The organism is Rhizobium sp. Root149, from assembly GCF_001427345.1.
Classification (GTDB): domain Bacteria; phylum Pseudomonadota; class Alphaproteobacteria; order Rhizobiales; family Rhizobiaceae; genus Neorhizobium; species Neorhizobium rhizoryzae.
Window position 1 is genome coordinate 55939 of sequence record NZ_LMGD01000002.1, and the last position, 57671, is coordinate 113609.

Sequence of the window (57671 nt, forward strand, 5' to 3'; positions counted from 1 at the left end):
CGGGAAGTTCCGACCAGCCCGGACGCTGCATGTAGGCCTTCATGCGCTCACGCGTCACGGCCGGGTCTGCGCCGAAACCGACGGCGACCGATTGCGGCTTGTTCAGCCATTCCGAACCTGCGAGGAAAATCAGGTCGGGTTTCTGGGCAAGCACATATTCGGGGCTCAGCGGTCCCCAGTTGCCGATCTGGCCCTTGGCGATATTGGCGCCGCCGAGGCTGCCGATCAGGGCGCCCCACATGCTGTTGCCATAGGAGTTGCCGACTTCCGCCGGTCCCTTCTGGGCAAGTTCGACATAGACCTTCTTCGTGGTTGGTCCAGCCGCCTTGATGCGTGTGTCGATGTCGGTGATTGCATCCTGATAGTTCTTGACCAGCGCCTGTGCACGCTCTTCAGTGCCCATCAGTTTGCCAAGTGCCAGGGTGGAGGCCACATGCTTTTCGACTGTCTGGGCGTTGTAGTCGAGGACGACGATTGGAATGCCTGCGGCCTCGATCTGCTTGATGCCTTCGCAAGCGCCTCGTAGGACCAGGCTGCGAGGATCAGCAGGTCAGGCTTGGCGGCAATGACCTTTTCGATGGAAAAGGTGTTGTCTTCGGTGTTGCCGACATCCGGGATCAATGAAAGCCTGGGAAGTGCCTTCTCATAAAGCGCGAACTGGTTCGGTCTCCAGTCCTTCCACGTCGAAAGCGAGAGCGCCACCACCTTGTCGAGTGCGCCAGGACCGGCGATCGCGAGGTAGTCCTCGTAATAGAAGCCAAGAACGACCCGTTCCGGGACCTTCGGAACCGTCACCGTTCTGCCTTTGACATCGGTCACGGTGATGTCGGCGAAGGCGGATGCTGCCATCGTCAGAAGGGCGGCAAGGGTAGAGAGGAATAGTTTTTTGGTCACGATTTTACCTTGGGGTTGTGGGCGGCAACGGCGCGCCGTTGCCGCCCGTGGAAAGGTTGAAAGTCAGCTGATGGCACGCTTGAACGGCTTGACGTGGCGCAAGACGAAGAGATCGAGAAGGATCACCGCAATCAGCACGGCCCCGCTCAATGGAAAGAGCAGGCAAAGACCGAGCATGATGATTGCGCCTGTCTTCCAGAGCGGCATTTTGTCTGCGGTGACGGGGGCCACGAGCCGTCCGGCGCCGGATGGCCTGCGCTTCCACCACATGAAGATGCCGCTGACCGACATGAAGATGACAGACAGACAAAAAAGGGTGTTGAGGGCAATATTCCGGAGGCCCATATCGCCTTCATGCAAGGCGATACCGACGGCCATCGCCTTGCCGGCCACGCCGTAATCAGCGAACTTGACGTCGGCGAGGATCTTGCCGGTATAGCGGTCGATATGCACCGTGCGATCCGACATCGGATCGGCGCTGTCATTGCTCATCGTATCGCGCGCAAGAGTCCATACACCCGTCTCACCGCTCGGGAATGATAGTTGGAAGCGCCCGTTGAATCCAAGTGTTCGTGCCAGCGCCACAATCGTATCCACATCGACCGGTTCGCCTGCTGCAACACCCTGAATGCCCGCATTCGATCCGGAGGCCGGCATCGGCGTCTGTTCCAGCGTCCAGGGCACATTCTTCACGCCGTCATGATTCATGCTGGCATGGTTGGCGTCCGAGAGAGGTACATTGTCCCACTTGGCGGCCGGAAAGGTGCTCCAGGCCTGTGTCATCTTCTCGCCCCAGATGCCCGCCCAGGTGAGGCCGGAGAGCAGGAAGGCAAGCAGGATGATCGATGCATAGACACCAATCGTCTGGTGCAGCGACTTCCAGACCTGACGGCTCTTGCCGTTGATGGTCGGCACCAGTGATGAGGCAAAACTGCGCCCGTCGCGGGGCCACCACATGTAGACACCCGTCACAATGAGCATGACTGCAAAGCCCGCGGCAATCTCGATCAGGCGATCGCCGACAGTCCCGATCAGCAGCGTTCCGTGAATGGTGTCGGCGAGGTCATAGAGGGCGTTACGGCGCTCCCAGCTCCCGAGCACCGTCGCATTGGAAGGATCAACGGCAACCATGGTTGCGGCATCCCCTGCCTTGACGCGGAAGACCGCCGGCTCTGTTACGGTCCGCGGCGCGATGTATTGTACCAATGTCCCGTTCGAGACCGCAGACAGGGCAGAGGTTGCCTGCTGAGCAACAGCCACGGTTTGCGCACTGGGCTGAACGGAATAGAGCTTTTCTTCATCACGACCCACCAAGACCGATGACCACAGCATCAGGAGCCCGGTCACCGCCAGCATGATCAGAAATGGCGCCACGTAGAGGCCGGCATAAAAATGTCAGCGCCAGGCCGTGTTATAGAAGTTTCTGGCAAAGCTTTGATCCAGTATGGATGACGACTGATCTGTCGCAAGTGTCATGGTTGTCCCCCTCAAAGAACAGAGTGTCGGAAATCTCGGTGATCAGGCTGCGGGCGTCGCGCCGGTCGCAAGCGCCAGAAGTCCTTGGCGGTCGCGAACGGTGATCAGTTCGGGCTGGTCAAACGCGATAAGGCGATCGCGTTTGAAGCGGCTGAGGCAGCGGCTGACCGTTTCGTGGGTCAGGCCTAGCCAATCCGCCAGTTCGCTTCTGGAGAGATAGAGCAGGAAGCTGCTGCGCCCGTCATGCCCCTGGCGGGAGAACTGGTCCGCCAGATCAAGCAGCGCCGAGGCAACCCGCTCAGTCGCCGTCTTGCGGCCGAGAACCAGACCATGGGCTTGAGCGCGCTTGAGCATGCGCATTGCGGCCTCATTGATCGCTTCAGCGTTCTGTTCAGTCTCGATCTCTTCGAGCCGTGGGTCGCAAACCGCCATAGCCCGGCATTCATGAAGATCAACATGCTCGCCGCTGATGACCCAGCCAGGGCCGAAAATATCGAGGATCTGCCGACGCTCGTCACTCAGCTCGCGATAGAGAACCACACAGCCGCGCAACAGGCGGAACGTGAGCGGAACACCCAGCCGAGCCAGAGGAATGTCGATATGCGCGGAAAAGTTGCGAATGCGCGGTATGGACGCTTGGGAGAACTGTCGCAGGACGTGCAGGGGGAATGCTTCATCCCTGGATAACATGCTTAACATGCGCGGATATCCAGCCATTTGCCGGAACAGCGCAGTCACGCGATTTCCTCGGCACGGATTGTCGAAGGCGCCCGCTTGAGAAAGCGGTCGCGGTTCAGGCAATCAGGCCGAAGGGAGGCGCACGCGGTGACGCATTGGGAGGAAAGAGCTGCCTGTAGAAGGCCTCAAAGCGAACTGGAACGAACCGATCCGCAGCACGCAACGCGAGCGCCGTCTCAATCGCGGGCGGTGCGGGCAGAAGGATGGCGGACGCGAGCCGGCAGGCTTCGCAACCCGTGCCAAAATCATGGCTATGCTTTTTGCTGGCGTCATCTTCCGACGGCAGGCACAGCACAGGCACGGTTCCATCAGGAAGAGTATATGCCGCAAGCTCGGCCGGAGTGAGCGTGTTCGCCAAAACAGACAGGGGCTTGTGAGATAGGCCGACAAGCAACAGGGCGATCGCGCATACGATGCGCGTCAAAGTCCCCATCTGTTTGCCGAATGGCGTCATATTAAACCTCACTGCAGGATACCAAATCGTGTGTTTCGTGGAGGAGCAATGCGACAACCGCACACATGAAAGCACAGTATCTCGTGCTCTACCCCAGCGACCCGGAGGACAGTCTCAGTTTTCTTCACTCCTCGAGTTCAAGTCAACCGATGGCCGCTTCAGCAGCCTGCTTTCCTGGATCAGAGAAAATCTTGATAAGCACCTAGGCGATGCGCTCCGGTATCTCATCATGGCCAAGGGTGACGCCAAAGAAGAACCTCAGCGCGCAGACCGTCTGGTTCAAGGCCGGCCAGGACAGGCCCGTCGACACCAGATGCACCTGAAAGGCGCGCACGTCTCCCAGTCCAAGTCGGTCTGGCGATCGCCCGAAATAGCGCGAGAACTTTGTCACCGCATGCAAATAGGATCGCTGCGTCGCCGGCGACAAGTTTCGGATCGTCATGTCTTCGATCATCCGCCGGCGTAGAGGGCTCATCTCACTCATGGGTATCTCCCGTTCAAAGGTTGGCCAAAACAGCCAATCCTTCAAACCAGAGACACGCCATGCAAATCAGAGGCCCCAACTGCCGCGAAAACGGCTTCGTTCAATCCACTTTGTCAACAGGGCCTAGCGTACGATTTTGGACTGCTCTTGTTCCGACCCCAAAAGCACAAAGGCGGGGCGCCGGTCTGTGCAGCAGCTGGCGTTCCGTTGAATCTTCACTAACAAGCGGTCAGTAAAAAGCGCTCGATGCGAAAATCGTGGAGTGGCGTTTCAGTCTGACCTACTGCAATGAGTTCGGCCATCATGTCGCCGACGCCGGGGCCGAGCTGGAAGCCGTGTCCCGAGAAGCCGAAGGCATGGAAGAGGCCGGGTGTGGTCGCCGAAGGTCCCATCACGGGCAGGCCATCGGCGACATAGCCCTCGCAGCCGGACCAGGTGCGAATGATGGAGACGTTCGCCAGCGCCGGCAGGAGCGGCAGGAGTTTGCGAAGCTGAAGCGACAGGCGGGCCGGATCGGCCTTTGCGTGGCCGGGGTCAAGCGCGACCTGGCTGCGTTCGACGCCGCCGCCGAACACGATATTGCCGCGCTCGACTTGGCGCAAATATCCCTCGGTGCCATCGCCGCCCCAGACGCCGACGACCGGCAGGATGCGGTAGGGCAGTGGTTCCGTGACGCCCATTTGCGGACCGCGTGCCTCGATCGGCACGGCTTCTCCGAACCGGGCGGCGATCTGCGCGCCCCAGGCGCCTGCGGTGTTGAGCAGGACTTCCGCGCTGATCGAGCCTTTGGAGGTCTCCACGGTGAAGCCTGAAGCAGTTCTGGCCACCGATTCGACAGCTACCTGTTCGACGATCGCTGCGCCGAGACGGGCTGCGGCAGCGGCGAAGGCGGGTGCGATCAGCCGGGGATTGCCGCTTCCGTCCTCGGGTGAGAAGGAGGCGCCGATGGCATCCGGCCCGACACCTGGAAAACGGGTACGCACGTCGCGCATATCCAGTTCGTCGAGGACCAGTCCCCAGGGCCCGGCTGCCTCGATAAACGAGCGCATGGAGGCAAGCCCAATTGTACCGAAGACGAGGCGCAGGTGGCCCGTCGGGCGAAACTCGACATCCTGTCCCAGCATCGCTTCAGCCTTGCGCCAGAGCGACAGCGAGCGGTGCGCTAACGGCAGCTGCGGCAGATAGCGGCCGCTCCGGCGGATGTTGCCGAAGGACGCGACGGTCGCTCCGCTGCCGACCCGGTTGCGCTCGACAAGTGTCACCTTAAGCCCGCGCCGCGCAAGAAAATAGGCCGAGGCGGTCCCAATCAGTCCGCCGCCAAGTACGATGACCTCCACGGGATATTCCTTCGGTTCGATGCACTGCATCGACTGTGTGTGTGAGGACGCCAGCAAGTCAAAGTCGGTATTGCATGCCGCCCATAAGTGCGACCTATGGGGCATCCCGCGATGCGCATAAGCGGGACTTATGGTTGCCCGCCATTTCGCTCTTGGACCTTTGCCATCAAGCCGTGCCAGCTTTGGACAGGAGCAGCGAAAGGAACGGGCATGACAAGCGCCATGAGTGCAACCTTGACAGAATTGGCCGATGGCGAGGACTGGAAGGTGGGGGTCGACATCGGCGGCACCTTCATCGATTTCTGTGCGCTGGAGGCAAGATCCGGCCGCGTCGCCTCTCTGAAGGTCCTGACCACCCCCGACGATCCAGGCGCGGAACTGATGACCGGGCTGACGCTTCTGGCCGAACGGGAGGGCCTGGACCCGGCAACAATCAGCCGCTTCGTGCATGGCACGACCGTCGGCATCAACACCGTCATCCAGCGACGCGGTGTTTCGCTCGCGCTTCTGACCAATGCCGGTTTCGAGGATGTCATCGAACTGGCACGCCTGAGAATGCCCGATGTTTATTCGCTGTTCTGCGCGCGTCCGGATCAGCTGATCGCCCGCGACATGGTCTTCGGCATCCCGGCGCGGCTGCGCGCCGACGGTAGCGAGGCGCTTGCTCCGGACATGACGGCGGTCGCAGAGGCCGTCGCGGCGGCGAAGGCAGGCGGGGCTGAAGGCATCATCGTCTCCTTCCTGCATGCCTGGCGCAACGCCGTCCAGGAGGCTGCCGTCAAGCAGGAGATCGAGCGACTGGCGCCTGATCTGTTCGTCTTCACGTCGTCTGAGGTCTGGCCGGTGATCCGCGAATACGAGCGCACCACGACGACGATCCTGAACGGCTATGTGCATCCCCGCATTTCCGGATATCTGACCGCTCTCGAAGACAGGTTGAAGTCGCGCGGCGTCACGGCTCCGGCCCTTTTGACCAAGTCGAACGGCGGGCTGATGAATGCGGCCGACGGCAAGCGGTCCTGCGTGCAGATGCTGCTCTCCGGAACGGCTTCAGGCGTGATCGGTGCGGCGTGGCTTGCCAGGCGGGCCGGCGAACGACAGGTACTGACCCTCGACATTGGCGGCACTTCGGCCGATTTCGCACTGATCATCGACGGCGAGCCGCAATTCGGCACCGGCGAACTGATCGGAGAGTTCCCGCTGCATATTCCCTCGGTATCGGTCAGCTCGATCGGCATCGGCGGCGGTTCGATCGCCAGCGTCGATCAACATGGCGTGCTGCGGATCGGTCCGGAATCGGCAGGGTCCATACCCGGTCCTGCTTGCTATGGCCGCGGCGGCAGCGAACCGACGGTCACGGATGCGATGGCGGTCTGCGGCTGGCTCGGTCACAGCGAGATGGCCTATGGGCAATTGCAGATCGACGTGGGCCTAGCGCATGCAGCGGTTGCCCGGCTTGCCACCCGGATCCGCCGTCCGGTGGAGGCGACGGCCCAGGCGATCCTCGACGTGGCCATCTCGGAAATGTTCGTCGAGGTCGAAAAGCTCGCCTCACGGGCCGGCGTCGATCTTCGGGATTTCACGCTGATGCCGTTTGGCGGCGGCGGCCCGATGCTGGGTGCATTCCTGGCGCGCGAATTCGGCATGCGGCGGGTGATCGCGCCACCCCGGCCCGGTGTCGTCTCGGCGCTGGGCGGACTGGTCGCGGATCTGCGCGGCGACTTCATCCGCACCGTGTTTGTTCATCTCGTCGAAGAGACGGTTCCGGTACTGCGCGACGCCTTGGAGGCCCTGGTCCGTGAAGGCTGGGCCTGGCTTGCCGCACAGGGCCACGACGGTCCCGCCGACCTCAGGATCTCGGCGGATATGCGCTATCTCGGGCAGAGCTTTGAAATCGAGGTGCCGATCGAGCCGGCCTGGATCCAGGAGGGTCATCGCTCGGCCATGGAGGCGGCGTTCCATGCCATGCATGCGCAACTCTACGACTTTTCCGATCCGCAGGGCGAGGTCGAACTCGTCAACCTTCGGCTCTCGGCGATCGGTGCCGGACCTGTGCTCGAGTTTCCGGTGTCGGAGAAGGAGGAGCCGTCTGCTGCTTCGCCCGAACGATTGATCCCGGTCTATCTCGGCAGCGCGATAGAGCGCATCGGCCTCTTTCGCCGCAGTGCGCTGAACGCTGGAGAGTGCTTCAGCGGCCCCGCTGTGGTGGCACAGGACGACACGACCTTTGCCATTCCCACCGGCACTGACGCGCGCGTCGACCGCCACATGAACATTCATCTCACCTTTGCGGAGTAACGCCATGTTCGACCAGACCAATTTGCGTGTCTTTGCAAACCATGTGCGGGCGGCGGCCGAAAACATGGCCTATACGCTGCAGCGCACCGCGCATTCGGCCTTCGTCAAGGAAACGGAGGATTTCACCGTCATGCTGATGAACCGCAGAGGCGAGACGTTCGGGGTGCCGATGGGGCTTGGCGCCACCTGGTATCCGGGACTGACCTGGGGCCGGGTCATCGACATGGTCGGGAACTACCGGCCGAGCGATGTCGCCTTTACCAACGATCCCTATTCCGGCCATGTCGCGACCCATGCGCCGGACACCCATCTCTGGAAGCCCGTCTTTCATGATGGCGAAATCATCGCCTGGACCGGCGGCCATATCCACAATACCGACATGGGCGGGGCGGTGCCTGCCTCGCTGTCGCGAGTCCTGACGGAGATCCATCAGGAGGGTATCCGTTTTCCGCCGATGAAGCTGGTGAGGGAAGGGGTCTTCGACGAGACCATCCTGAACATCATGACGACCAATGTGCGCAAGCCGGATCTCAATCTTGGCGACATCAAAGCGCTGGTTGGCGCCCTCAACACGGGTGAACGCAAGATCCTGGCCATGGTGCAGAAGTTCGGAAAACAGGCCTTTCTCGAAGGTGCCGAGGCGCTTCTCGATCATGCCGAGGCGCAGGCGCGCGCCATCCTGCGGTCTATGCCGGACGGAACCTGGGAATTTGTCGACTATGCGGACGAGGATTCGGTCGAGGCCAATCCCTGCCGCCTGAAGCTGACATTGACCATCAGGTGTGACGAGGCGGTACTCGATTTCACCGGCTCCGATCCGCAGCTCGGCTCGTCGCTCAACGTGCCTTCCGGGGGTGATCCACGCCACACGATGCTGCTGGTCGGCGTCTACTACGTTCTTTACACCCTGAACCCGAACATCCTTCTCAACACCGGGCTCACGCGCCCGTTCACCTGCATCGCGCCCAAGGGCAGTGTGCTCAATCCGGTGCATCCGGCGGCGGTCGGCATGCGATCGCTCACTTGCGCGCGGCTACGCTCTGTCATCTTCGGCGCCTTCAGCCAGGCTGTGCCGGAACGCCTGCCGGCAGCGCCCGCCGGCAACAATTGCATTGTCAACGTCATGACGACGGACGAGAGGACGGGGCGCACAGTGCTGGCGGCGGTCAATCCGGTGGTCGGCGGTGGCGGCGGCATGCCGCATCGCGACGGCACCAATGGTTCGGGTGCGGATGCCGCCTATCTCAAGAACACGCCGATCGAAATCACCGAGACGGAGGTGCCGATCGAGTTCCTGCGCTATGGGCTGGCCCGCGATAGCGGCGGAGCGGGACGCTGGCGGGGCGGGCTTGCCACGGAAATGGCCTTCCGGGTCTTTGCGCCGGGCAGCCGGATCACGGCGCGCAATCGCGACCGCAGCTTCTTCCGCCCATGGGGCGTGCTCGGCGGTCGTGCCGCGGGCTTGTCCGACATGGTGCTCAACCTCGGAACGGATCGCTATCTGCGGCTCGGCAATATCGATACCACCGTCCTCCAGCCGGGCGATGTGCTGGAGATCCGTTCGGCGGGTGGTGGCGGGCGCGGCAATCCGCTCGAGCGTGAGACCTGGCGTGTCGCAAGGGATGTGGAGCGCGGCTACGTGTCTGTCGAAGCGGCCGAGCGGGACTATGGGGTCGTGATCAGCGGCGGTGTGGTCGACGAGCAAGCGACGGCCCGACTGCGTTCCCTGACCGTCGCCCATGCCGGACATTTCCATTTTGGCCCTGAACGGGAGGGTTACGAGGCGCAGTGGACGCCCGCCGCCTATGCCTTGCTGACTGAGATCCTTGCAGGCCTTCCGATCCACTGGCGCTTCTTCGCCAAGACCGAGATATTCCGGCGCATGAAGGACAGGGCCGGACATGACGGCGTCGCGGCAGCCTTTGCGGACGTGCGGGCACGCTTCTTGGAGATGCCGGAGCCGGCTTCGGCCGTTCGGTTGGCGGCAGAATGAAGCCGGGTACGTGGCAGGAGCTTGGCGACGGACGGATCGTCCGCCTTTCAGAGAGAGAGAGGACGCAGGTCCAGTTCTTTCTCGATGGTGTCACATACGAAGCATTGGCCGGTGATACGGTGCTGACGGCCATTCTGGCTCGCTCTACGGCGCTGCGGCGTTCGGAGTTCGGGCCTGAGGCTCGCGCCGGCTTCTGCCTGATGGGTGCCTGCCAGGACTGCTGGATCTGGCAGGAAGAGGGCACGCGGCTCAGGGCCTGCTCCACCCCAATTGCCGAGGGAATGCGGCTGGCGATCGAGGCGCCGGAGGGCTGGCCATGACTTTGGTGCAGGGACCGACAGTGGCGATCGTTGGCGCCGGACCCGCCGGGATCCGGGCTGCTGAAGTGCTTGTTGCCGCCGGTATCCGGCCGGTCGTTCTCGATGAGGGACAAAGGGCCGGTGGACAGATTTATCGCCGCCCGCCGCTCGGCTTCACGCGGGTGGCAGAAACGCTCTATGGGCCGGATGCCGGCAAGGCGCGCGCTTTGCATGCGCTGTTCGATGCCATGGTGGCCGACGGCCGGGTTGACTACCATGCGCTGTCCTCTGCCGTTGCCGTAGCGGACGGTGTGCTTCATGCCCTGACGCCTGTCGGTCACCGGGCCTTTGCCTATGACCGCCTGATCCTGGCGACAGGCGCCACCGACCGGCTGGCGCCGGTGCCGGGCTGGCAGTCAGCCGGTGTCTACAGTCTGGGCGCGACGCAGATCGCGTTGAAAGCTCAGGGCGTGGCACTCGGACGAAAGATCGTGCTTGCCGGTTCCGGACCGCTCCTGACGCTCGTGGCGTACCAGTTGCTGAAGGCCGGCGCGGACGTTTCGGCCGTGCTCGACACAGCACCGCTTTCCGTGCAGCTGACGGCTTTGCCGGGCATGCTGGTGCGGCCCGCGCTCTTCCTCAGGGGTCTGCGGATGCGCCTGCGGCTCGGCCGGCGCTATCATGTGGGTGTCACCCTGGAGGGGATCGATTGCGACGAGCGCGGCCCGACCGGCATTCGCTGGTGCGATGCCCAAGGGAGACCCCACGTGACCGCCTGCCACATGGTCGGCCTCGGCTGGCATCTGCGCGCCGAGACGCAGCTTGCCGGGCTTGCCGGCTGCGCCTTCGACTATGATGAGGGCTGGGCGCAATGGCTGCCGCGAACGGACAGGCTTGGCCGCGCGGCGGAAGGACTTTACCTTGCCGGCGACGGTGTGCGGATCCTCGGGGCAGATGGGGCGGAACTTGCCGGACGATTGGCGGCGGCCGCCTGCCTTTCCGACATGGGTCTGCCTGCGCCCGATGTCACGTCCGAGCTGCGCCGGCTGGTGCGCTGCGAGCGATTTGCCCGTGCGCTGGCGCGGGCCTTCCCGTGGCCGGGTGCCATGGTGCGCGCCATCCCTGATGAAACGATTGTCTGCCGCTGCGAAGGGGTCACGGCCGCAGAGGTGCGTGACGCAGCCACAAGCAACGGCGCGGAGGCCAACAGGGTGAAATCGCTTGCCCGCCTCGGCATGGGCCGCTGCCAGGGGCGTTATTGTCAATTGGCGGGCGCCGAGCTGATTGCCGCGCGGGGCGGCATTTCGGTCTGTGAAGCCGGGCGCCTGCGCGAACAGGCCCCGGTGCGTCCGGTCCCCATCGGGGCATGGATCGGTGAGGCATAGGCGACGTGCGCAAGTGACGGGGCTGGCCTACTGAGGCGCGCTACCCGCTTGTAGCACCTTCAGGCAAGCATCACGCAGGCAGTCCCGCATGGCGGCATGATTTCCCGTGAGCGGTCGGTCCTTGCTGGTCAGCAGCGCCACCGGGACCGTCAGTCGGGGCAGAAAGGTGCGGCGGACCAAGCCCGGAAACTGTTCCCAGGGCAACAGACCATCGACAATTGCGATGCCGAAGCCATCGCGCACGAAAGGCAGCGCGGTGATGGAAATGTCGATCTCGAAGGCCGGGTTAAAGGCGAGGTTCTGAGCTTCGGCAGCACCTGAAAGCAATTGGCCGGGAAGCGTGTCGGTGCGGTAGGAAATCAGCGGGACGTCCTGGATATCGGCAAAGCCGATCACCTCCTGACGGGCCAAGCGATGATCCTCGGGCACGATGCAGATCAGCTCGGCATTGCCAAGCGTCTCCACTTCAATCCCGTGCCGGGGCAGATTGTTCATGACGATGCCGATTGGCGCATCGCCGCTGCGCACCATGTCCACGACATTGTCGAGCGGGGCGATCAGCGAGCGAACGACGATGTCGGGTTGGGCATGGCGGAAGGCCGAAAATGCCTTGGGCACAATCGCCATTGCCGGTGGTGCAGAGGCTGCGATACGGATCAGGCCAGTGCGGCCAAAGCGCATGTCCATCGTGCGCCGCCGCAGGGCTGCGATCTCGGCAAATATACGCTCCGATTCGGGATAGAGCTCTTCGGCTTCCCGGGTCGGAACCAGCTTTCCCCGGACACGGGTGAACAGCTTGAAACCAAGCTGGTCTTCGGCATGCCTGAGAATCTGGCTCAATGCCGGCTGCGAGATGTTAAGCATCTGGGCGGCGCCCGTCACCGTCCCGCAGCGCATGACCATGCAGAAGACTTCGAGTTGGCGTGCTTGCATCGAGGCGTCCGGTCCTTCTTGCCCTTGGGCCACAGGGGCGTGTCAAAAATCTGCCACTTTGCCCCATGCGGACTGCGAGAAGCGGTTGGGGTGATAGGGGCGCGGATCGACCAGCGGCTCCGCTCCCGTGACGATGTCAGCGATCAGATGACCGGCTCCAGGGCCGATGCCGAAGCCGTGGCCACTGAAACCTGCGGCCAGGATGAAGCCCGGAACGGTTGGCGTCTCCCCGATAGCTGGTACTCCGTCTGGGGTGGAATCGATATATCCGGCCCAGCTGGCAGTGATGCGGCGTTCCTTCAAGGCCGGCAGCAGTTGCGTGGCGCGCTCATAGGTCAGCCGGATCGTCCCACGATCGACGGCCGGATCGAGGATTCGCATGAACTCCATCGGGGTCGGGCGGTCGAGCCGCCAGCGCGAGAGGCTCTCATGGCCGCTGCGCACGCCTTCAAGCCCCCCAGGCGACAGGGAGCGCCAACGGCGCAGGAACATTGGCAGGAACTGCGGCGCAAATCGAGCCTGTTGTGGAGTTGGGTCCACCTTGCCACGGCCGCTGATGGCCAGCGTATAACCACCGTCTCCCCGACGAGTGACAGAAACGCCCGCGGTATGCAGCGCATCGGGAAGCATGGCTTCGCCCGGCGCGACAGAGAGAATCGACGATCGGATGGACGCTTGCGGAAACCGGATGTCGAGTTGGCGGCAGAAGGAGGAGGCCCAGGCGCCGCCGGATAGTATCGCGGTGCGAGTGCGGATCGTTCCATGCTCAGTGACCACGGCTGAAAGCCGCCCGCCTTCGGTCTCGATCCCGCGGGCAGCGCAGTTCTGAAGCACGGTTCCGCCAAGCTTGAGTATGGCCCGCGCGACGGCTGGCGCGGCGCGGGACGGATCGGCTGTTCCATCACTTGGTGAAAACACTCCACCCTTCCAAGGACGGCCTGTCGCTTTACCCCGTTCGGCGGCAGCGACGCTGTCCAGCATATGGGTCGTTACTCCGACGGTGCGGGCGAAATCCCGCCAGCGCGCCCAGCTGGCCAGCTCTTCCTCATTGTTGCTGAGATAAAGCAGCCCGCAGCGGCGAAAACCGGTATCTTCATCGCTTTCCTGACGGAACTGTTCCCAGAGATCGAGGCTTTTCGTCGCCAGCGGCAGCTCCCGAGAGTCACGGTTCTGCTGGCGGCACCAACCCCAATTGCGGCTCGACTGTTCGGCCCCGATGCGACCCTTCTCCAACAGGACGACCTTCAGCCCTCTTCTTGCGAGATAGTAGGCGGCAAAGACGCCAACAATACCGGCTCCGATGATGACGATATCAGCTGATCGGGGGAATTCATCTGAGGTTTCCACGAGCATAAGCGGCGCTGGCATCGGTGTCGGTCTCCTTGTCGCGCCACAAGCATAACGTCTCGTGACTGCCAAGGATGCCGCACATTTCCATTGGACAGCAGAAGATTCCGTAGCCTCGTATCAATGCAAACGATCGTGCGGGAAGCCTCTTGGCAGAATGGAATAGACAAGGATCGCCATAGTGTTAAGCTCAGTCAAGAATTTTCGCAGCATTTAATTCTGCAGACATTTCGGCGGCTATCTGGAGACAAGCGTAGATGAAACTGGACAGAATCGACATCAAGATTCTCTATGAGCTGCAGAAGAACGGGCGCATTACCAATGTTGAACTTGCCGAGTTGGTCAACCTGTCGCCCAGCCCGTGTCTGATGCGCGTCAAGAAGCTTCAACAGGAAGGCTACATCGGTGGCTATTCTGCGCAAATCAACATCGGCAAACTTGGCCAGACCCTGACCGTCTTTACCGAGATCACGCTGAAGAACCACCGCCAGATCGACTTTGCCCGTTTCCTTGCCGTGGTGGAGAAGATTGATCAGGTGATCGAGTGCCATCTCGTTTCGGGTGGCTACGACTATCTCATCAAGTTCGTTACCGCCGGCATCGGCGAGTATCAGGGAATCATGGAACGGCTGACCGACATGGATATCGGTATCGACAAGTATTTCAGTTTCGTCGTGCTGAAGTCACCAATCGTCAAGGTGCACATGCCCCTGACAAGCCTGTTCCCTCTCTAGGATTTCGGCAATTTATGCAGGCAATGGCCCTCTTCAACCGTGGCCGTAGGTTCTGATCAGCTCGGGATCGAGCTTGAGGGAATCAAGCCATTGGGGATCGAGTTTTGGAACAGAAGAGAAAAGCAACTTTGAATAAGGATGTTGCGGCGCCTTCAGATCTGCTGGCGTGATCTCCTCGACTTTGCGGCCGCCATACATCACGACGATCTCGTCGCAGATAGCCTCGACGACCGACAGATCATGGCTGATGAAGATGTAAGACAGCGAAAGGTCGCGTTGAAGTTCCTTCAGGAGATCGATGATCGCGGCGGCGACGACCGTGTCGAGAGCCGATGTGATCTCATCGCAAATGATCAGCTTCGGTTCGGCAGCAAGGGCGCGCGCGAAGTTGACGCGCTGCTTCTGGCCGCCTGAAAGCTCTTGTGGCCGCCGATGACGAAGCGATCTCGGCAGATGAACCATATCGAGCAACTGTTCGATGCGGGTGTCTCGCTTCTTGCCTTTCATCCCGTGATAGAAAGTCAGCGGCCGGCCGAGAATCTCCTCGATCGATTTTTCCGGATTAAGCGCTGTGTCGGCATATTGGAAAACGATTTGCATTTCGCGCAATTGATCGCGGCTGCGTTGCCTTACAGTGCCTGCAAGCTTCCGGTTCTCAAAGATCATATTGCCAGTAGAGGGCGGCAGAATACCTGCAATGGTGCGAGCCAGTGTAGATTTTCCGCAGCCGGATTCGCCGATGATGCCGAGATTGCGGCCCTTTCTTACCGTCAGGCTCACATCCTGCACCGCACGAATGAGCGGCAATTGGTCTGCCTGGAGAGGGCCATAGCCGGCAACCAGGCCGTTGACTTCGAGAAGGACTTCCCGGCCAGTCACCACAATTTCGTCGCCGCGCGGCCTAGGCTCGAACGCTGCCAACAATTGGCGCGTGTAGGGATGCCGGGCACGTGACAGAATATCGGTCGTTGTGCCCACTTCCTGTACTTCACCGTTTCGCAGGACCACGATGCGGTCAGCGATCTGCGCAACCACAGCCAGATCGTGCGACACGTAAACGCCTGAAATGCCGCCCGCCTTCATCACCGACTTGAATGCACGCAGCACTTCGATCTGAGTGGTGACATCAAGGGCAGTGGTCGGCTCATCGAAGATGACGAGCTTCGGAGCGCCAATGAGCGCCATTGCGGCCGAAAGGCGCTGCAACTGGCCCCCGGACACTTGGTGGGGATAGCGTTTCCCTATCGTGTCTGGATCGGGTAGCGATAGAGCCCGGAACAGTTCAATCGCCTTTTCTTTCGCTTGCTCTACCGGCATTAACTCGTGGATACGAGTGACTTCGATAACCTGGTCGATAATACGTTTTGCCGGGTTGAACGCCGCCGCAGCCGACTGGGGGACATAGGCGACCTTTGTACCACGGATGCCGGCACGTTCGCGTTCGCTGAACGTTACCATGTCCTTCCCAGCGATCCGGACACTACCTCCGGAAATGCGACACCCCGACCGGGTATAGCCCATCAGTGTAAGGGCAATGGTCGTCTTGCCCGACCCGCTTTCACCGATCAACGCCACGATCTCTCCCGCGGCAATGTCCAGGCTCACACCCTTTATGATATCGACGCAGCGGCCGCTGTCGGTTGTCGCCTCGACTTTGAGATCACGTATTTCGACAAGGTTTTCCATTCAGGCGCTCCGGTCGCGAATTTTCTTCGGCAGGTTGTCGATCAGAAGATTGACGCTGATCGTCAGGCTCGCGATCGCCAGTGAGGGGACAATCACCGCAGGGGCGCCGAAAGGAAGCCCGCCGACATTTTCATGCACGAGGGCGCCCCAGTCGGCAAAAGGAGGCTGCACGCCGAGGCCCAGGAACGACAGGCCCGACAACAGCAACACGATGAAGACAAAGCGAAGGCCGAAATCCGCGAGTACAGGGCCTATGATGTTGGGCAGGATCTCCGAGCCGATGATGTAGAATATGCCTTCGCCGCGCGTGCGCGCCACCGTGATGTAATCCATGGTGTTGATGTTGACGGCGAGCGCGCGGGCGAAGCGATAGGCGCCAGGCGTGTAGATGACAGCGAGTGTGACGATAAGAACGGTGATCGACGAGCCAACGGCTGCGACAACAACCAAGCCCGAAAGCTTGCCCGGGATGGAGTTCATTGCGTCGAGAAACCGGCTCAGTGCTGCATCAAACCATCCGCCAATGACCGCCGCCGTCATGCCGAGCACGACGCCTGAGAAGCATGCGATGGAAACGGCCGCAAGCGAGATGCCAACCGTGTAACGGGCGCCCATGAGAACCCGCGAAAGCATGTCGCGGCCAAGATAGTCCGAGCCAAGCCAGAACCTGCTGCTCATCGCTCCGAAATAGTCCTCGTCAACGATCTCGCCGACCGGATGAGGAATGATATGCGGCGCGATGAGTGCCATGATTCCCCAGAAGACGATGACAGTAAGTCCAATCATGCCGACCCAGCTGAAGCGGTAGCCGAACTTTTGTAAAAGCGGAATGGATGGGTTCATGATCAACGCAGCCTCGGGTTGGCAAGAATGGCAACGATATCTGCGAGTGTAATCAGGCTAAGATAACCGACGCAGAAGATCATGGCGCAGGACTGGATGAGGGGTAAATCGCGCGTTGCCACCCCATCGACCATCAGCTTTGCGATGCCTGGATAATTGAAGATTGTCTCGACGATGATCACTCCGCCCACGAGGTAGGATAGTGATAGGGCGATGGCATTGACGATGGGGCCAACCGCGTTCGGCAAGGCGTGGCGCAAAATAATGCGGGGGCGTGAGGCTCCCTTGAGTAAGGCTGTCTCGACATAGGGTGTACTGAGAGTATCGATGACGGCCGCGCGGGTCATTCTGATCATCTGTGCCGCGACCACGAACGTCAGACTAATGACCGGCATGGCGTAGACTTTGAGCAATTGCCAAACCGAGGTGACGTCATTGGCGAAAGACAGCGCTGGCAGCCATTTGAGATAGACCGAGAACACGAGCACCGCTGCCGTCGCGACCATGAATTCAGGGATGGAGATGACGCCGATCGTAAGAATGGTCACTGAACGGTCATAGAGCGATCCGCGGAACATCGCCGCGGTAATGCCAAGCGTCAACGCAAGCGGCACGGCAAACATCGCGGTGATGCCGGCCAGTCTCATGGTGTTGACGAAGCGGCCACCGATCAGTTGGGCTACAGGGACATTGTTGACGTAGGACGTCCCAAGATCACCCGATGCCAGCCCGCCAAGCCAACGTAGAAACCGTAAATAGGCGGGGTCATCAAGATGCATGGCGCTGCGGAGTCCGGCGATGGCTTCCGGAGTAGCTGCCTGACCGAGAAGAATTGTCGCCGTATCGCCCGGCAGCATAGCCGTTGCGAAGAACACTGCGAAAGACACGATCAGGAGTGTCAGGGCAGCGATCAGAAGCCGAACTGCGATTAGATCGAGTACGTATCTGCTCAAGTGTGGGCCCCTGCTAAACAGAGTTTCAAGATGATGGACAAAGCCGCGCAGCGAAATTAAGGCGGATCGAGTATCAACGATGAAATGTTGATCCCGCCAAAAAGGGACGACAAGGCGATACGGTGACACCTCGTCGTCCGCTGCTTGTTAGGCATCCAGCCAGACATATTCGGCGAACGCATACCCCATTTGTCCACCCAGCGGGTTGGCTTCAAGGCCCTTCAGCTTTGCCGACAGAGCATCCACATTGGACAGGAAGACAGGGATGACGGTTCCGGCTTGCTCTGAGATCATGACCTGCATTTCATCATAGATCGCCTTGCGCTTCGCCTGATCAAGAAGACCACGCGCCTCGACCAGCATTCCGTCGAATTTCGTCGACTTGAACTTGCTCTCGTTCCACGGTGCATCGGACGAATAGAGCAGTGAGAACAGGATGTCGGGCGTCGGGCGCGGGTTGATATTGCCGAAATGCACGGGCGCCTTCAGCCAGTAATTCGACCAATATCCATCGGAAGGTACGCGTTGCACATCGAACTTCATACCGATTTCAGCGCCTGCCTGCTGAACCAGTGTGGCCATGTCAACCGACGACGTTGCGGCATCGGACGCAATAACCGGAATGGACTGGCCGACCAGTCCTGCCTTCTGGAAGTGGAACTTAGCCTTTTCGGGATCGAAGGCTTTCGGCTTCAGCTCGGCATTGTAATAGATGCTTGCGGGGGAAACAGGCTGGTCGTTGGCGAGCTCGGCAAGGCCGCGCATGACCGATTTCTGGATCTGCTCACGATTGATCAGGTTTTTCATACCGGCCACGAAATCGGCCTTGCTGCCCGGCTCCATATCCAGGCGCATGTTGAGATTGGTGTAGTTCCCGGACGTAGTCTGCGACAGGGCGAATCCCGGCTGGCTTTCGACCAGCTTCATGGAACGAGGTTTGATGGATGCCGCCAGTTGAATGTCGCCTGAAAGCAGCGCATTGACGCGCGCATTGTCGTCGCTGATGGCAAAATACTCGAAGGAATCGATGTGTGCACCCCCGGACTTGAAGTAGTTCGGGTTCTTGACGGCGACAGACTTGACCCCCGGTTCGAAACTCTCGAGCTTGAAGGCGCCTGTGCCGATGCCCTTGGAAAAATCCGTCGTGCCGTCCTGGACGATCATGAAATGATGCATCGCCAGTATGGTCGGCAGGTCGGCATTGGGGTTTGCTAGGGTTATCTCTGCAGTCAGCGGGTCGATAGCCCTGACGCTGGTGATCTGCTTTGCGATCGAATTGACCTTGGAGCCAACATCCGGGTTCAAGTGCCGCATCAAAGAGAAGACGACATCCTGAGACGATAGGGTCTTGCCATCATGGAAGGTGACGCCAGAGCGCAGCTTGACCGTCCAGACCTTCGCATCCGAACTCTCCACGCGCTCGGCAAGCTCCATTCGCGTTACGCCACTCTTATCGAGGAAAGTCAGTCGGTTGTAGAGTGCGCAACAGCGGACATAGTCCGTCGACAGCGAGGCCTTGGCCGGGTCGAGCGTGTCAGCCGTCGATGCTGACCAGCCTGCAGCCTTGAGATGTCCGCCCGACTTGGGTGTTGCGGCAAGGGCGCTGGTGGCGCGTCCGAGAATTGTAGCTCCGGCCGTCATGGCAACGCCGCCTGCCATGAGCATGTGGAGAAGCTCGCGACGCGTGGCGCCGCGGCGAATGGCGCTTTCCACCATCGCGTCGTCTGACGAAGTCCAATTGAGAGATTTGTCGGTCATTTCATTCCCCTTTTTTCGTCTGGTTATCGGGCCGCCCGTCTTGAAGCAGGCTTTGCTCGTCGTTGCGTTGAAGGTTTGTCAGCTCCGTGCGGCAGCTGCAGCATCGGCAAGGCCGGCCATGGAGGTGAAGTGATAGTCGGGTTTGGTGAACTTCGCTGGCTCGATCGTGCCGCCATAGCCGTTCACCGCATGGCGCCGTTCGATCCAGCAATTCGTCATGCCCAGGTCCCGCGAGACACCGATGTCATGATACTGGCTCTGCGCTACATGCAGGATGTCATTCTTGTCTGCGCCTTCATCGGCCACGAACTCGAAGACCTTGTGAAAGAAGGCAGGGTCCGGCTTTTCAGTACCCGTATCGTCCGCCGTAAAGGCGGCATGAAAGGGATGTCCGAGCTCGGCAGAAAAATGATCGAACGCCCAACGACGGGCATTGGTCATGGCAATGAGGCGATAGTTGCGCGCCAGTCGTGCCATGGCCTCGGCGCTATCCGGAAAGGCCTTCCACGCCTTGGCGGAATCGCGCAAGCGTTCGCCTAAGGCTTTATCGACCGGCAAGCCGAGTGCCGGGGCAATGGCCAGATAGACACGAACGAGGTCGTCCGGAAACAGATCGGCATCCTTGGCATAGCGAGCCGATCGATAGAGGCGAAGTGCTTCCTCACCATCAATCGTGACACCTGCTTCCGCCGCGATTTCGCTAAGGCAGGACGTCAGCCCGCCTTCGAAATCGATTAGCGTTCCGACGACGTCGAAACTCATGTATTTGAATTCAGGCAGCGATTTACTCAATTTCATATCCCCAGTTTCGAACGCATAGGACACCGGTTGGGCGCGCCTGACGAAAGATTATGCTGTTCTTGATCCCGAGCGACCGGGCCATGCTGGCAAGACCCTCAAATTTCAGGGATGTAGGCCTTTGCTTTCTGCGAGTTTGGCACGTCCTTCGGGTCGTTGAAGCCGAATCTTCGGCATGCCGCGGCACAAAATTCTAAAATGACGCCTTGCGCGATATTTCGGAAGGATCGACTTAACACGGCCTTATTCCTTCAATGATCGGCGGACGTCCGGATCCTCCAGCGTCTGGTCGAGCGTCTTGGCTGTTCGTTCGAGAATGGCGTCGATGTCCTCATCGGTGCAGCAGAGCGGAGGAGCATATCCCAACACACCATTGGCGAATGCGCGAATGACGAGCCCGTTGCTCCAGGCACGGTCAAATAGGCGACGCGAAGCCTGTGCTTCTGCGGGCAGAGGTGTTTTCGCCGTCTTGCTGGATACCAGTTCGATTGCCGCCAACATGCCCCGGCCCCGAACATCGCCGACCAGAGGATGATCGCGGAGCGCCTCAAGCCCGGCCATCAGCCGCGCGCCAGCTTTTACTCCGTTTTCGAGCAAGCCGCCCTCGTAAAGCCTGAGCACTTCGAGGCCCACGGCAGCGCTGACGGGATGCGCCGAATAGGTGTAGCCGTGACCGACTGCGGATGTGCCGGCGCCATCGGCAATCACCTGATAGACATGGTCCGCCATAAATACTGCACCCATGGGTACATAGCCTGAGGTGAGCCCCTTGGCGGTCGTCATGAAATCCGGAACGATCTCATCTTCCGAGCAGGCGAATAGAGGGCCCGTGCGACCAAAGCCGGTTATGACCTCGTCAGCCACGAAGAGGATATCGAGTTCGTGACAGAGATCCCGGATGGCCTTGATCCATCCCTTCGGAGGGACGATCACGCCGCCGGAGCCTTGGATCGGCTCTGCATAGAATGCTGCTACCCGGTCACGACCAACTGCCTCGACCTTGGCGCGCAGGTGGGCAAGTGATGCCTCGATGATTGATGTTGCGTCCTCCCCGACCGGGTTGCGGTAAGGATAGGGTGATGGAATTTTGTGCTGCCAGTCGAACGGGATGCCAAAGCCTGCGTGAAAGTTCGGCAATGCCGTCAGGCCGGCACCGACCGTCGACGAGCCATGATAGCCTTGTTCAATCGAGATGAACTGGTCGCGTTGGGGTTGGCCCTTGGCGATCCAGTAGTAGCGGATGAAGCGGATCGTACTATCGACAGCATCTGAGCCTCCGAGGGTGAAGTAGATGTGGTTCAGGTCCCCCGGCGCACGGTCTGCCAGCTCGGATGCAAGGCGGATTGCCGGCTCGGATCCCAGACCGAAATACGCTGTCGCATAGGGCAGTTCCCGCATCTGGCGCGACGCCGCCTCGACGATTGAATCATGGCCATAGCCTGCATTGACGCACCACAACCCCGCGAACCCGTCGACCAATTGATGCCCGGAGGCGTCAGTCACCATTGCTCCCTTGGCGCTAGCCAGCACGCGAACACCTTGCTGCTCATGACCTCGATAGGAGGCGACTGGATGGACCAGGTGAGCACGATCAAGCTCGACGAGGGAATTGTTGAACATTTTCATCTCCGGATCAGCCAAGGGCCTGATTGGCAAGGGCAAAGGTGGTAACCGTCGAGGCGACGGACAGGGTGATGACAGGCCGGGCCATGATGATCCCGCCGCCGACATGGACAAGACCGTGATCTTGGAGCCAGGGGGCAAGACCGGTTCCGGCACCGGTGTCGACACGCAGGAAGGTGCCGTTTCGACGGCTTATGAAGTGTGAGACGAGGGCTTTGGCATCATCAAGATCCGGGGCAACAACCGGGCCTATGACCTCTCCTCTTCCGAACGGGCGAATGGCGGCGAATGCTTTTGCCTTCCCCTCGCGGCTGACCACGGCATATTCGCCGATCTCGGCAAGCCGTCGAATGAGATCGCCTCGGTCGGCGCCATACGCCGCTCTGTCGAGGGCGAGGATGGTTGGAAGGTCATCAGCGGTCGCGACTTCGGTGTTCGTGGGTGCAGCAATATTAACCGCAACTCCCTGATGCTGGACAATCGCTCCCATTTCGCGAAAGCCAAGCCTTTCATAAAGTGGCAAACCCTCGGCTGTGGCGATAAGGCGTAGTGGTCGATCGCCGGCAAGCGTCATGGCGGCTGCCATGAGCCTTCGTCCAAGCCCTCGTCCACGCATGCTTTCGTCTACGATCACCATGTTGATGGTCGCGCAGTCTTTGCCATAGGGTGTCATCAGAATTGTGCCGACAACATCCCCGGAGCCCGTGACCGCGACGAAGCCCTCGCTCAAGTCCAGGGCCAGTTGCCAGTCCTCCGGCCGATGCGGCCAGTTGGACTGATGCGACAGCCGGACGGCATCATCAAGATGCTCTAGCCCCATGGGTGTGATGACAATGTCGATATTCTGCATGGTGGCGTACCTTCATTTCTGAATATGAGTGTTGCCTTCAACAGGCCGGTAGATTGTCTGAAGGCGGCACCGGCGGCGATATCTTCAGCCGTAGGAGGACGTCGGCGCCGCATCTTATGCTGCGACCTGGCGATAGGCGTTGCCGGAAGAGGTTTTGTGAACGCGATCATGAGCTCCATGCCCAACCAAATGCCATTCCGGCCTGGAGATACGGAACTTTCTGCTTTCAAATCCGGCAATTCAGTCGACGCGCTCGCCGGTGACCGACCTATGATCTGACCATCAGCAACCGGCTCCACGGCCCGGCCTATCGAGGACGACGCGCATGACAACCTTTCGCCCGAAATTCATCACCTTCGACTGCTACGGCACATTGACCAATTTCCAGATGGCGGAAGCCGCACGCGACCTCTACGGTATGCACCTTGATGAGCCGAAGATGCTGGATTTCATCAAGAACTTCGCCGCCTACCGGCTGGACGAGATCCTTGGCGACTGGAAGCCCTATGCCGACGTGGTTCACAATGCATTGGAGCGTGCGTGCAAGCGCAACGGGGTTGCCTTCAAGGACGAGGATGCCCGGCTAGTCTACGAGCGGGTGCCAACATGGGGGCCGCATGCGGATGTGCCGGCCGGGCTCGCCAAGGTCGCAAAGGAAATTCCTTTAGTCATTCTTTCCAATGCGATGAATGCGCAGATCACGTCCAATGTCGAAAAACTTGGCGCGCCCTTTCATGCCGTCTACACTGCGGAACAGGCAAATGCCTACAAGCCGCGTTTCCAGGCATTCGAATACATGTTCGACATGCTCGGCTGCGGGCCGCAGGACATCCTCCATTGCTCATCCTCCTTCCGCTACGACCTGATGTCTGCCCATGATCTTGGGATCAAGAACAAGGTTTGGGTCAATCGCGGCCATGAGCCAGCCAATCCCTATTATGGTTATGTCGAGATCTCCGACATCTCCGGCCTGCCTGGCGTCGTTGGGCTCTAAGGAAAGACGAGACCCATGAAATACCTGTCCTACTGGCACGATACGGCATCGGCCTTCAATGGCGCAGTCGAAGGACCGATCGAGGGGCACTATGACGTCGCCGTGATTGGTGCAGGCTTTACCGGGCTTGGCGCGGCGCGGCAGCTTGCAAAGGCCGGGACGAAGGTGATCGTGCTGGAGGCGGACACCGTCGGCTCCGGTGCCTCGGGGCGAAACGGCGGCCATCTCAATAACGGTCTGGCGCATAGCTACCTCGCGGCGAAGGCTGAGATCGGCAAGGAGCGCGCCATCGCGCTCTACCAAGCCCTCGACGCTTCGATCGACACGCTGCAGACAATCATCACCGAAGAAGGCATCGAGTGCAGCTTTCGCCGGGCCGGCAAGCTGAAGCTTGCCTCCAAACCACAGCATTTCGAAAGTATCTCGAAGAATTTCGAAGCGGTACATGCTGAGGTGGATGCGGATACGGCGTTGCTTTTACCCGCCGACCTCAGAGAGGAAGTAGGGTCGCCCTTCCACGGAGCCATGCTGTCGAAGAAGAGCGCGATGATGCATATGGGGCGTTATGTCACCGGTCTCGCTGGGGCGGCAAATCGTAGTGGTGCGGTTATTGCCGAAAAGGCTGCGGTCAAGGAGCATGGCCAGGCCAAGGGCCGACATGTGCTGAAGACCGCGAGGGGCATTGTGACGGCAGATCAGGTTCTGGTCGCAACCGGCGCATACACCACCTCTAATTTCGGTTATTTCCGCCGCCGCATCATCCCGGTCGGAAGCTTCATCATCGCCACTAGGCCGCTGACGGATGCTGAAGTTGCGGCTACCATGCCCGGCAACCGTACCTGCGTGAATTCGATGAATATCGGCAATTACTGGCGACTTGCTCCGGACAACCGTTTGATCTTCGGGGGCAGGGCGCGATTTTCGGCGACTTCCGATCAGCGATCAGACGCCAAAAGCGGAGCGATCCTGCGCGACAGTCTTGTGCGCATCTTCCCGCAGCTCGCGCATGTCGAGATCGATTATTGCTGGGGCGGGTTGGTTGATATGACCAGCGACCGCTTCCCGCGCGCGGGCTATCAAGACGGCATCTGGTACGCGATGGGCTATTCTGGGCATGGCGCGCAACTTTCCACCCATCTGGGCATCACATTGGCCGATGCCATGCTCGGGCGGCCGGACAAAAATCCGCTCAAAGGCCTTGATTGGCCAGCGGTTCCGGGGCATTTCGGCAAGCCTTGGTTCCTGCCTCTTGTCGGGCTCTATTACAAGGCACTCGACCGGTTTCAGTGACGCATGGACCGGTCTGGGTGTGTCGAGCAAAAAGGGAGTTGCCTTGGCGCTTCCCCTTTCGCGTTCGCGCAGACCAGGAAAGGCTCAACTCAGCCCGCCGATGTGGAAGGATTTCACTTCCAGATACTCCTCGATACCAGCCCTCGAACCTTCACGGCCGAGACCAGACTGTTTGACGCCGCCAAACGGTGCGACTTCTGTCGAGATGGCACCGGTGTTGAGGCCGACCATACCGAATTCCAGCGCCTCGCCAACGCGCCACGCGCGTTTCAGGCTTTCCGTATAAAAATAGGCTGCAAGCCCATAGGGAGTGCCGTTTGCGATCGCGAGGGCTTCCTCTTCGGTTTCGAAGCGGAAGAGCGGCGCCACGGGCCCAAAAGTCTCCTCGTTGGCAAGCTGCATGTCTGTCGTGGCGCCCGTGAGCACCATTGGCGCGGCATATTGTGCACCGCCCGGCATGTTCGTGCGGGTGGTGACAATCTTGGCACCCTTGGCAAGCGCGTCGTCAACGTGGCGGTTGATCTTGGCGATGGCGGCCTCGTTGATCATCGGCCCGATCGAAATACCGGGTTCGGTACCGGGTCCGACCTTCATGGCATTGACGCGGCTGCTGAGTTTTTCAGCGAAGGCATCATAGACCCCGGCTTGCACGAGCAGACGGTTGGCGCAAACGCAGGTCTGGCCGCCATTGCGAAACTTTGACGCGATAGCGCCTTCGACAGCAAGATCGAGATCCGCGTCGTCGAAGACGATGAACGGCGCATTGCCACCGAGTTCGAGCGACAGGCGCTTGACGCTATCGGCCGCGCCGCGCATCAGCAGGGAACCGACACGGGTCGAACCCGTGAACGAAATCTTGCGTACCGTCTCGTTCGCCATGATCTCGTTGCCGATGTCGGCCGGCATCCCGGTAACGATGTTGATAACGCCTGCGGGAATACCTGCTTTCTCCGCAAGCCAGCCGATTGCAAGGGCCGAATAGGGCGTGAATTCGGACGGCTTGATGACAATGGTGCAGCCAGCGGCAAGGGCAGGAGCGACCTTGCGGGTGATCATTGCGTTCGGAAAATTCCAGGGTGTGATGATGCCGCAGACACCGACCGGTTCCTTCAGGACGACGATCCGTCGATCTGGTGTGGGGGAGGGAATGGTCTGCCCCTCGATGCGCCGGGCTTCCTCGGCGAACCATTTGACGAAGGAGGCACCGTAGCGAATTTCACCGCGCGCTTCGTCCAGCGGCTTGCCCTGTTCGATTGTCAGTATCAGCGCGAGATCCTCGATATGTTCGAGCATCAGCGCTTGCCAGGCTTCGAGCAGTGCGGCCCGCTCTGCGTGAGTCTTCTTCCTCCAGGGGCCGTAGGCGCTAGCGGCCGCCTCGATCGCCATCCGCGTTTCTGTCGCTCCCATGTCCGGCACGGTGCCGACTACGGATTGGGCGGCAGGATCAATCACATCGATACTCCGGCCGGATGCCGCCAACATCCACTGGCCGCCGATCAACGCGTTTTGCCGGAAAAGGCCTGGTTCTCTTAGGTTCTGCATTTCTCTGTCCTGTCGCTAATCATAGAGCCGCAAGGATCGCTGCGGTGATTGCCTCTGTCCGGTCCTTGCCGGGAATGGTGCCGATCTCGCTTGCTGTCGTGCGTTCTACGGCTGACATGATGGCCGCTGCAGCTTCCGTTTCCCCCAGATGGTCCAGCATCATCGCGCCGGACCAAATGGTGGCGATCGGATTGGCGATACCGAGATGGGCGATATCAGGTGCCGAGCCATGTACCGGCTCGAACATCGAGGGCGCGCTCTTGTCTGGATTGATGTTCGCCGAGGCTGCAAATCCAAGTCCACCCTGAATGGCTGCGCCTAGATCGGTGAGAATGTCGCCGAAAAGATTGGAGGCGACGACGACATCAAGGCTTTCTGGCGCCATTACCATGCGTGCCGCCATCGCGTCGATGTGGTAGCTGGTGACCTCGATGTCAGGAAATTCGGCGGCCAGCTGCCGGGTCACTTCGTCCCAGAATACCATAGAGTATTTCTGCGCGTTCGATTTGGTCACCGAGGCGAGTCTCCCGCGGCGTGTGCGGGCTTGTTCGAAAGCGAAACGCAGGATGCGTTCGACACCGATACGAGTGAAGATCGAGGTTTCGACCGCCACTTCATCGGCTGTACCCTGATGGATGCGGCCACCGGCGCCAGAGTATTCACCCTCAGTGTTTTCACGGATGCAGAGGATGTCGAAGGCATCTGCCTTCAGCGGACCCTGCACGCCTGGTAACAACCGATGCGGACGAATATTGGCGTATTGTACGAAGCTCTTGCGGATCGGCAGCAGAAGACCGTGCAGAGAAACCGCGTCCGGCACTTCCTGTGGCCAGCCGACAGCACCAAGCAGGATGGCATCGAAGCGACGTAGTGTTTCGATGCCATCCTGCGGCATCATCGCGCCCGTTTCCTTGTAGAAGGCGCAGGACCAGGGAAATTCGGTGCAATCGAGCGCAAAACCGAGCGAATTGGCAGCTTTCTGCAGTACCGACCACGCAGCGGCGGTGACATCGCGTCCGATGCCATCACCGGGAATAAGAGCAATGCTGTGGGTTTTCATGGTGGTTATATCCTCAAAGTCTGATCAAGACGCTCTTGCTCTTGCGATTGGCATGGAAGGCTTCGCGACCCAGATCCTTGCCGATACCTGATTGCTTGTAGCCGCCGGTTGGAAGGATATGATCGCGTGAACGGCCATAGCGGTTGACCCAGATGGTCCCAGCCTGAAGTTTCCGAGTGATACGGATTGCACGAGAAAGGTCGCGGGTGAAAAGGCCGGCGGCAAGTCCATAGGTGGGGTGCGCAGCTAGCGACAGAGCTTCTTCTTCGTCACGAAAGGTCTGAAGTGTCAGGACAGGGCCGAAGATCTCCTGGGTCACGGCTGCCGATTTTTCGTCGACGCCGGCAATCAACGTCGGGGCATAGAAGTAACCCGGGGCATCCATCGGCAGACCACCTGTAAGACATTCGGCGCCGGCGGCAACAGACGCGCAGATGATCGAATGAATACGCTGGCGCTGCTGATCTGAAATGATCGGAGAATACTGCGCCGCCGCATCCCAGGTTGGCATGGGTCGAACAGTATTCATGTGGCGAAGAATTGCGTCGACAAGTGGCGCTGCGACACTCTCTTCGACGATGAGGCGCGATCCGGCAACGCAGGCCTGTCCGGCATTGCTGATGATGCTGGTGGTGATCGCGGCTGCCGCCTTGTCGAGATCGGCATCTGCAAAAACGAGTTGAGGACTTTTTCCACCAAGCTCCAAGGTCATCGGCTTTATGCCCGTGCGGGCGACATTCTCCATGATTGCCGAGCCTGCGCGCGAGGAACCGGTGAAACTGACCTTGGCGATGTCGGGATGGCCGGTGATGGCATTGCCGGTCAATGGCCCATCCCCCAGGACAACATTGATCAACCCGGCTGGCATACCGGCGCGAACAGCAAGTTCCGCGAGATAGACGGCGGAAAACGGTGTCATTTCGGATGGTTTCAGCACCACGGCATTGCCTGCGGCGAGCGCTGGTCCGAGTTTCCACGCAGCCATGGAGATGGGAAAGTTCCAGGGCGTAATGGCGCCGACTACGCCATAGGGTTCGGTCATGATCATTCCGAGATTGCCGTCATCGGTCGGCACCAGGTCGCTGCCTTCCTTGTCGGCGAATTCAGCGAAGAAGCGGATTTGCTCGGTCGAGATGGCGATGTCGCCTTCAATCAGATGGCCGACTGGCCGGGTCGATGAAAGCGCCTCCAGTCTGGCCAGCGTGACCGCTTCCGTCTCAATCAGATCGGCCCACCTGTGCATCACGTTCAGCCGTTCGCGCGGACGAACCCCTCCCCAATTGCTTCTCTTGAGTGCGGTCTTGGCGGTCTCGACCGCACGGTCAACCATATCGGCGTCGGCTCGGGGGCAAAGAGCATATGCCTTGCCATCGGAAGGTCGATGCATCGGGATGACGCCATCGGCCGTAATGAGGCTTTCTCCGATGAAATGCCCGCTCGGCAGGGACAGACTGTCTGGATCGAAACTCAGAGTCATCAGGATTACCTCGGATCGCTATTTTGGGAGGCTACCGGATTGGTCCGAGTAGCTTGCCCCTATCACGGCAGGGGCGGCGGACGAAAACCCTGTTTTGGGGCCGCCGCGCAGCTTAATCTTCGGTGCTTTGTTGCTGCAGCTGCGGGATCTTGAAAGCCGCTGCCTTCCGCCTTCAAGCGGTTACGTAGACCTTGCGGACTGTCTCGATGGTCCGCCATGTGCCCACGAACCCGGGCTTCATGACGAAACTGTCACCGGCCTTGTAGGTTACCGGCTCACCGCCTTCCGGCGTGATTTCCACCAGGCCCGAAAGGATATGGCAGAATTCGAAGGTCTCGCCCTTGATCGAATGGGTCAGTCCCGGCGTTGCTTCCCATACACCCGTGTGGATGGTCTCGTTGCGGGCACTATCCTGCGCCCAGGTCTTGAAGGTCGGACTTCCGGAGATCAGCCGTTCCGGGGAAGGCGTGGATTCGCGCGGAGCAAAGGATGGGGTCGGGTCGATGGTTTTTAGAAGCGACATGGATTTTCCTTTCGGGTTGTACAAGTCAGTATCCGCGACGGCGGTCTACAAGACCTGTCGGATCGAGACCGGAGCGCAGGCGTTTGATGTTGTCGATGACGGCTTTCGCTGCGGAACGGGGCTGCGTGACACTCGCCACATGCGGTGTCAGCAGAATACGGGGATGGCTCCAGAAGATATGGTCCGATGGAAGTGGTTCTGGATAGGTGACATCGACGACAGCGCCGGAAAGATGGCCGCTGTCGAGGGCTGAGATGAGTTCGTCATGGTTGAGCTGTGGTCCCCGGCCCGTGTGAACGAGGCTAGCTCCACGTGGCAGATGGCTGAAGAGATGCGCATTGAGCAAACCGCGCGTTTCGACCGTTAGCGGAAGCAGGCAGATGAGAATGTCGGTTTGAGACAGCATCCGTGTCAGGCCGCCGTCTGCGGTATGACACGTTACGCCCTCAATCTCGCGTGGCGACCGGCTCCAGCCCGAGAGTTGGAAACCGAAGGGTTTCAGTCGCTCGAGCACCGCCTGCCCGAGCATGCCAAGGCCAAGGACGCTGACGCGTCGCTCAGGCGCCTGCACCGGGGCAATGCCTTGCCAAAGCCCGGCTCGCTGATGGTTCAGATAGGCCGGCAGGTCGCGGTGCAGCGCGAGCACGGCAAGCGTCACGTATTCCTGCATCATGCGAATGATGCCTTCCTCCACCATGCGCACAACCTTGACGTCAGGGGGTACATCGGCGATGCGGAACTGGTCGACGCCGGCGCCGATGGAAAACAGCACTTCGAGATTGCGGTAGCGCGGCAGGTTTTCCGGAACGGTCCAGGTGATCAGGTAACGCACGGAGTCAGGGTCAACTGTCTCGGGGTCCGTGGAAAAAGGCACATCCGGCAAATCCCGCGCAAAGGCTTCCTGGAAGATGGCGCCACGGTGGGCGTCAGAGTGAAATAGGAACGTCATGGGCAAGGGTCCATTCTGTGGGGAATCTGGGCACAGCAGCGCTTGCCGAGCGCCTCGATCATTGATTGGCAAGCGGAAAGCTCGCGTGTGAGGATGAATTCGTCCGGCTTGTGAGCGCGGCTGATGTCGCCTGGACCGCAGATGATCGCGTCTACGCCTGCTGCCTGGAACAGTCCTGCTTCCGTCCCATAGCTGACGGCGGCGAGCGGCTCCTGGTCGGTGAGTTCCGCCAGAAGATTGGCAAGATCGGTGTGGCGCGCCAAGGAAAGGGCAGGATAGGCGCTCAGTTCCTCCCATTCGACACCAATGCCGGATGTGCGTAGTGCTTCTGCGACCATGCGGATGGGCTCAAGGAGGGTGGCGGGATCGATCCCGGAGATCGCGCGCGTTTCGATGTCCAGCGTGCAGTGATCGGCAATAATGTTGAGCGCCTGCCCACCCTGGATCAAGCCGGCCTGCAACGAAGAATAGGGTGGGTCGAAAATCGGGTCGAAAGGGCCGTTTGCAAGAGCGTGTGCCGCCGACACAGTCGCTTGTAACACCGGTGCCATGGCATGGACGGCATTCACGCCGAGATCTGGTCGGGAGGAGTGACCAGATCTGCCCCGCAGTACGATCCGGGCCGCCGCCTTGCCCTTGTGCGCAAGAATTGGCCGCATGCCGCTGGGTTCGCCGATCACCGCGCCCAGCGGCGGCACACACAATTTGGGCAATCGAGAAAGGAGATGTGGCACCCCGCGACAACCGGCCTCTTCGTCATAAGAAAATGCGAGATGGATAGGCCGGATGAGGGGCAATGCGACAAGCGCGGGAACGGATGCCAGCACAGCGGCGAGAAACCCCTTCATGTCGGTGGTGCCGCGGCCATAGAGCCGTTCTCCGTCGATGCGCAGGACAAAGGGGTCGCCCGTCCAGGTCGTCTCCTGCGCGGGGACCACGTCCATATGACCGGACAGGATATAGCCGGCTTTGTCCGATGGGCCGATGGAGGCGAAGAGATTGGCCCTGTCACCCTCCGGTCCGGGAAGAACATGGGCGAGGATGCCGAAGCCTTCGAGATAGGATCTGATCCACTCGACGATCGCGTCATTGGACGTGCCGACGACCGACGGGAAGCCTACCAGCGCCTTCAGGATCTCGGTGGCATTCATCGCGCTGTCCTCATGCGGATTTTGGCACCGAGTTCGGTGCCTGGTATTGGTTCGACTTGCAAGATTAAGTGCGAACGGCATGAATGGCTGCCGAAAGCGACCGCCATACGATCAATTCTTGTGCCGGAGCGGGCCGTAGAAGCGGAATGTTCTGCAAGGGATGGCTAAGATGCTCGGACGCGAGGTCGTTGTGCGGGCGATGGGCAGATAGGCCATGGAGCACAGGAAAGGCGAACGATGGATTTGAAAGTGCCGGAAAAATTGCATGTCGATGCATTTCAGGTGCATTTCGCCGACGTGGCCGATGTCGACCTGGAGCAGTTGCATGCTTTGTCCATCGCGGTCGGCTGGCCGCACCGAGCAGAGGACTGGCAGGCTCTGCGAGACCTTGGACACGGTTTCGTGGCTCTGGACGACATCGATCGTGTTCTGGGGGCGGCCATGTGGTTCCCGCACGGCGAGACCTTTGCAACGCTTGGCATGCTGATCACGTCGCCGCGGCTGCAGACGAACGGGGCGGCAAAATGGCTGATGCAGCGTATCTTGTCCGAGTGTCCCGGCACGAGTTTCCGGTTGAATGCAACGCGCGCCGCGCGCCGCCTCTATCGTTCGCTGGATTTCGTGCAGCAGCGAACCGTTTTTCAGTGCCAGGGGAAAGCCCGCAAGCCGGGTCCGGCCCACGAACTGCCTGCCGGATGCGACCTTCGACGGCTCCGGGCAAGTGACCTTGATGCGGTGATCGCATTCGACGCACCGGCCTTTGCCGTTCCTCGTCCGGTCCATCTTGCCAGCCTGTTCGAGAGTTCGCTCTGCTACGGACTGTTTCGCGGCGAGGCGTTGGTGGCCTATTCCATGAGCCGCGCCTTCGGACGGGGCCACGTCCTGGGTCCGATCGGAGCCTTGTCGGTGGACGAGGCGATCGCCGTGGCCCGACCGCATGTGGACGCCCATACCGGTCGTTTCCTGCGCGTCGATACCCATTTCGGCACCGGTCCCTTCGCAAGCTTTATCCAGGACTGCGGCCTGCCGGTCTTTGATACCGTGACGACCATGACGCTCGGCGAAGGTGTCGATTACGGAACCGTCGGTGACGACAAAGGCGCGCTGTTCGCGCTCGCCTCGCAATCAATGGGATGACAAAGCACTCCCTCGTTTAAGGGTTGGTTTCCTGGCTGATCGACTGACTAGATAGCATTGGCACCAAAGTTCCATAATTTGGCCTATCTGATTTTTGCTAAGCTATTGATGTAAAAGAACGATATAAGGAGAGTTGGGCGTTTTGTGCTTGAGCGTGCCCCTGCCCCACTCTCCTCCGACCCTGATCAGGTTTCGTTTATTGCTCAGGGTAAGAACGCCCTGCCGTTGAAACTTTAGTCCACCACCGCAATTGTCGTCACAAGGCTTCCTAGTGCGTGCGCTTGCGGCCGAAAGTTTCAGATCCAGGAGACAGGGGCAGCTAATGTGCGGTCGGTTTACCAACACGATGACTTGGGCCGAGATCCACGCCCTTTATAATGTACACGTGGAGGCCCCGCCTTCGTCGAATATGCCGCCGCGGTACAACATCGCGCCAACACAGAGCGTCTATTTCGCCCACATGGACAAAGCCGGCGACATCGATATTGACTACGGGCGCTGGTGGCTCGTCCCCTTCTTCGCGAAAGAGCTGCCGAAAGCGGCAATGTTCAATGCCCGGATTGAGACAGTCGACACGTCAGGGGCATTCCGAGAGCCTTTCAAGTCGAAGCGCTGCCTCATTCCGGCTGATGGTTACTTTGAATGGACCACAAGCGAAGAGGATGGAAAAAAAGACCCATGGCTGTTGCAGCTCCCTGAGGGAAAGCCTTTCTCCTTCGCCGGGTTATGGGCGTATAACGACAAGCTAGGCGTCACCAGCTGCACGATCATCACAGCGCCAGCCGGCGACCACATCGCTCACATTCATACGCGAATGCCCGTCATTCTGGATCCATCTGCCTATGAGACCTGGTTGGATGCCTCTGTTCAGGGTGCTGACGCGAATGCCGGGTCTCGATCATCTCACGGATCTTCATGAGAGCCGCCCTCCCCGCTGCCATGGCGGCTGCCCGGCCATCCCTGGATCCTGTGAGCTGTTTGGCAATCTCATCAGCGTTGACCCAAGCACCGTCGAGCTGCAGCTTGGCATACGCCGATGACTTGCCCGATCCGTTGGGACCGCCAAGAACGATACAGGTTGGCTGGGACAAAGAGTGACGACCTCAGGCGGCAGAAATGCGCTTTCTCTGCTCAAATGTTGCCTGATCCTCGGCCTCATTCTGGAGGTCACGAGCGGAGATCGGCAGTCCCAAGCGACGGCTCTCGGAAATCGCTTCGCGGCCGATCTGCTTCAGGGCTTCCTTGTTCTCGTCAAACTTCTTCAAGAGCATTTGCGGTCTCCTAAGGAAAGAATATAGCGCAGAGCAAGCCCGTCGGCAAATCAGGACTTTCCCAGATGAAGGCGTCAGGCGACGCGATCAAAAGCTGCAGATCTGCTCTTTGCGCGTCTAGAAAGAGGATGGTACCCTTCTGAATCCGTTGCAACGGGAAGGATGATCACGCCATGATAGACGAAGTAGTCGACCTTTCGAAAACGCTGGTTTGGACTGTCGGAATGATCACGCAAGCCGGTCCTGATGAACGTAAGAGAGTAGTCAATGCTTATCGCGAAGCGCAGGACCTGGTTGCGCAGATCCCCAAAACCGACGAAGGCGCACGGCCTCGTATTGTCGCTTGCTTCCATCGCTCGGATAAATACCGCGCTGTCGAAGATATCGCCTGCGTTGGCTGGATCCTGACGGCGATCGAGGAACGCGTTAATGAAGGCGACCTTCCCGATTGGCGAAAGCTTCGCAAGGTCGTGAAGAACGCGGTGAAGCTCCTGTCGGACCCTGCCCCGACGCTTCACTGAATGCAGTCAGGTCCGGCACACATCCGATGGTTAGACATTGCTTTTGGCCTGGTGATGCGGAACGGTTTTGGCGGGGGAAGTCGGTCCCGGCTTCCGCTTCGCGGCGCTATGCTAAGCCTCCTGCGGCTTCCCTTTATCCGTCAAAACCATGTCGAGAATTCCCGCTTTCCCGCCCTTTAAGGAGGGGCGGCGCTATGCTGAAAGCTCCGATGTTCTTCATTGTCTTCCTCGGATCTCGGACTGGCGCCGATCGATCCGAGCGGTGTCTTCGCCAGATGGGGGGGGAAGGACGCCGCATGAGCGCCGGCTATTCGCCAATGGCGGCCGTCGCGCGGCGGAAACCAGAGCCAACCCATTGAGTGCAAGTTATGGCGCTGCTTTCGCCGCGCCATTCCCTCTCTGCTTCTCGATCGTCCGGGGCTCCATAGCAAGCACAAGGTCATGCACCATCTTCAAGGCCGTTTCGTCGAGCTTCTGCAGGTGGCCGACCGTTTCTTCCATCAGCTTGTTTCTCTCTGCTTCCTGTGAGTTGCCTTCGGATTGAGGGGGCCGTTCTTTGACGAGAGGATCGAAGAACTCTTCCGGGGTGATGTTCAGGACTTCGAAAACGTGGAGCAGGCGTCAGACGGTCATCAAGGAGGAGGCGTTTTCGTAGCGTGCGTAGGTAGCCTCCTTCACCCCTAGCAGCATAGCGACTTTGGCTTGCGCAAGTTGTCGTTCGGTCCGCAGGTCACGCAGCCTTTGCGCGACAAGCAGATGTGGAGCAAAGAGCTATGCTGCCGAGCGCACTCCGGTATCCATTAGCGGTGGCCCGGGTATTTGACCACCTTTCACGATGACAGTATCCGGCGTGACTAAGCAGGTTTACATTTGTAAAGTTTTTGGTCGGCAGGTTCGGCCGGGTTCCGGCACCTATGCAAAGATATGACTACGGTTGGCGGGTGACGCGTAACGTGGCATCCGTAGGGACTTTTCGGTGAAGCAGGCCTTGTCACCGTATAAGCGATAGTTGCTTGGCCAGAGCGAATGAACTGCCTTCCCGCTTTGGTAGGGCCCTCCTCCCCCCAAACACAAGTTGTTATCGTACCGCGAAGGATGGGATCCAAGACTCACAAGTTTGAGCCGCCCGAGAGGTTTTGGAGAGCGTGTGTTTTTCAGGCTGCTGGTATCCTTCGCGTACCTACATATTCACGTCGATGTTGCAGCGGCTGGCAACGAGCTAGCTTCTAAGCGAAAACCGCCTATTAAGGGCTGCACGATTTTATGCAATTTGAGTAATCCGAGGTGGCGATGACGCAAGTCTTGAGGACAAGGTTCATCTGACCACCGGACGGGGTCGGCCGTGCGATGTCGGATTTTGAGCGTGCTGACGAGAAATCGTTCAAGCCACCATCCGCACAGCCCGCCCCCGGCAAAGCGATCAAAGGGCAGGTTCTCGACCAAAACAGTTGAGTAGCGAGCCCCGTGACCGAAAAGGGCATTGTGGCCGTAGATCGTGCTGACCTTCCCGCGCGAATGCCTCCTGACGACGAGGAGGTGAAGTTCACCGCTCGATCTGATTTCAAGACTCTGGGGCGGCCGGAACAGGTCCAAGATGGCCAATCGCAGCCAGGTCAGCAAAAGGCCCAAGAGCCTCCGTCGCAGCACATCAACGCCGAGCTTACGGCTATCGAAGCGCAGCAGCTCGCTGATCGCCAGCGAAACCGCGACCAAGACGACCGAGAGCGCTGATCTGCGGCCCTGTCGCTGCAGTGAGGGCCTGTGTCATTGGCCGGGGTGCCGGAGCTCTGCGCCCTCCCCTGTCCGTTCGATGATTTGACGGACAAACTATGATAGCCCCTCCCCCATTCAACCGCTTGCGCGGTCCTACACTCCGTTGCGGCCCTACGGGTGCATGGGGTCGTTTCGCTATCTTCGGATCTTTGCCGTCAACCAACGAACAGGAGACGGCGATGCAGAGCGTAAAGGACACCTACCAGCGGATCACCGACACCATCATTCAGCAGCTCGAGGCCGGCACCAAGCCTTGGATCCGGCCATGGCGCGGAAACCGCCGCAGGTCGGCTACGCCGCTCCGCGCCTCCGGCGAAGCCTATCGCGGCATCAACGTGGTCATGCTGTGGCTCTCCGGGCAACTCGCCGGCTACGACGAAAACACATGGATGACTTACCGGCAGGCTCAGGAGCTTGGTGCTCAGGTCCGCAAGGGCGAACAAGGAACCCTCGTCGTCAAGTACGGCACCTTCACGCCGAAGGAGCAGGAGGCGGACGATCGTGCAATCCCCTATCTCAAGGGCTACACCGTCTTCAACGGCGCGCCGTAACGGCGAAAGTATGGGAGTGTCACGATGAGTGAATGAGCTTGCTGGGATAGCTCATGCCTGCCGAACTCACCTCGATCGGCAACGATTGTGACTCCGAAAGGAGCGGGGAACAATAGCATGTTCGGAAAAGGCCCAAAGCATCAAAGTCGTTTGCGATGCGGCGGGTCAGGGCAAGATGTGTATGGTGAAAGCTGCATTGCCTGAACCCTAGTTTGCAGCGGCCTACAACCGGAGCGGTGTCGTAGAACGACTGACACGGCACACCGAATGGACAGAGGACAGAGTGTTGAGGTCCTCCAACCCCGATATCGGGAAAGCCAGCCCATTCGGCGCATCCTCCATCGGAGGGGTAAGTGAACGAACGGGGCACCTAACCACATCGTATCTCCCGCTTTCGTAATTACGGGATGCCCTAAGCAGGCATCGGCTCTGCTGATGACCTGTATGGGTACGGAGCCGTCATAGTACTCAAATGCCCGGAGTAATGACCGGGACAGCCGAAATCATCGGATGGTCGAGAATATAAGCTCAGGGCAACTTGGGCGAAAATTCTGCGGATCAGGGGAAGGACGGCAGCGACTACGATCCAAAACCTTGCGAAGAGGTGTGCTAATGCTGCCAGATACTATCAAAAGGGCTGTTGGATCGCTCCCGATCATTGTTAGGTCGGGTCGGCGGGTCAATGGGCTCTATCGCCTTATGAAGGCTCCGCTCCTTTGGGAGCAAGCCTACCATAAAATCGCACAGAACAAGGGTGCGATGACGCCGGGCGTTGACGGACAGACCTTTGACGGCTTCACGTCGGAAAAGATACGTTCGATCATCGAGCGGCTGGCGAACGGGACCTATCGTCCGCAACCAGTACGTCGGGTGTACATTCCCAAAGCCAACGGCAAGAAAAGGCCGCTTGGCGTGCCGACGACGGAAGACCGCTTGGTCCAGGAGGTTGTTCGAATTCTTCTGGAGCAAATCTATGAGCCGCTGTTCTCGCAGCACTCTCATGGATTCAGACCGAACCGATCCTGTCATACTGCGCTGGAGAACATCCGTGCGGTGTGGACAGGGGTGAAATGGCTGGTCGATGTCGATGTGGTCGGATACTTCGACAACATTGATCACGACGTCCTCATTGGCTTGCTTGAAAAACGTATCCACGACAGCCGATTTATCGGCTTGATCCGTGGAATGTTGAAAGCGGGCTATATGGAGGATTGGGTTTATCACCGAACCTACAGCGGCACCCCACAGGGCGGTATTGTCTCCCCTATACTGGCAAACATCTACCTCCATGAACTCGACGAGTACATGGAATCGAAGGTCACAGCCTACCATAGGGGCGGGAAACGTGTTCCATCGGTCGAAGGCCGACGGATCATGAATCGTCTGACGCGGCTTCGTAAGCAAGTGGATCAGCTTCGTCTTGATCGAGGCGATGATGATGCAGAGATCAAATCCAAATTGGAGGAGATCAGTCGGCTGAAGGCGGAACGTTTGACTGTGCCCGCCACCGACGCATTCGATCCGAATTACAAGCGGCTCCGCTACTGCCGTTATGCTGATGACTTCTTGATCGGCATAATTGGCAGCAAAGACGATGCGCGACAGATCATGGAAGAGGTGAGGACATTCCTCTCCAAAAACCTGAAACTGAGCGTATCGGATGAGAAGAGCGGCATCCGCAAGGCTTCGGACGGAGCGCGTTTCCTTGGATACGATGTCAGGACATCGACCAACCGCAATCCGCACAAGGCGACCTTTATGGTCGTCCAGCACTGCGGCGAGGGTTGGCAGATCGTTTGAAGCTGAATGTCCCAAGGGAAAAGGTGGTCCGGTTTGTCAATGGCAAAGGATGGGGCGATTACGATGCCTTTCGTCCTCGCCACCGTCCCGCTTTGACATTGGCGAGTGACGTCGAAATTGTCATGGCCTACAACGCTGAATGGAGAGGCTTCGCAAATTACTATGCGCTTGCCGATGATGTGAAACGCAAGCTCAATAAGGGCGGGTACTTTGCCCTGATGAGCTGCGTCAAAACCATCACAGCAAAGCACAAAACGTCTGCGAGGGAAATCTTCTCCAAGATGCGCCGAGGGCAAGACTTCTTCGTTCGCTTCCAAGTCGGAGAGGAACCCCGAGAGATCAAGATCTGGCAGCTGAAGGACCTGAAGTGCGAACCGCGAAAATGGGGTGACATTGATCGCCCACAATCATCAAAGTTCGTGTTCAGCAGGACAGAAATGGTCGAACGCCTCAACGCGCAGAAATGTACCAGATGCGGTCGAACAGATCTTCCATGGGAAATCCATCATGTCAGAAAGATCGCGGAAATGGAGAAAGCAGGGCTTGCCCGGTACATGCCGGCGGCACGATTACGCAAGCGCATTGTGCTTTGCCAGCCCTGCCATCGCTCCGTCCATGCTGGTGGCCAAGTTGACCAACGACGAGATGGAACACGTAGTCGTGGAGAGCCGGATGCGCTGAAAGGTGCAAGTCCGGTTCGGAGGGGGGCTGAGCCGCGTCCTCATTGAGGCGCCGCCAGCCTACCCTACTCGAGCAGATCGACAACCTGCCTGACCACTTCAAGAGCCCGGCCGAGGCGGCGCCGATCGAGCCGGTTCCGGTTATCGACCATGTCGAAACCTTCATTCGGGCCACAGGCGCAAAGATAGCCTACGGCGGAAAGCAAGCCTGCTATCGGCCTGGCCCCGATGACATCCAAATGCCGGAGCGCGGTCGGTTCCTCAGCGAGGTTCATCTTTATAGCACGATTTTTCACGAGCTCGGGCACTGGAGCGGCGCAAAATCACGCCTTGATCGTGACCTTAGCGGGCGGTTCGGGAGCGAGACCTACGCAATGGAGGAGCTTATTGCCGAAATCTCAGCCGCGTTCGTCTGCGCCGATCTTGGCATTGAGCATGATCCGCGAGACAACACCGCGACTTACGTTGAAAACTGGCTCAAGGTGCTGAAGCAGGATTCACGTGCAGTCATCACTGCCGCCGCGAAGGCTCAGGCAGTCGCTGACTATCTGCGAACTCTGAATCTCTCGAATTCAACGGATTGCCATCCGAGAAGTTAGTCGTATCTTCCGTTCCTGTGATTGCGGCGAGTTCGATGCCCTAGCTCGCCGCTACAGACTGATTCTAGTTAGTTGGGGCAATTAGATCCAAGAGCGCGTTTTATTATGTCTGCTAATTGTCAGCTGACAATTATATCAAGCCATTGATTTTAAGCATATCTTTCTGTTGGTCTAAGAAGTTAATTTCCGTTAACCAAAAATTGCTTGACGGATAGGCGCGCCATGAGATCATTTGCGCAAATTGCAACGAATTATCGGGTTTACCGTGAATGGCGAACAGGACCGCGAAAATCAGCCGGATCGAAAAAATCGAACGCGTTTCGATTGATAAGACTATTGCTGATGATTCTGCGAAACTCAGCAGCAACCTGCAGGAACTATCAGCGCGTCTGTTTTCACCTGACGAGCAAAAGGCGCTGAGACGTTTTAGTAGTACCGAAGCGGCAAAGTTGCTGGGCGTGACCGACAGCTATGTCCGGCACCTGGCTTCACAGGAGGACACGGTCACGTCTGAGAAGACAGCGGGTGGTCGCCGAACGTTTTCTCTGTCGGAGATCAACACGATCCGGCACATCTTAGGAAAGACTAAGCCCGCGTATCTTCCTGGACGGCGGGAAGGGGACCACCTGCAGGTCATAGCAGTCACTAACTTCAAGGGGGGATCTGGTAAGACGACGTCGTCAACGCATCTCGCTCAGTATCTGGCGCTACGTGGCTATCGCGTGCTTGCCGTCGACCTTGATCCTCAGGCGTCGATGTCAGCCATGCTTGGATATCAGCCGGAATTCGACGTTGGCGAAAACGAGACACTATTCGGAGCTATCCGATATGATGAGCTTCGTCGTCCAGTAGGAGAGGTGGTTCGGAAGACTTATTTCCCTGGACTTGATCTAATCCCGGGCAATCTCGAATTGCATGAATTTGAGCACGATACCCCCAGGGCTCTTGCCGAGCGCAGCAGCTCGGAGACCGACATGTTCTTTCTCAGGGTAGGGAAGGCGTTAAGCGATCTTTCCGATCGCTACGACGTCGTTGTCATAGACTGCCCGCCAACTCTGGGATTTTTGACGCTGTCAGCGCTGTGCGCGGCAACTGCGGTGTTAATAACTGTGCATCCTCAGATGCTGGACGTGGCATCAATGAACCAGTTCCTGGCTATGACCTCTGATCTCCTCTCTGTGGTTAAGGAAGCAGGTGGCAACCTGGAATACGATTGGATGCGCTATCTCGTCACCCGCTACGAGCCGAACGACGGCCCGCAAGCGCAAATCGTCGCCTTCTTGCGAAGTTTTTTTGGCGAGCGTGTCCTCACCTCAATGATGGTGAAATCAACTGCGATCTCTGATGCGGGCCTCTCAAAGCAGACGATTTATGAGGCGGCGCGAGAGTCAATGAACCGGCAGACATACGACCGTGCTGTGGAGGCGATGGACGGGGTCAACTTTGAAATCGAGAACCTACTCAAGAGTTCATGGGGGCGTGCATGAAGGGCCGCGATATCCTGAAGAACATGGTGAGCTCGTCTGGCGGCGAATCAACCAAGGCGCCTATTCAAGCGCAGTCTGCTCACAAACCAGCGGGAGCAGTTCGAGCCATGAACCTCTCGCTCGGTCGACTCAGTGATGAGGCCGCTGCGGCAAAGGAGCTTCGCTCTGCGCTTGCAGCTGGTGATAAAGTTGTGGAGCTAAGTCCCGCTCAAATCGAAGCCTCGTTCATTCGGGATCGTATCCCGACTGAGCATGATCCCGCCCTGCAAGAACTCATCTCGTCCATGAGGGAAAGCGGACAGCAAGTTCCCATCTTAGTTCGTCCGCATCCATCAAAGGAAAACCACTATCAGGCGGCATATGGCCATCGAAGATTGCGCGCGGCGGTAATTCTGGATCGCCCAATCAAGGCAATCGTGCGCCAACTTTCGGACGATGAACTGATCGTCGCACAAGGGCAAGAAAACGGTCCCCGCGTCGATCTCAGCTTCATAGAGCGAGCCCTCTTTGCGAAACATCTCGAGCTGCATGGTTTTGACCGGGACAGGATTTCCCAGGTTCTGTCAGTGGACAAACCTGAAATTTCCCGTCTGTTGCAAGTTGCTGACGCTATCCCAGAACAAATAATCCTCGCTATAGGGCCAGCCGCAAAGGTGGGGCGACCTCGCTGGTTGGCGTTCGCCGATCTCTTGAAGGACAAGGCAGCTTTCGGAAGGATCACTAAAGCGATTGGCGAGGCCGAGTTCACATCAATTGATTCGAACGAGCGATTTAGGCGTCTCTGGCTAAGCGGGCAGGCACCGAAAGCTTCGAAAGAAAACAGTCGAGGACAGATTCGCACTCGGAAGGGGCTTGTTCTGGCAGCTGTTGAGCGGACGTCAAAAGGCTCAAAAATCACTATCACATCAAGAGCGTTCGCGGAGTTCCTTGACTCTAAGATGAGCGATCTCGTCGAGCAGTTCGATCGGGAAAATTCTAGCCAAACAGCCAATTAGCATGATTGTCAGCTGACAATCACTTGTGAAACCAGGAGACCAGACCAGCAAAAGAAAAAGGCCCCCAGAACGTCGCCGTCGTGGAAGCCCTTCTCATCGTGTAGCAACTAGAGAATCGCATTTCCCCGAATCCCAGTCAAGAGTCTAGGGCGCCAATTTGGTGAGCAATTTTCTTTTGCCTTATTGAAGGCTGAGATAATGCAAAGTGGAAATGTGACGACGCCCTTTGGGCGGCGGCCGGCTGTGCTTGCTCTTGTAAAGAGACAGCTCCAGACGTCCGAGACGAAACCAAACCGCCCGGTTGAAAAATGGAAGGTGTTTCGCGACGCCTGTGCGGCCCGTGAACGCCTCGGCCTCCAGGATAGGGCGCTGACTGTGCTGGACGCATTGCTGACGTTTTATCCAGAGAGCGAGCTCAACTGCGATAGTGGATTGGTGGTCTTTCCATCCAATGCTCAGCTGTCTGTCAGAGCGCACGGCATAACCGGAACGACCTTGCGGCGGCATTTGGCTGCCTTGGTCGAAGCCGGGCTCATCCAGCGCAAGGATAGTCCGAACGGCAAGCGCTACGCTCACCGGGACAAGGGTGGCGATATCGAGCAGGCTTTTGGATTCGATCTTTCTCCACTTTTGGCTCGCGCTGCGGAACTTGCAGGTCTGGCACAGGAAGTCGCTGCCGAGCGCCTGCAGTTCAGACGAGCCAAAGAGGCGCTGACTATCTGCCGGCGTGATGTACGCAAGCTAATTTCCGCCGCGATGGAGGAGGGGGCCGACGGCGACTGGGAAGCCATCGAAGACATGTATGTCGGCATTGTCAGCCGACTCCCCCGCAATCCTGACCGTCGCCAGGTGGAGGCAATCCTCGACGAGATGCAGCTTTTGCGCACCGAAATCCTCAACCTTCTGGAAAATCAGTTAGATTCTCAAAATATGGACGGCAATGCTGTTCAAAATGGCTGTCACATACAGAATTCAAAACCCGAATCCATCTATGAACTTGAACCTAGCTCTGGAAAAGAGCAGGGCGGAGCCGTCGAGCTGGAAGTAGCACCCAAAGCGGTTGCTCAGCCGTTGGCAAAGCCGGAACAGATGAAGGCGTTCCCGCTGTCGATGGTCCTGAAAGCCTGCCCGCAGATTTCGGACTACGGGCCCGGGGGCACGATCTCCCATTGGCGCGAGCTGATGGGCGCCGCGGTGGTGGTACGATCAATGCTTGGCGTCAGCCCGTCGGCTTACCAGGAAGCTTGCGAGGTGATGGGGCCGGAGAACGCGGCGGTTGCCATGGCTGCAATCTTGGAGAGGGCAGGGCATATCAACTCGGCAGGTGGATATCTCCGCGATCTCACGCGCCGAGCGAGGGCAGGGGAGTTCGGGCTGGGACCGGTGCTGATGTCACTGATGCGTGCCAATGCGAACGGCGATCGTAAAACGGGGTGACCGGGTTATGCCGACGCACCGGGTCTTGGACTCGATGGAATAGACCTCAGGCACGAGGCACCATTCGTTCCCAAATTGCCACCACTTTACGACGGTTTTCCGTCCTTTAATCGTCTGTTGGTGTTTCAACCTTGGATGATTTACGACCTGGTGGCCGGCCAGGAGGACGGCCTTTCCTGCTGACTCTCGCGGCTTTTCTAGCCACTCGTTGGCGTTCAGCCTCAGCTTGTGCTTCGGCCTCCGCTTCCGCTATCTGCCGAGCTTCAAGGACATCCTTAGGCGTCAGTTGGCCAACTATACCGATCAAACTGCGTATGGTGTCGTGCGGGAGGTCATGAATGAGTCTGAAGAGTTCAACCCGATCATCGGCCTCTTCAGGATTTTTTCCGTAGAGATGAGGTGCCGCGGCATGAATCATCTGCATCGGCAGGAACCCGAGGAGCTCGGAAAGGTGGATCATTCGAGAGACGGTAAGTCGCGAAATGTTCAGTTCGTAGCGGCTATAGACCACTCGAGCGAGACCAGCCAGGGTCGCGAAATCGCTCTGGGTCAGACCAGTTTTCAAGCGTTCGGACTGTAGGAATGCGGAGAGTTTTGCGTCGATCTCGCCGAAGCTGGCTATGCCGTCAAATCCCTCCTTGCGGTACAAGGGTCTCTGGAAATCTGGATCTGTAGTCTCAACCAGTTCCATTGATTTGATATAGTCGGATAGATTTCGCACCGTTGGCATTCCCTCAGTCACCAAGTCCGCCTAGGGCGGATATCACGCACATCTAGTTCCAAAATGGCACTGTCATTCAACAACCATGGCGCTACAATGCTGCCAACTGCCACTTGAGGCGGGCTCACACTCCGCTGCGATCGATGCGGAAATTTCGGACTTTCCAAAGCTCCCTCAGGGTGGGTATCTCCATCAGAAATCTCAGCACCTTCCGGGCTGCGATGATGTTGTAGGGGAACATCCCAATGGAGGAGTGTCCACAATTGAGCTGCAGAAGCTCCGGTGGCCGTCCACGTAAGCTAGTCAAGCCGTGTATCAGGTGGTGCGCCCTCTCTGGGCGCGCAATCGTATCGCTCTTCCCCTGCACGAACAGCAATTCTAGGTCAGGACGCGAGAGCCAGAAAGTATGCATGTCGAGATTAATCAGGGTCCACGCCTTCCTCAAATCTTCAAGTGACATGGAGGGTTCAATCCGCCCTTTTAGACGTTGCATGGTCTCTGAAGTCCAAATCAGGTCAGCAGGGCTTGGCGGTGTTACCATCAAGACGGCCTTATCGACTATCTCTTCTTGAGCTGCCACCAGGCCAGCAACTGTGCCACCTAAACACATGCCTACGACGGTAATCGTTCGGTACCTCTGACCTTTCAGCCAGCGGACAATTTTTCGGCCATCCAACACCGCCTGCCTCATGGATCGAACAGTTCGGCCTATGCTGGCATTGAAAAATTGTTCTTCCGAAAAATCGTTCGAGCCCCGGCTAAAATGATACGGCAAGGTGGCCTCGACGACAGTCATACCCCTCTTGGCGAAATATCTGGAGAACGCTGGATAGCGGTTGCGTGAGTACCAATGATGAAACACGACAAGCGCATGGTCTTTTGCTCCGCTCTCGGTCACAACGCACTCAAAGACGTTGTTTTTCTCGTCAGATGTCTTGATGTCCGATTCAAAAATGACTCGGTGTGCATCTTGGTAGATCGGTTCAGCCGGCAAGAGGGGTGTGAAAAACGCTTCGGTTTCGCGGAGCGTCGTGACGGCCAAATCGTGATCGCCATCTTTTACAACTGGCTCATTGACCGCGAATGCCAGGGAGGTGTCATGCGCGAAACCGATAGCGCTTTTGCTGATTCGTTCCTGACGTTGGAGTGACCGCTTGATGTGTTTGCGATCATGATGACGTGCGAGATAGCGAAACATAACTTTCTCCTGTTCGTCGCAGGTGCAAAATCCTCATAGGGTTGTTGCGGATGGAGGATCCTCCATGGCAGAGCTGCGGGTATTACCGGGCATGCTCATCCTGATGGAATACGACGGCAACACCCGGGCCCGGCTGATGGTCGCGTTTATGATGCGATGTCGAACGTTCCCTGGAATTCCGCATCCGAGTAGTATCTTAGCTTGTGCGCGACGATCGGACGTCTTCCCGCCAGGAATAGCAACTGCACATGAGATGGCAGCGTTCGAATTTCATCCGAGGTCAGCAGTGGGCGGGCGGTATGGTGCTGGCTGTAGGTAATTCCGGACTGCTCAGAATCCACTGCGTGCGCCATCGTTCGGAACACCACGGTCTCTTGTCCGAGGAGATCTGAGACGAGCCGCGCACTGTCGTGATCGTTGACGCCGAATACCTGAAGGACACCTGCATTTGACAGGAATGTCCCGGCCTTTTGCCCGTAAGTGGATCGCAGCTGGTGAACGTCCTGCAGGATGGGCCAGAGTTGCACGCCGTATCCTGCCATGAGACCCATGGCCCGTTCAACGGGCGCCAGGTAGCCGAGCGCTGCAAACTCATCGAGAAGGTAAAGGACGGGTCTGTCTGGCTTCTCCGGGGTGCGCGCCATATCGAGGAGGCTTTGGGTCACAAACAGACGGAGCCAACGGGAATAGGTCGAAAGGCGATCGGGCGGCAGGACGAGGAACACCGTGGAGTTGCGACGCTTGAGATCGGCAAATGAGAAATAGCTCTCATCGAGCACGCGGTTCATGCGAGGACTGTCAAGGAAATGGGTGTGTCGCTGCGCCGCCGACAGAACGCCTGCCGCTTCGCGATCGGACTTGCCGAGGTGGCGGTTCGCTGCCCTCGCGATCAGTCCGCCAGCGTCGTTCATATCTTGCATCTCTTTGAGCAAGGCTGCGAAGCGCTCAGGTGCGAGCGTTAGATACTCACGCAGCGTGCCTAGGTGGCGTCGTGCCGCGGGCTCAACTGCAACGAGTTTGAGGATCAGGCCTGAGATTAGCGCTTTGGCTTCCTCGTTCCAATGGGCCTCTCCCGTCATGCCCGGATCATCGACGACCAGTGCATCGGCAAGCGTGCCGGCATCTTCGGCGACATCGAGGCCATCGGGGTCAAGGGTATCGAGCGGATTGAATGCTGACGAGCGGATACCGGTGACGCCGAACGGATCAAGCACATGAACTGGTCCGAACGCCTCTCGGGCACGGCTCGCGATCCTGGCATTCTCGCCCTTTGGGTCGATACAGACAATCGAGCGGTCGGCAGTCAGCAAGTTCGGGATGATGGTGCCCACGCCTTTGCCGGTGCGTGTCGGGGCCATCGTGAGAAGATGGCTCGGTCCGGCATAGCGCAGTATCCTGCCTGTCTTTGCGTCGCGTCCGATCAAGAGGCCGTTGTCTGTCCGGACAAGAGGGGAGACCTCCTTGTCGGTGGCAAAGCGGGCTGAGCCGTGGGTATCGGTTTGGATGTCGCCAAAGTGTATGAGGATAAGAGGAGCGCACAAGAGCAGCAGGCCCAGCGGAATGCTCAGGGTGAAGACAATGTTCAGGATGCTCCAGGAGAGCGACTGCGGTTCGAAACCTAGCTCTCTCGCTTTTAGGCTCAGCCAAAATCCACCGATGATGACGAGACCGAGATAGCCAAGCAGGACCTTAAGGCCTGTCGGCGTGAACGCCTTTGCCAAGGCTGCCGAAATCGCCCAACCGGGATTGGCGAAAGCCAGACGCATCATGGTGCTATAGGCTCTGAATAATCTCATTGGCGCCATGCTCCTTAAATCCAGAGCTACGCAATCCGTGAACCGTGCAACCCCTTTTTGCAATAGCGGAATTCTTCGATCAACTTTTTGGCGTGAATTGGGCTTTGCGGGAAGCAAAATGCGCGTGCCGTTTACTTCAGGATGTCGTCAAACAGGGCCTTGTCATTGTCTCGGGTGAGAAAGCCTGGAAGCTCTCGGCGCAGCCAGTCTGCCAAACGCTTGGTGAACTCCGGGTCGTTTGCATTCTCCAGCCGATGCAGGACGAGGGCGCCGAGGAGAACCTTGCGACGTGTATCGTTGGCGCGCTCCTGCTTGGAGAGCCGTGCCTTGAGAGCAGATCGCTGTGCATCAAGCTGAGCGAGGCGTTCTTCGATGGATTTGCGAGCCATCACCTAGTCCTTCTTATAAATCGCTTTGGTTTTGCGCAGCGCTTCATCGCTGTCGATGAGACCCGCCTTTAGTGCATCGCGGACAATCGCAAACTCCTTTCCCGCGGGCAGGTAGCGCGGGTCATCGCGGGTTGCGACGTGTTCGCTACTTTTTCCCGATCCCGAAAACACAATGCCGCTGATATGTGGATCGGCTGTCAGGATGGTTGAGATATGGCTGTCGACCGCACCTGTTGTGTCGCCGCTAAAATCTCGGCTGACATGAACATCGCCCGCTTCTGTCTTAAGTGTCAGGCCGTCCAGGTGGGGGAGAAGGTCCAGTATGCGCGTCAGCGCTGACACCGTCTGCTCACTAAAGGATATGGGCTGCGCGCCGTTGTTCTGGATCAGCAATTGCCATGGCCGTGTTTGCACACTCTCGCGAGCACGCTTGATAGCGCTGGGATTCACGCTGCGGTCTGGTGTCTTGTTCACCGTCGCTCCTCCAGGATCAATCTGCTGATCTAGTACTAGCCTGATTGCCAAGTGATGTCACCTCGAGGGCAAAAAAACTACCCCGTCCTCCACGGTAGCAATCGATTGAATCCAGCGGCCACGCGGTCGCAACGTTTGCGGCATTCGTCACACCGTGGCTGATTGAGCGAAGCGGAATGAAGTTACAAGGGCGCATATACGGGTTGATGCTCAACCCATGCTCGGCTATTCTCCTCTTGCGTCGCAATCGGGAAGGATCAGAAACAGTCTTGGCGATCTTCTACTGCCAGATGTCTGTCGTCTCGCGTTCCACTGGACGCAGCGCTGTTGCGGCTGCGGCATATCGTGCGGCCAAGCTTCTCACCAACGAGCGCGATGGGCTTGTTCATGACTACAGCCGGCGCGAGGGTGTCGGTCACTCGGAGATTTTGCTTCCCGAAGGTGTGGATGCGGAATGGGCGCGGGACAGGTCAGCGATGTGGAATGCTGCTGAACGGATTGAGAACCGCAAGGATGCGAGGGTAGCGCGCGAGTTCGTGATTGCGCTTCCCCATGAGCTCTCGGAGGAGGGGCGGGTATCGCTTACTCGGGAGTTCGCTCAGGATCTGGCGAACCGCTATGGAGCTGGTGTCGATTTTGCCATTCACACGCCTGGGGTCCAGGGCGATGTTCGCAACCATCATGCGCATGTCTTGATGACGACGCGGCAGGTGACCGGCGAGGGGTTGGGGGCGAAGACCACTATCGAGTTGGCGAATAAGGATCTGCTGCCGAAAGGGTTAGCCCCGACGCAGATGCAGCTCGTCGATATCCGGCGATCGTGGGAGGGAATGGCGAACGATCATCTGGCAAGAGAAGGGTTCGATATCCGCATCGACCACCGCTCGCACGCTGAGCGTGGTCTGGAGATCGAGCCAACGGAGCATATGGGTGTCGGTGCCACAAATCTGCGTCGTCGGGGCGGTCGTGTCGATCGCTCACGTCTGGATGGCGATGCTGGTCAACGCAACGCAGATGTCATCCGGGAGAGGCCGGAACAGGTTCTGTCGATCATCACCTCTGAGAAAAGCGTGTTCGACCGGCATGACATTGCTCGCACGCTGCATCGCTACATCAATGACGACGCGCAGGCGTTCCAGAACGCATTCGCCTCTGTCATGGCGTCTTCTGCACTAACAGAGCTTCGTCCGGAACGGGTGGATGGAGAGACGGGCGAGGTGGAGCTTGCGCGTTACTCGACCCGGGAGATGGTGGAGATCGAGCAGGGCATGGCGGATGCCGCCGAGCGGCTTCACCAGGCGCGCAGTCACGGTGTTGATCGTCGGCATGTCGTCAACGCCATGGAAGAAATGGACGAGGGACTGCGTCTCAGGTCCGGAAATCCTAACTTACGTCTCTCCGATGAGCAGCGGCACGCGATCAGCCATGTGACTGGGCCGGAGCGCATTGCGGCCGTTGTTGGTCTTGCGGGTGCTGGCAAGTCCACCATGCTGGCGGCTGCTGCACAGGCTTGGGAGCGACAGGGCTATACGGTTCATGGCGCCGCACTTTCTGGCAAAGCTGCGGAAGGTTTGGAGGAAAGTTCCGGGATCAAGAGCCGCACCTTGGCGTCCTGGTCGCGCAGTTGGGAGAACGAGAAACACCAGCTTGGCCGCGGCGATGTCTTCGTGATCGACGAAGCTGGCATGGTCGGCAGTCGGCAGCTTGCCTCGTTTGTGGGAGAGGCGGAGAAGCGTGGCGCGAAGATTGTGCTGGTGGGAGATCACGAGCAGCTTCAGGCGATCGGGGCAGGGGCCCCCTTCCGCGCCATTGCCGAGCGGATCGGGCATGCATCGCTTGGTGAGATCAAGCGGCAGTTAGAGCCGTGGCAGCAGGAAGCGTCGGTCGCCTTTGCTTCCCATCGAACCGCAGAGGGGCTGGCTGCTTATCGAGATAGCGGCAACATCCACTTTGCTGCTGGACGCGATGAGGCGCGGGCTGCGGTGGTGCGGGATTATCTTGCCGATTGCGACCTGCATCCAGAGGCTTCCCGTGTTGCCATGGCCCATCGTCGCGTGGATGTTCGCGCAATCAATGAGGGGATCCGTACTGAGCTTCAGGAGCGGGGCGAGCTTGCCAAAGGTGAAGAGGCTGGCGAGTTCAGCTTCCAGACCAACGACGGCGAGCGCAGCTTTGCGCCAGGGGACCGGCTTGTGTTCCTGGAGAACAGCCGCGACCTTGGTGTGAAGAACGGCATGCTCGGGGAGGTGAAGGCCGTCGAGCCAGACGCAATACATGTTGAGCTCGACGGTGCTTCTGATCGAGCGGATGCCCGGATGGTCAAAGTACCCATGAATGATTACCAGGCGGTTGATCACGGCTATGCCACGACGATCCACAAAAACCAGGGTGCGACAGTGGACCGGGCCTTTGTCCTCGCGTCAGGCACGATGGATCGGCATCTCACCTATGTTGCCATGAGCCGGCATCGCCATGGCGTGCAGCTTTATGCGGATGCCCAAGAGTTCGCATCGCGCAGGAACGATCAGGTGGTGGCGCAAGGAAAGCTCGCGGAGCATGGTGCTGCACCCTATGAGAACAAGGACGGCAACGCCAACAGCTACTTCGTCACCCTAGAGAATGCCAAGGGCGAGCGTCATACGGTCTGGGGGATGGGTCTGCAGCAGGCCATTGCCGAAGCTTCTCCGGAGATAGGCTCGACAATTGGGCTCAAACACACTGGCGCCGAGGCTGTGCGTCTGCCCAATGGGCAGGAGGCGAGCCGCAATGCGTGGAAGGTGCAGGGTACCGATGAGCTGGCCTATGCCCAGATGGAGCATATGTTGTCTCGCTCTGGTGTGAAGGAAACGACGCTGGATTATGCCCGCGATTTTGCCGAAAGGCGGGGGATCGCTCAGCAGTTTGGTGTTGGTAGCGAGATTGAGGTCCGGCTCACAGAGGCATTGGGCCAGCCCGGCCAAAATGTAACGCAGATAGACCACGTGGGTCATACGAGCTGGAGTTACACTGGTGCGGATCGCTCGGCTTTGCCGGAAGAACAGCCGGAGGCAATTGGCTTTGAAATCCGAACACCGCTTGTGCCGGCGAAGAATCACCATGACCGTAGCGTTGAGGACGTGGCGCGGCAGAAGACAATGGCCACGTTCGGCCCGAGCTGGAACGGAGTGGAGAAAATCGTGCGCCAGGTGTTCCGGGATCCGCAGGAAGCCTCGAGCAAGATCCTGGCCTCACTGGTGGAACGGGATGGCGACAGTGCAGGTATCGAACAGGCCTTGAACAGAAGGCCGGAGCAGTTCGGTGAACTTCGCGGGAAGACTGGCATCCTCGGTGACAACAAGGAACGCATTGAAGCGCGGCAGTCTGCGTCGATCATTGCGAAGCATGTAGGTGCTGCCGGTGAGCAATGGCAGCGACGCGTCGTTCAGGAGGAGAGATCAGAACGCTGGCAGCGTGAAAATAGCGACAATGTCGAAGTACCGAATCTAAGCCCACGGAGCGCTTCTCTCATCGCTGGCGTCCGCGACGTTGAGACCAGTGACCGGCATCGCTGGATTAATAGCCTAAGTGCGACGGAAGACGGACGCGCTGCTCTCGAAGAGGCAAAGCAAGTGTGGAGTGCGATTAGTAAGAGATTTGGCTCCGAAGACTTGGGCGAGATCGCCGCGCGGGTCAAAGAGGACCCAGGTTTAGCTCAACGTGCCGAGACCATTCGATCTGTGGCGAGCCTTGTGAGGAGCACGACTGCTGCGGAAGTTCAGAGGGATTGGTCGACGCAAGGGGCGATGCAGAAGGCTAAAGACAATGGGCTCGAGCGATAATAGCTGGAGTGGGAACGCGGTGGGGCTCTAGAGGTACTGGTCATACATTAACGGAACGCTCGATAGCCCGAAGAAGATGGTTCGTCGGGACGTACCGCTCAATGCTGAACCCGCAAAACAGCGCTCCATGCGCTACCGTCCGATCGCTCATCAGAAGAATATCCTCCTGAATCCCTAGATGGAGTGTATCAGCACTTCGCGACAGGGCCGCCGCCTTTCTCAACCCTACTAGCGCAATCCGCGAAGGTCGCCTTTCGGCCCTTTGCGGACATCTGACGTCGCAAAAGAGCGTACCGTTATTCCTGGTGACGTATCTCGACGCTCCGGCTGGCGAGCAACCCCTTCATCTGGCAGACTGACGGCGCAGCAGGTTTGATTCTGTCCAAAATCGCCAGCATGTCTCGCGCCAAGCACGTTCTTAGTTGCCAACGGCGCCTTAGCTTAACTGATGCGTAGCAACGATGAGGTACCATGACTGAACGTACACCCATCACTCTCAGTCGGTTTGCCGCAGGCGATGCTGGACAATGGCAAATTACCTCCATCCGCGAATTCCGTGGTGGAAGCTTGCCATCGGCGCGCTTTTTGGCAATCGATAGTCCTCAAACTGGCAACACGGCGTGGACATTGCGGGGGGCTGGTAGCAACCTTCGTTACACGACTGCGGCCGAACGCGTTTTACTCCAGGCAAAGCAAGAGGGCTTGGGGCGCCCTACTTCGACTCGCGCTGCGCTCCTCCCAATCCGGAAATCGGCCGAATGGTGGGCCATGGCGCAGGACGAACGGCGAGCGGTGTATGAGAGGGGATCACATTTACCGATCGGGCTTGATTACTTGCCGGGCGTCGCACGCAAGCTTTACCATTCGCGTGATCACGGTGAACCCTTCGACTTCCTGACCTGGTTCGAATTTGCCCCCGATCAAGAAACAGCCTTCGATCATATGCTGGTACGCCTTCGTACCTGTGCCGAGTGGGAATATGTTGATCGCGAGATTGATATCCGGCTGACGCGGGTTTCGGACTGATGCGATCAATACCTTAGTGATATTTTAGTTTGATACGGCCTCGATTGCAGATGTCGGGTGTTGGCGCGAAGCCGCCTGACCTTGCCCTACGATGATGGGGCTTCTCTAAGGGCGCGATAAACGCTTGCCCGACCTATGTTCAGCGTCTTGGCAATTTCCGTTGGTCCCATCCCGTCAGATTTTAGTCGGCGGATCTCGGCAACATCAACATGAGGCTTCCTGCCTTTGTAGACCCCTCTGCTTTTTGCAGCGGCGATGCCTTCCATCTGTCTTTCTCTACGAAGGTTCGTCTCGAACTCAGCGAATACGCCGAGCATATCGAGGAAAGCTTTGCCGGCCGCCGAGCTCGTGTCGATCGGCTGTTCCGTCGCCTTTAGCGTCACCCCTTTTTGCTTGAGCATCCGTACGATGTCCTGCAGATCCCCAACTGACCGCGCCAGACGATCGACCCGCGTTACAACCAAGCTGTCGCCGTCGCGCATGAATTCTAGAAGCGTGTTAAGCTCCCTCCGATCCTGCTTGGTCGATCCGGATTTCTTTTCCGCCCGGATGACCGTGCAACCGGCCGCTTTCAGAGCCGCCTCTTGAATCGCCAGATCCTGATCGATGGTGCTGACGCGCGCATACCCGTAAATTGCCATGAAACGTCTCACTAGGTTCTAGACGTTCAATGGGTAGCGTCTCATAACTGCAAAATCAACCCAAATGATACACTGTTATGTGTCTCACGCAGATTGCCTCAGGAGGTATACCTTGGCGAAGCAGGTGCGATGTTTCGCAAGCATTTATGAACAGATGAGTAGCTCGGGGCTCGTTGCAGGTCAGGCTCATGCAGCGCGTGGACGGTTCAGGCCTCTGACGCAGCTTCGACCCGCCGATTTTGCTTCGTAGAGGGCTTGGTCGGCCCGACGCAAGAACTGTCCGACATCGCGTGTCGAAGTCTCAAGCCAAGTTGTTGCGCCGACGCTGGCGGTTACCACTCCCTTGTCGCTGCCAACATGATCGATGGCGAGGTCACGCAGGGCGCGGCAGATCCACTGCGCCACTTCAATAGTCTCTGTTGCGCTCATGCCTGGCAAAATCACGGCAAACTCCTCGCCACCGTACCGTGCTAACATCGCGCCAGACGAGGTCCCAATCAGGGACGCGATGGTCTCCGCAACTCGTCTTAGACACTGATCTCCGGCAGGATGACCATATGTATCGTTGAAGGCCTTGAAGTGATCGACGTCAATCATCAAAAGACCGACATCTCTTGCCTGGCGACTAGCACCCTTGGTCAGCTCTTCAATCGCCCGGTCGAATGCGCGCCGGTTTGCAACACCAGTCAAGCCGTCGGTATCGGCCAAAGCGGCAAGCCGCGCGTTGAGCTTGCAAAGCTCTTGTTCGCGTTGCCGGTTCTCGGTGATGTCCGAGAAAACGATCGTCGTACTGCCGTTGCCTGCCGATCGCGTTCGCGTTTCAACCCAGCGTCCATTTGTGAGGGGAAATGTTCTGTCTCCAGGCGAAAGTAGTGCGTGCACAGTCTGGTCTGCCAGCTTGTCAACGCACTCTCCGGTCATGGGGATCTCACCCCGCTCGAGAGAGGCCTTGACGATATCGCGGAGGTGGATGCCTGGCTTTCGCAGATCGGCTGTGAGCGGAAAAAGATCACCGTGCTTTTCGTTCTGGTAAACAAGTCGTCCTTCCGAATCAAACATGGCCAATCCATCCGCCATGCTGGAGATAGCGCTTTCGAGCCTTGCCCTCGTCTCGGTCAGAGCGAGTTCAAGGTGCCGCTGCTCCGTTACCTCCTTGTTGTGGGTGATCAGTCCGATGAGATTCCCGAATTCATCCCTAAGAGGAGCTTTCAAGGTCGAGAGCCAAGTTTCTTGGCCGTCATTTCTGATGAAGTTCTGCCTTATCCGTATCGGCTCACCTTTCGCCATCATTTCGATTTCTGCTCGCCTGAAGGTTTCCGCCGTTTCAGCAGGATAGAAGTCTGCATCTGTTTTACCCTGCAAGTCAGCTGAGGTTTTGGCGCCCATGAGTTTTGCTGTGGCAGGGTTTGCCACGATGAAGCGCCCAGCCACGTCCTTGGCATTCAGGCAGTCTGGTAGCGCTTCAATGATTGCGCGATAGATGCGGTTTTCGATGGTCGCGGTATGTCGATGCAATTCTTGCGTCAGAGCGCCAGCAGACAGAAGCGTTGCGCCGAAAAGGATAGCGGCGAACGGCAAAACCGTTCCAGTGGTGACCTGCCACCAAATCTGGGGTGGCAAGGCCCAATAGAAGCCGAGAGTACCACTTGCCGCAACAGCACATGCCAAAACGATGAGCATCTTAAAAGACGGGATGTGATTTCGCGCAAACTTGTGCCCCACCAAACCAAAGGTAGTTGCTGCGACGATGTGGGGCAGGGCAATTGATAGACCCGTGCCTCCGATTGCGATGCGACGGGCAATTGCAGTGAGAAGCGGCAGAACTGCAGCCCATGGCCCGGCGAAGAAACCCGAAAGGGCTAGGAAGGTGTATCGCGTATCAAGATAGACGCCCTCCCGAAAATGGAATGGCAGCGCCATGACCGCCAGGACGCCAACGGACATGACAACGCCGAAGGTAAGCGACCGCATCCGTTGCGGCCATTGCACTAAGTGCCGATATGAAAAGGTCCAGAAAGCAGTGGCAATTGCTACCACCGCGAGATTGGAGAGTAGCTCATGCCAAACGCTCATCATCGGCCTTCCTCTAAGGATCGGTCACTCTTACCGCCAAAGGATCAACAACCGCGAAAAGGTTAAAGTTAGCATTCCTTAAAGCTCCGCGGACGGCGGACCAACCGGAGGCAGGTATGCTGGCCGCCAAAACATAGCCTTTGCGTCGGTTGCATCATGGATGCCCGTGATCATTGGTCGGCGTCAGTGCAGCGCTTGGCTCACAGGTTGCCGCCTCTACACGTCATTGCGACATTCTCGCGGTTCCTGTTGCGTCAGCGGTCAGAAAAGGGAGGTAGCAAAGGCGAAAAGTGCGCCACGCCCATTACATCCTGAGGTCAGCCGCACATCCTGTATGTTTCGATTCGAAGCGGTGCATATCGCAGGCACCACTCACGCGACATGATCAGCTCCAGCAAGGGCGAGGGGCGTTGCCTGAGCGTAGGCATTCCAAAATAAGACAAAAAATGTGAAGACGCGCCACTGAAGGAAGGGTCATCGATCATAAGGATGTTGTGAGAAAGGCGTGCACATAGCTCCGGACGATCGCGCTGCTCCACCGATACGCATAAGACATGCTTATCGACATAGATGATCTTGCAAGGGAAGGCGGAGACGCTTCCGGCGTCATTGCTGTCCCAATTGTCGTCTATCAGCTCCACATTGAGCGCATGCGCGCGCCGACATCAATGCGGATCTGGTTGGCGCTACGCTCGCTGGCAGAGGCACTCACCTTTGGCCAGGTCGCGGTCTCGAAGAACTGCAGCAGCGTTGCCGGTATGAAGCGGGTGCGCGAGGAATAGACATGTCGGTCGCCTTGGGCGTTCTGGCCATGGGTAAAGAAGCGTTGTGGCGTGATCAGGTGCAGGCTATCGCGGGCGCGCGTCATGCCGACATAGAGCAGCCGACGCTCTTCCTCCAGCTCCGCCGTCGTGCCGGTTCCGAGATCGGATGGAATGCAGCCATCGACGACATTGAGCATGAAGACCGAGCGCCATTCCTGGCCCTTCGCAGAATGGATGGTGGAGAGGATCAGATAGTCCTCGTCGAGCAGGGGTACACCCGCCTGATCGCTGGTGGCATCCGGCGGATCGAGCGTCAGTTCAGTGAGGAAGCGCTCACGATTGGCGTAGCCTGCGGCAATCTGCTCAAGCTGAAGAAGATCGGCCTTCCTTGTGTCCGCATCCTCATGAATGCGATCGAGATGCGGCTCATACCAGGCTCGCGCCAACCCGATCTCCGCAGGCCAACCCGCTTCGGACTTGCGTAGGGCGGACACCAGTGTTGTGAAGTTCGGCCAGTCCTCGCCGCTCTTTGGCGGGGGAGGGAGTTCCATCAATGACAACAGCGGTTCGGGGTCGGCGGCGATCGTATCTAGGATGCGGGCGGCCGTCTGAGGCCCGATACCCGGCAGCATCTGCAGGAGACGAAAGCCC

General features: G+C 58.7%; 48 protein-coding genes and 5 pseudogenes (2 of these 53 only partly in view). 21 read left to right on the plus strand and 32 right to left on the minus strand.

Annotated elements, in window-relative coordinates:
• The 5 genes and pseudogenes from ASD54_RS27155 to ASD54_RS03935 all read right to left on the minus strand — a co-directional run.
• Nucleotides 1-505, minus strand: partial view of an ABC transporter substrate-binding protein gene (locus tag ASD54_RS27155; RefSeq protein WP_348272038.1) — the 5' portion only. It extends 212 nt beyond the left edge of the window; 505 of the gene's 717 nt are visible here — the first part of the coding sequence; its start codon is at nt 503-505; its stop codon lies beyond the left edge, outside the window.
• Nucleotides 403-894, minus strand: a complete 492-nt coding sequence (locus ASD54_RS27160) for a hypothetical protein (RefSeq protein WP_244484664.1) — start codon at nt 892-894, stop codon at nt 403-405. Before ASD54_RS27160 ends, ASD54_RS27155 begins: the two co-directional genes overlap by 103 nt.
• A 63-nt stretch (nt 895-957) precedes the next feature.
• Nucleotides 958-2277: pseudogene (locus ASD54_RS03925) on the minus strand (PepSY domain-containing protein); the annotation flags it as partial.
• A 135-nt stretch (nt 2278-2412) separates the two neighbouring features.
• A complete protein-coding gene (locus ASD54_RS03930; protein WP_162249538.1) occupies nt 2413-3069 on the minus strand; it encodes a helix-turn-helix domain-containing protein in 657 nt (218 codons plus the stop codon).
• A 94-nt stretch (nt 3070-3163) separates the two neighbouring features.
• The gene (locus ASD54_RS03935; RefSeq protein ID WP_062553325.1) at nt 3164-3562 is read right to left on the minus strand and encodes a hypothetical protein; all 399 of its coding nucleotides are present in this window, start codon (nt 3560-3562) and stop codon (nt 3164-3166) included.
• A gap of 94 nt (nt 3563-3656) precedes the next feature.
• Between ASD54_RS03935 and ASD54_RS27165 the strand changes: the two are divergent.
• Nucleotides 3657-3758 (plus strand): annotated as a pseudogene (locus tag ASD54_RS27165) (GlxA family transcriptional regulator); the annotation flags it as partial.
• A gap of 9 nt (nt 3759-3767) precedes the next feature.
• Here the strand turns inward: ASD54_RS27165 and ASD54_RS03940 are convergent.
• Both ASD54_RS03940 and ASD54_RS03945 read right to left on the minus strand, forming a co-directional pair.
• Nucleotides 3768-4046, minus strand: a pseudogene (locus tag ASD54_RS03940) (site-specific integrase); the annotation flags it as partial.
• Between the two features lie 218 nt (nt 4047-4264).
• Nucleotides 4265-5383 carry an FAD-binding oxidoreductase gene (locus tag ASD54_RS03945; protein WP_062553388.1) on the minus strand — a complete coding sequence of 373 codons (1119 nt, stop codon included), beginning with the start codon at nt 5381-5383 and terminating at the stop codon, nt 4265-4267.
• A 210-nt stretch (nt 5384-5593) separates the two neighbouring features.
• Here ASD54_RS03945 and ASD54_RS03950 point away from each other — a divergent pair, with 210 nt between their 5' ends.
• Genes ASD54_RS03950 through ASD54_RS03965 form a run of 4 tightly spaced genes read left to right on the plus strand, consistent with a single transcriptional unit; the run spans nt 5594 to nt 11358 of the window.
• Nucleotides 5594-7681 carry a hydantoinase/oxoprolinase family protein gene (locus ASD54_RS03950; protein ID WP_062553327.1) on the plus strand — a complete coding sequence of 696 codons (2088 nt, stop codon included), beginning with the start codon at nt 5594-5596 and terminating at the stop codon, nt 7679-7681.
• Nucleotides 7682-7685: 4 nt separating this feature from the next.
• Nucleotides 7686-9674, plus strand: a complete 1989-nt coding sequence (locus ASD54_RS03955; RefSeq protein ID WP_062553328.1) for a hydantoinase B/oxoprolinase family protein — start codon at nt 7686-7688, stop codon at nt 9672-9674.
• Entirely contained in the window at nt 9671-9994 is a 324-nt protein-coding gene (locus tag ASD54_RS03960; RefSeq protein WP_062553329.1) for a (2Fe-2S)-binding protein, read from the plus strand. Before ASD54_RS03955 ends, ASD54_RS03960 begins: the two co-directional genes overlap by 4 nt.
• Complete coding sequence (locus ASD54_RS03965) at nt 9991-11358, plus strand: NAD(P)/FAD-dependent oxidoreductase (RefSeq protein ID WP_062553330.1); 1368 nt, start codon at nt 9991-9993, stop codon at nt 11356-11358. The genes ASD54_RS03960 and ASD54_RS03965 overlap by 4 nt, the downstream gene beginning before the upstream one ends.
• A 27-nt stretch (nt 11359-11385) precedes the next feature.
• Here the strand turns inward: ASD54_RS03965 and ASD54_RS03970 are convergent, their stop codons facing one another.
• Both ASD54_RS03970 and ASD54_RS03975 read right to left on the minus strand, forming a co-directional pair.
• Entirely contained in the window at nt 11386-12291 is a 906-nt protein-coding gene (locus ASD54_RS03970; RefSeq protein ID WP_062553331.1) for a LysR family transcriptional regulator, read from the minus strand.
• 42 nt (nt 12292-12333) lie between these two features.
• On the minus strand, nt 12334-13659 hold the full coding sequence (locus ASD54_RS03975) for an FAD-binding oxidoreductase (RefSeq protein WP_062553332.1): 1326 nt from the start codon (nt 13657-13659) through the stop codon (nt 12334-12336).
• 236 nt (nt 13660-13895) lie between these two features.
• Here ASD54_RS03975 and ASD54_RS03980 point away from each other — a divergent pair, with 236 nt between their 5' ends.
• Nucleotides 13896-14372, plus strand: coding sequence for an Lrp/AsnC family transcriptional regulator (locus tag ASD54_RS03980; RefSeq protein ID WP_062553333.1), 477 nt, complete (start codon nt 13896-13898; stop codon nt 14370-14372).
• A gap of 33 nt (nt 14373-14405) precedes the next feature.
• On the opposite strand, the gene ASD54_RS03985 is transcribed toward ASD54_RS03980, so the two are convergent.
• The 7 genes from ASD54_RS03985 to ASD54_RS04015 form a co-directional block, all read right to left on the minus strand.
• The gene (locus ASD54_RS03985) at nt 14406-16058 is read right to left on the minus strand and encodes an ABC transporter ATP-binding protein (RefSeq protein WP_062553334.1); all 1653 of its coding nucleotides are present in this window, start codon (nt 16056-16058) and stop codon (nt 14406-14408) included.
• Nucleotides 16059-16901, minus strand: coding sequence for an ABC transporter permease (locus ASD54_RS03990; protein WP_062553335.1), 843 nt, complete (start codon nt 16899-16901; stop codon nt 16059-16061).
• 2 nt (nt 16902-16903) lie between these two features.
• Nucleotides 16904-17854, minus strand: a complete 951-nt coding sequence (locus ASD54_RS03995; protein WP_062553336.1) for an ABC transporter permease — start codon at nt 17852-17854, stop codon at nt 16904-16906.
• Between the two features lie 147 nt (nt 17855-18001).
• Nucleotides 18002-19612, minus strand: a complete 1611-nt coding sequence (locus tag ASD54_RS04000) for an ABC transporter substrate-binding protein (RefSeq protein ID WP_062553337.1) — start codon at nt 19610-19612, stop codon at nt 18002-18004.
• Between the two features lie 78 nt (nt 19613-19690).
• On the minus strand, nt 19691-20404 hold the full coding sequence (locus ASD54_RS04005; protein ID WP_062553389.1) for an HAD-IA family hydrolase: 714 nt from the start codon (nt 20402-20404) through the stop codon (nt 19691-19693).
• Between the two features lie 249 nt (nt 20405-20653).
• Nucleotides 20654-22030: an aspartate aminotransferase family protein gene (locus tag ASD54_RS04010; RefSeq protein ID WP_062553338.1), complete on the minus strand. Its 1377-nt coding sequence runs from the start codon at nt 22028-22030 to the stop codon at nt 20654-20656.
• Between the two features lie 13 nt (nt 22031-22043).
• Nucleotides 22044-22883 carry a GNAT family N-acetyltransferase gene (locus ASD54_RS04015; RefSeq protein WP_062553339.1) on the minus strand — a complete coding sequence of 280 codons (840 nt, stop codon included), beginning with the start codon at nt 22881-22883 and terminating at the stop codon, nt 22044-22046.
• Nucleotides 22884-23208: 325 nt separating this feature from the next.
• On the opposite strand from ASD54_RS04015, the gene ASD54_RS04020 reads away from it, so the two are divergent.
• Both ASD54_RS04020 and ASD54_RS04025 read left to right on the plus strand, forming a co-directional pair.
• Nucleotides 23209-23877 (plus strand): haloacid dehalogenase type II, encoded by a 669-nt coding sequence (locus tag ASD54_RS04020; protein WP_062553340.1) that lies wholly within the window; start codon nt 23209-23211, stop codon nt 23875-23877.
• Between the two features lie 15 nt (nt 23878-23892).
• Nucleotides 23893-25167, plus strand: coding sequence for an FAD-binding oxidoreductase (locus ASD54_RS04025; RefSeq protein ID WP_062553341.1), 1275 nt, complete (start codon nt 23893-23895; stop codon nt 25165-25167).
• Between the two features lie 84 nt (nt 25168-25251).
• Here the strand turns inward: ASD54_RS04025 and ASD54_RS04030 are convergent, their stop codons facing one another.
• The 6 genes from ASD54_RS04030 to argE all read right to left on the minus strand — a co-directional run bounded on the left by ASD54_RS04030 (nt 25252) and on the right by argE (nt 31869).
• Nucleotides 25252-26709: an NAD-dependent succinate-semialdehyde dehydrogenase gene (locus tag ASD54_RS04030; RefSeq protein WP_062553342.1), complete on the minus strand. Its 1458-nt coding sequence runs from the start codon at nt 26707-26709 to the stop codon at nt 25252-25254.
• 19 nt (nt 26710-26728) lie between these two features.
• Nucleotides 26729-27769, minus strand: a complete 1041-nt coding sequence (locus ASD54_RS04035; RefSeq protein ID WP_062553343.1) for a tartrate dehydrogenase — start codon at nt 27767-27769, stop codon at nt 26729-26731.
• A 13-nt stretch (nt 27770-27782) separates the two neighbouring features.
• On the minus strand, nt 27783-29246 hold the full coding sequence (locus ASD54_RS04040; protein WP_062553344.1) for an aldehyde dehydrogenase family protein: 1464 nt from the start codon (nt 29244-29246) through the stop codon (nt 27783-27785).
• Nucleotides 29247-29418: 172 nt separating this feature from the next.
• The gene (locus ASD54_RS04045; RefSeq protein WP_062553345.1) at nt 29419-29769 is read right to left on the minus strand and encodes a cupin domain-containing protein; all 351 of its coding nucleotides are present in this window, start codon (nt 29767-29769) and stop codon (nt 29419-29421) included.
• 25 nt (nt 29770-29794) lie between these two features.
• Complete coding sequence (locus ASD54_RS04050; RefSeq protein WP_062553346.1) at nt 29795-30718, minus strand: glyoxylate/hydroxypyruvate reductase A; 924 nt, start codon at nt 30716-30718, stop codon at nt 29795-29797.
• Nucleotides 30715-31869 (minus strand): acetylornithine deacetylase, encoded by a 1155-nt coding sequence (argE, locus tag ASD54_RS04055; RefSeq protein ID WP_062553347.1) that lies wholly within the window; start codon nt 31867-31869, stop codon nt 30715-30717. The genes ASD54_RS04050 and argE overlap by 4 nt, the downstream gene beginning before the upstream one ends.
• A 237-nt stretch (nt 31870-32106) precedes the next feature.
• On the opposite strand from argE, the gene ASD54_RS04060 reads away from it, so the two are divergent.
• Nucleotides 32107-33006 (plus strand): GNAT family N-acetyltransferase, encoded by a 900-nt coding sequence (locus ASD54_RS04060; RefSeq protein WP_062553348.1) that lies wholly within the window; start codon nt 32107-32109, stop codon nt 33004-33006.
• Nucleotides 33007-33277: 271 nt separating this feature from the next.
• Nucleotides 33278-33925, plus strand: coding sequence for an SOS response-associated peptidase (locus tag ASD54_RS04065; protein ID WP_244484666.1), 648 nt, complete (start codon nt 33278-33280; stop codon nt 33923-33925).
• Nucleotides 33926-34109: 184 nt separating this feature from the next.
• Here ASD54_RS04065 and ASD54_RS26860 read toward each other — a convergent pair whose 3' ends face one another.
• On the minus strand, nt 34110-34277 hold the full coding sequence (locus ASD54_RS26860; RefSeq protein ID WP_200958435.1) for a hypothetical protein: 168 nt from the start codon (nt 34275-34277) through the stop codon (nt 34110-34112).
• A gap of 173 nt (nt 34278-34450) precedes the next feature.
• Between ASD54_RS26860 and ASD54_RS04070 the strand changes: the two genes are divergently transcribed.
• Complete coding sequence (locus ASD54_RS04070) at nt 34451-34798, plus strand: hypothetical protein (protein ID WP_062553350.1); 348 nt, start codon at nt 34451-34453, stop codon at nt 34796-34798.
• 366 nt (nt 34799-35164) lie between these two features.
• On the opposite strand, the gene ASD54_RS27400 is transcribed toward ASD54_RS04070, so the two are convergent.
• The gene (locus tag ASD54_RS27400) at nt 35165-35299 is read right to left on the minus strand and encodes a hypothetical protein (protein ID WP_280139162.1); all 135 of its coding nucleotides are present in this window, start codon (nt 35297-35299) and stop codon (nt 35165-35167) included.
• A gap of 963 nt (nt 35300-36262) precedes the next feature.
• On the opposite strand from ASD54_RS27400, the gene ASD54_RS04075 reads away from it, so the two are divergent.
• The 8 genes and pseudogenes from ASD54_RS04075 to repC all read left to right on the plus strand — a co-directional run bounded on the left by ASD54_RS04075 (nt 36263) and on the right by repC (nt 44120).
• Nucleotides 36263-36529 (plus strand): hypothetical protein, encoded by a 267-nt coding sequence (locus ASD54_RS04075; protein WP_062553351.1) that lies wholly within the window; start codon nt 36263-36265, stop codon nt 36527-36529.
• Between the two features lie 221 nt (nt 36530-36750).
• Nucleotides 36751-37110: pseudogene (locus ASD54_RS04080) on the plus strand (ArdC family protein); the annotation flags it as partial.
• Between the two features lie 771 nt (nt 37111-37881).
• The gene (locus tag ASD54_RS26865; protein WP_200958436.1) at nt 37882-38922 is read left to right on the plus strand and encodes a reverse transcriptase domain-containing protein; all 1041 of its coding nucleotides are present in this window, start codon (nt 37882-37884) and stop codon (nt 38920-38922) included.
• Nucleotides 38919-39650, plus strand: a complete 732-nt coding sequence (locus tag ASD54_RS26870; RefSeq protein ID WP_200958437.1) for a group II intron reverse transcriptase/maturase — start codon at nt 38919-38921, stop codon at nt 39648-39650. The genes ASD54_RS26865 and ASD54_RS26870 overlap by 4 nt, the downstream gene beginning before the upstream one ends.
• A gap of 20 nt (nt 39651-39670) precedes the next feature.
• Nucleotides 39671-40201 (plus strand): annotated as a pseudogene (locus ASD54_RS04090) (zincin-like metallopeptidase domain-containing protein); the annotation flags it as partial.
• 269 nt (nt 40202-40470) lie between these two features.
• Nucleotides 40471-41688 carry a plasmid partitioning protein RepA gene (repA, locus tag ASD54_RS04095; protein ID WP_062553352.1) on the plus strand — a complete coding sequence of 406 codons (1218 nt, stop codon included), beginning with the start codon at nt 40471-40473 and terminating at the stop codon, nt 41686-41688.
• Nucleotides 41685-42683 (plus strand): plasmid partitioning protein RepB, encoded by a 999-nt coding sequence (repB, locus tag ASD54_RS04100; RefSeq protein WP_062553390.1) that lies wholly within the window; start codon nt 41685-41687, stop codon nt 42681-42683. The genes repA and repB overlap by 4 nt, the downstream gene beginning before the upstream one ends.
• A 198-nt stretch (nt 42684-42881) precedes the next feature.
• The gene (gene repC / locus ASD54_RS04105) at nt 42882-44120 is read left to right on the plus strand and encodes a plasmid replication protein RepC (protein WP_062553353.1); all 1239 of its coding nucleotides are present in this window, start codon (nt 42882-42884) and stop codon (nt 44118-44120) included.
• Nucleotides 44121-44226: 106 nt separating this feature from the next.
• Here repC and ASD54_RS04110 read toward each other — a convergent pair whose 3' ends face one another.
• The 5 genes from ASD54_RS04110 to ASD54_RS04130 all read right to left on the minus strand — a co-directional run bounded on the left by ASD54_RS04110 (nt 44227) and on the right by ASD54_RS04130 (nt 48698).
• Nucleotides 44227-44862: a helix-turn-helix transcriptional regulator gene (locus ASD54_RS04110; protein WP_244484667.1), complete on the minus strand. Its 636-nt coding sequence runs from the start codon at nt 44860-44862 to the stop codon at nt 44227-44229.
• 103 nt (nt 44863-44965) lie between these two features.
• On the minus strand, nt 44966-46039 hold the full coding sequence (locus tag ASD54_RS04115) for a dienelactone hydrolase family protein (RefSeq protein ID WP_062553355.1): 1074 nt from the start codon (nt 46037-46039) through the stop codon (nt 44966-44968).
• 146 nt (nt 46040-46185) lie between these two features.
• Nucleotides 46186-47844 (minus strand): type IV secretory system conjugative DNA transfer family protein, encoded by a 1659-nt coding sequence (locus ASD54_RS04120; protein ID WP_200958438.1) that lies wholly within the window; start codon nt 47842-47844, stop codon nt 46186-46188.
• Nucleotides 47845-47966: 122 nt separating this feature from the next.
• Nucleotides 47967-48224, minus strand: a complete 258-nt coding sequence (locus tag ASD54_RS04125; protein WP_062553357.1) for a hypothetical protein — start codon at nt 48222-48224, stop codon at nt 47967-47969.
• Nucleotides 48225-48227: 3 nt separating this feature from the next.
• Nucleotides 48228-48698, minus strand: a complete 471-nt coding sequence (locus tag ASD54_RS04130; RefSeq protein WP_062553358.1) for a hypothetical protein — start codon at nt 48696-48698, stop codon at nt 48228-48230.
• A 269-nt stretch (nt 48699-48967) separates the two neighbouring features.
• Here ASD54_RS04130 and traA point away from each other — a divergent pair, with 269 nt between their 5' ends.
• Both traA and ASD54_RS04140 read left to right on the plus strand, forming a co-directional pair.
• Complete coding sequence (traA, locus tag ASD54_RS04135; RefSeq protein ID WP_062553359.1) at nt 48968-52516, plus strand: Ti-type conjugative transfer relaxase TraA; 3549 nt, start codon at nt 48968-48970, stop codon at nt 52514-52516.
• A gap of 471 nt (nt 52517-52987) precedes the next feature.
• Nucleotides 52988-53542, plus strand: a complete 555-nt coding sequence (locus tag ASD54_RS04140) for a chlorite dismutase family protein (RefSeq protein ID WP_082547059.1) — start codon at nt 52988-52990, stop codon at nt 53540-53542.
• 86 nt (nt 53543-53628) lie between these two features.
• On the opposite strand, the gene ASD54_RS04145 is transcribed toward ASD54_RS04140, so the two are convergent.
• The 3 genes from ASD54_RS04145 to ASD54_RS04155 form a co-directional block, all read right to left on the minus strand.
• Nucleotides 53629-54183: a recombinase family protein gene (locus ASD54_RS04145; protein WP_062553360.1), complete on the minus strand. Its 555-nt coding sequence runs from the start codon at nt 54181-54183 to the stop codon at nt 53629-53631.
• Nucleotides 54184-54369: 186 nt separating this feature from the next.
• Nucleotides 54370-56154: a diguanylate cyclase gene (locus tag ASD54_RS04150; protein ID WP_062553361.1), complete on the minus strand. Its 1785-nt coding sequence runs from the start codon at nt 56152-56154 to the stop codon at nt 54370-54372.
• A 733-nt stretch (nt 56155-56887) separates the two neighbouring features.
• Nucleotides 56888-57671, minus strand: partial view of an ATP-dependent helicase gene (locus ASD54_RS04155; protein WP_062553362.1) — the 3' portion only. The gene runs 1286 nt beyond the window's last position; only the last 784 of its 2070 coding nucleotides appear in the window; the start codon falls outside the window, past its right edge; it ends in the stop codon at nt 56888-56890.

Coding starts and splice junctions, on each gene's coding strand:
- ASD54_RS03930 (WP_162249538.1), bottom strand. CDS start 3,069: ATGTTAAGCATGTTATCCAGGGATGAAGCATTCCCCCTGCACGTCCTG.
- ASD54_RS03935 (WP_062553325.1), bottom strand. CDS start 3,562: ATGACGCCATTCGGCAAACAGATGGGGACTTTGACGCGCATCGTATGC.
- ASD54_RS03950 (WP_062553327.1), top strand. CDS start 5,594: ATGACAAGCGCCATGAGTGCAACCTTGACAGAATTGGCCGATGGCGAG.
- ASD54_RS03955 (WP_062553328.1), top strand. CDS start 7,686: ATGTTCGACCAGACCAATTTGCGTGTCTTTGCAAACCATGTGCGGGCG.
- ASD54_RS03960 (WP_062553329.1), top strand. CDS start 9,671: ATGAAGCCGGGTACGTGGCAGGAGCTTGGCGACGGACGGATCGTCCGC.
- ASD54_RS03965 (WP_062553330.1), top strand. CDS start 9,991: ATGACTTTGGTGCAGGGACCGACAGTGGCGATCGTTGGCGCCGGACCC.
- ASD54_RS03970 (WP_062553331.1), bottom strand. CDS start 12,291: ATGCAAGCACGCCAACTCGAAGTCTTCTGCATGGTCATGCGCTGCGGG.
- ASD54_RS03975 (WP_062553332.1), bottom strand. CDS start 13,659: ATGCCAGCGCCGCTTATGCTCGTGGAAACCTCAGATGAATTCCCCCGA.
- ASD54_RS03980 (WP_062553333.1), top strand. CDS start 13,896: ATGAAACTGGACAGAATCGACATCAAGATTCTCTATGAGCTGCAGAAG.
- ASD54_RS03985 (WP_062553334.1), bottom strand. CDS start 16,058: ATGGAAAACCTTGTCGAAATACGTGATCTCAAAGTCGAGGCGACAACC.
- ASD54_RS03990 (WP_062553335.1), bottom strand. CDS start 16,901: ATGAACCCATCCATTCCGCTTTTACAAAAGTTCGGCTACCGCTTCAGC.
- ASD54_RS04000 (WP_062553337.1), bottom strand. CDS start 19,612: ATGACCGACAAATCTCTCAATTGGACTTCGTCAGACGACGCGATGGTG.
- ASD54_RS04010 (WP_062553338.1), bottom strand. CDS start 22,030: ATGTTCAACAATTCCCTCGTCGAGCTTGATCGTGCTCACCTGGTCCAT.
- ASD54_RS04015 (WP_062553339.1), bottom strand. CDS start 22,883: ATGCAGAATATCGACATTGTCATCACACCCATGGGGCTAGAGCATCTT.
- ASD54_RS04020 (WP_062553340.1), top strand. CDS start 23,209: ATGACAACCTTTCGCCCGAAATTCATCACCTTCGACTGCTACGGCACA.
- ASD54_RS04025 (WP_062553341.1), top strand. CDS start 23,893: ATGAAATACCTGTCCTACTGGCACGATACGGCATCGGCCTTCAATGGC.
- ASD54_RS04030 (WP_062553342.1), bottom strand. CDS start 26,709: ATGCAGAACCTAAGAGAACCAGGCCTTTTCCGGCAAAACGCGTTGATC.
- ASD54_RS04035 (WP_062553343.1), bottom strand. CDS start 27,769: ATGAAAACCCACAGCATTGCTCTTATTCCCGGTGATGGCATCGGACGC.
- ASD54_RS04040 (WP_062553344.1), bottom strand. CDS start 29,246: ATGACTCTGAGTTTCGATCCAGACAGTCTGTCCCTGCCGAGCGGGCAT.
- ASD54_RS04045 (WP_062553345.1), bottom strand. CDS start 29,769: ATGTCGCTTCTAAAAACCATCGACCCGACCCCATCCTTTGCTCCGCGC.
- ASD54_RS04050 (WP_062553346.1), bottom strand. CDS start 30,718: ATGACGTTCCTATTTCACTCTGACGCCCACCGTGGCGCCATCTTCCAG.
- argE (WP_062553347.1), bottom strand. CDS start 31,869: ATGAATGCCACCGAGATCCTGAAGGCGCTGGTAGGCTTCCCGTCGGTC.
- ASD54_RS04060 (WP_062553348.1), top strand. CDS start 32,107: ATGGATTTGAAAGTGCCGGAAAAATTGCATGTCGATGCATTTCAGGTG.
- ASD54_RS26860 (WP_200958435.1), bottom strand. CDS start 34,277: ATGCTCTTGAAGAAGTTTGACGAGAACAAGGAAGCCCTGAAGCAGATC.
- ASD54_RS04070 (WP_062553350.1), top strand. CDS start 34,451: ATGATAGACGAAGTAGTCGACCTTTCGAAAACGCTGGTTTGGACTGTC.
- ASD54_RS27400 (WP_280139162.1), bottom strand. CDS start 35,299: ATGGAAGAAACGGTCGGCCACCTGCAGAAGCTCGACGAAACGGCCTTG.
- ASD54_RS26865 (WP_200958436.1), top strand. CDS start 37,882: ATGACGCCGGGCGTTGACGGACAGACCTTTGACGGCTTCACGTCGGAA.
- repA (WP_062553352.1), top strand. CDS start 40,471: ATGGCGAACAGGACCGCGAAAATCAGCCGGATCGAAAAAATCGAACGC.
- repB (WP_062553390.1), top strand. CDS start 41,685: ATGAAGGGCCGCGATATCCTGAAGAACATGGTGAGCTCGTCTGGCGGC.
- repC (WP_062553353.1), top strand. CDS start 42,882: ATGCAAAGTGGAAATGTGACGACGCCCTTTGGGCGGCGGCCGGCTGTG.
- ASD54_RS04115 (WP_062553355.1), bottom strand. CDS start 46,039: ATGTTTCGCTATCTCGCACGTCATCATGATCGCAAACACATCAAGCGG.
- ASD54_RS04120 (WP_200958438.1), bottom strand. CDS start 47,844: ATGGCGCCAATGAGATTATTCAGAGCCTATAGCACCATGATGCGTCTG.
- ASD54_RS04125 (WP_062553357.1), bottom strand. CDS start 48,224: ATGGCTCGCAAATCCATCGAAGAACGCCTCGCTCAGCTTGATGCACAG.
- ASD54_RS04140 (WP_082547059.1), top strand. CDS start 52,988: ATGACTGAACGTACACCCATCACTCTCAGTCGGTTTGCCGCAGGCGAT.
- ASD54_RS04145 (WP_062553360.1), bottom strand. CDS start 54,183: ATGGCAATTTACGGGTATGCGCGCGTCAGCACCATCGATCAGGATCTG.
- ASD54_RS04150 (WP_062553361.1), bottom strand. CDS start 56,154: ATGCGGTCGCTTACCTTCGGCGTTGTCATGTCCGTTGGCGTCCTGGCG.